Annotated in this window: 44 protein-coding genes, 1 pseudogene and 2 riboswitches (1 of these 47 running past the window's edge); of the genes and pseudogenes, 31 read left to right on the top strand and 14 right to left on the bottom strand. The window is 67.5% G+C overall.

Annotated elements, in window-relative coordinates:
* On the bottom strand, positions 1-719 hold the beginning of the coding sequence (gpmI, locus tag SZ55_RS10815) for a 2,3-bisphosphoglycerate-independent phosphoglycerate mutase (RefSeq protein ID WP_044405411.1). 817 nt of this gene lie to the left of the window's left edge; only the first 719 of its 1,536 coding nucleotides appear in the window; it begins with the start codon at positions 717-719; its stop codon lies beyond the left edge, outside the window.
* A 143-nt stretch (positions 720-862) separates the two neighbouring features.
* Between gpmI and SZ55_RS10820 the strand changes: the two genes are divergently transcribed.
* The 3 genes from SZ55_RS10820 to secB are packed head-to-tail and all read left to right on the top strand — an operon-like array spanning position 863 to position 2,039.
* Positions 863-1,276 (top strand): rhodanese-like domain-containing protein, encoded by a 414-nt coding sequence (locus tag SZ55_RS10820; protein ID WP_044405412.1) that lies wholly within the window; start codon positions 863-865, stop codon positions 1,274-1,276.
* Position 1,277: 1 nt separating this feature from the next.
* On the top strand, positions 1,278-1,532 hold the full coding sequence (grxC, locus tag SZ55_RS10825) for a glutaredoxin 3 (RefSeq protein ID WP_044405413.1): 255 nt from the start codon (positions 1,278-1,280) through the stop codon (positions 1,530-1,532).
* A 36-nt stretch (positions 1,533-1,568) separates the two neighbouring features.
* Positions 1,569-2,039 carry a protein-export chaperone SecB gene (gene secB / locus SZ55_RS10830; protein ID WP_044405414.1) on the top strand — a complete coding sequence of 157 codons (471 nt, stop codon included), beginning with the start codon at positions 1,569-1,571 and terminating at the stop codon, positions 2,037-2,039.
* A 66-nt stretch (positions 2,040-2,105) separates the two neighbouring features.
* On the opposite strand, the gene SZ55_RS10835 is transcribed toward secB, so the two are convergent.
* Positions 2,106-2,567 carry a tRNA (cytidine(34)-2'-O)-methyltransferase gene (locus SZ55_RS10835; RefSeq protein WP_044405415.1) on the bottom strand — a complete coding sequence of 154 codons (462 nt, stop codon included), beginning with the start codon at positions 2,565-2,567 and terminating at the stop codon, positions 2,106-2,108.
* 64 nt (positions 2,568-2,631) lie between these two features.
* On the opposite strand from SZ55_RS10835, the gene SZ55_RS10840 reads away from it, so the two are divergent.
* Complete coding sequence (locus SZ55_RS10840) at positions 2,632-3,006, top strand: hypothetical protein (RefSeq protein ID WP_236692407.1); 375 nt, start codon at positions 2,632-2,634, stop codon at positions 3,004-3,006.
* A 718-nt stretch (positions 3,007-3,724) separates the two neighbouring features.
* On the opposite strand, the gene ntrC is transcribed toward SZ55_RS10840, so the two are convergent.
* The 5 genes from ntrC to glnA form a co-directional block, all read right to left on the bottom strand.
* Complete coding sequence (gene ntrC / locus SZ55_RS10845) at positions 3,725-5,161, bottom strand: nitrogen regulation protein NR(I) (RefSeq protein ID WP_044405418.1); 1,437 nt, start codon at positions 5,159-5,161, stop codon at positions 3,725-3,727.
* Complete coding sequence (gene glnL / locus SZ55_RS10850; RefSeq protein ID WP_044405420.1) at positions 5,158-6,243, bottom strand: nitrogen regulation protein NR(II); 1,086 nt, start codon at positions 6,241-6,243, stop codon at positions 5,158-5,160. The genes ntrC and glnL overlap by 4 nt, the downstream gene beginning before the upstream one ends.
* Positions 6,244-6,432: 189 nt before the next feature.
* On the bottom strand, positions 6,433-7,050 hold the full coding sequence (locus SZ55_RS10855) for a DUF4124 domain-containing protein (protein WP_044405422.1): 618 nt from the start codon (positions 7,048-7,050) through the stop codon (positions 6,433-6,435).
* Between the two features lie 2 nt (positions 7,051-7,052).
* Positions 7,053-7,604, bottom strand: a complete 552-nt coding sequence (locus tag SZ55_RS10860; protein ID WP_044405424.1) for a DUF4124 domain-containing protein — start codon at positions 7,602-7,604, stop codon at positions 7,053-7,055.
* A 197-nt stretch (positions 7,605-7,801) separates the two neighbouring features.
* Positions 7,802-9,205 (bottom strand): glutamate--ammonia ligase, encoded by a 1,404-nt coding sequence (gene glnA / locus SZ55_RS10865; protein WP_044405511.1) that lies wholly within the window; start codon positions 9,203-9,205, stop codon positions 7,802-7,804.
* Positions 9,206-9,536: 331 nt separating this feature from the next.
* Here glnA and thiI point away from each other — a divergent pair, with 331 nt between their 5' ends.
* The 3 genes from thiI to SZ55_RS10880 all read left to right on the top strand — a co-directional run bounded on the left by thiI (position 9,537) and on the right by SZ55_RS10880 (position 13,396).
* The gene (thiI, locus tag SZ55_RS10870) at positions 9,537-10,991 is read left to right on the top strand and encodes a tRNA uracil 4-sulfurtransferase ThiI (RefSeq protein WP_044405426.1); all 1,455 of its coding nucleotides are present in this window, start codon (positions 9,537-9,539) and stop codon (positions 10,989-10,991) included.
* A gap of 129 nt (positions 10,992-11,120) precedes the next feature.
* Positions 11,121-12,938 carry a translational GTPase TypA gene (gene typA / locus SZ55_RS10875; RefSeq protein ID WP_044405428.1) on the top strand — a complete coding sequence of 606 codons (1,818 nt, stop codon included), beginning with the start codon at positions 11,121-11,123 and terminating at the stop codon, positions 12,936-12,938.
* A 107-nt stretch (positions 12,939-13,045) separates the two neighbouring features.
* Positions 13,046-13,396, top strand: a complete 351-nt coding sequence (locus SZ55_RS10880; RefSeq protein WP_044405430.1) for a hypothetical protein — start codon at positions 13,046-13,048, stop codon at positions 13,394-13,396.
* Between the two features lie 61 nt (positions 13,397-13,457).
* Here the strand turns inward: SZ55_RS10880 and SZ55_RS10885 are convergent, their stop codons facing one another.
* A complete protein-coding gene (locus SZ55_RS10885) occupies positions 13,458-14,078 on the bottom strand; it encodes a trimeric intracellular cation channel family protein (protein WP_044405432.1) in 621 nt (206 codons plus the stop codon).
* A 21-nt stretch (positions 14,079-14,099) separates the two neighbouring features.
* Positions 14,100-14,199, bottom strand: a riboswitch (glycine riboswitch).
* Positions 14,200-14,290: riboswitch (glycine riboswitch) on the bottom strand. It abuts the riboswitch before it with no gap.
* A 47-nt stretch (positions 14,291-14,337) separates the two neighbouring features.
* Complete coding sequence (locus tag SZ55_RS10890; RefSeq protein ID WP_044405434.1) at positions 14,338-15,981, bottom strand: methyl-accepting chemotaxis protein; 1,644 nt, start codon at positions 15,979-15,981, stop codon at positions 14,338-14,340.
* A 289-nt stretch (positions 15,982-16,270) separates the two neighbouring features.
* On the opposite strand from SZ55_RS10890, the gene SZ55_RS10895 reads away from it, so the two are divergent.
* Positions 16,271-17,035 (top strand): hypothetical protein, encoded by a 765-nt coding sequence (locus tag SZ55_RS10895; RefSeq protein ID WP_152644470.1) that lies wholly within the window; start codon positions 16,271-16,273, stop codon positions 17,033-17,035.
* 78 nt (positions 17,036-17,113) lie between these two features.
* Here SZ55_RS10895 and SZ55_RS10900 read toward each other — a convergent pair whose 3' ends face one another.
* Positions 17,114-18,598 carry a M4 family metallopeptidase gene (locus tag SZ55_RS10900; protein ID WP_044405438.1) on the bottom strand — a complete coding sequence of 495 codons (1,485 nt, stop codon included), beginning with the start codon at positions 18,596-18,598 and terminating at the stop codon, positions 17,114-17,116.
* Positions 18,599-19,138: 540 nt separating this feature from the next.
* On the opposite strand from SZ55_RS10900, the gene cptA reads away from it, so the two are divergent.
* Together cptA and SZ55_RS10910 are read left to right on the top strand one after the other, a co-directional pair.
* On the top strand, positions 19,139-20,923 hold the full coding sequence (gene cptA, locus SZ55_RS10905; RefSeq protein ID WP_044405439.1) for a phosphoethanolamine transferase CptA: 1,785 nt from the start codon (positions 19,139-19,141) through the stop codon (positions 20,921-20,923).
* A gap of 191 nt (positions 20,924-21,114) precedes the next feature.
* Positions 21,115-22,023, top strand: a complete 909-nt coding sequence (locus SZ55_RS10910; protein ID WP_044405440.1) for a DUF808 domain-containing protein — start codon at positions 21,115-21,117, stop codon at positions 22,021-22,023.
* A gap of 67 nt (positions 22,024-22,090) precedes the next feature.
* Here the strand turns inward: SZ55_RS10910 and SZ55_RS10915 are convergent, their stop codons facing one another.
* Complete coding sequence (locus tag SZ55_RS10915) at positions 22,091-22,489, bottom strand: YkgJ family cysteine cluster protein (RefSeq protein ID WP_044405442.1); 399 nt, start codon at positions 22,487-22,489, stop codon at positions 22,091-22,093.
* Positions 22,490-22,727: 238 nt separating this feature from the next.
* Between SZ55_RS10915 and SZ55_RS10920 the strand changes: the two genes are divergently transcribed.
* The 7 genes from SZ55_RS10920 to SZ55_RS10950 all read left to right on the top strand — a co-directional run bounded on the left by SZ55_RS10920 (position 22,728) and on the right by SZ55_RS10950 (position 32,262).
* Positions 22,728-26,420 (top strand): DUF2339 domain-containing protein, encoded by a 3,693-nt coding sequence (locus SZ55_RS10920; RefSeq protein WP_044405444.1) that lies wholly within the window; start codon positions 22,728-22,730, stop codon positions 26,418-26,420.
* Positions 26,417-27,781, top strand: a complete 1,365-nt coding sequence (locus SZ55_RS10925; RefSeq protein WP_044405446.1) for a DUF3999 domain-containing protein — start codon at positions 26,417-26,419, stop codon at positions 27,779-27,781. Before SZ55_RS10920 ends, SZ55_RS10925 begins: the two co-directional genes overlap by 4 nt.
* A gap of 183 nt (positions 27,782-27,964) precedes the next feature.
* On the top strand, positions 27,965-29,614 hold the full coding sequence (locus SZ55_RS10930; protein ID WP_044405448.1) for a histidine kinase N-terminal 7TM domain-containing diguanylate cyclase: 1,650 nt from the start codon (positions 27,965-27,967) through the stop codon (positions 29,612-29,614).
* Positions 29,615-29,773: 159 nt separating this feature from the next.
* Entirely contained in the window at positions 29,774-30,784 is a 1,011-nt protein-coding gene (locus SZ55_RS10935; RefSeq protein WP_044405451.1) for a class 1 fructose-bisphosphatase, read from the top strand.
* Positions 30,785-30,787: 3 nt separating this feature from the next.
* Positions 30,788-31,387, top strand: coding sequence for a DUF924 family protein (locus SZ55_RS10940; RefSeq protein WP_044405454.1), 600 nt, complete (start codon positions 30,788-30,790; stop codon positions 31,385-31,387).
* 69 nt (positions 31,388-31,456) lie between these two features.
* Positions 31,457-31,711, top strand: a complete 255-nt coding sequence (locus SZ55_RS10945; RefSeq protein WP_044405457.1) for a lipoprotein — start codon at positions 31,457-31,459, stop codon at positions 31,709-31,711.
* On the top strand, positions 31,711-32,262 hold the full coding sequence (locus SZ55_RS10950; RefSeq protein ID WP_044405460.1) for a lipocalin family protein: 552 nt from the start codon (positions 31,711-31,713) through the stop codon (positions 32,260-32,262). The genes SZ55_RS10945 and SZ55_RS10950 overlap by 1 nt, the downstream gene beginning before the upstream one ends.
* Positions 32,263-32,278: 16 nt before the next feature.
* Here SZ55_RS10950 and SZ55_RS10955 read toward each other — a convergent pair whose 3' ends face one another.
* Complete coding sequence (locus tag SZ55_RS10955; RefSeq protein ID WP_044405463.1) at positions 32,279-33,637, bottom strand: formimidoylglutamate deiminase; 1,359 nt, start codon at positions 33,635-33,637, stop codon at positions 32,279-32,281.
* 162 nt (positions 33,638-33,799) lie between these two features.
* On the opposite strand from SZ55_RS10955, the gene hutC reads away from it, so the two are divergent.
* The 9 genes from hutC to SZ55_RS11000 all read left to right on the top strand — a co-directional run bounded on the left by hutC (position 33,800) and on the right by SZ55_RS11000 (position 44,178).
* Positions 33,800-34,552: a histidine utilization repressor gene (gene hutC, locus SZ55_RS10960; RefSeq protein ID WP_044405466.1), complete on the top strand. Its 753-nt coding sequence runs from the start codon at positions 33,800-33,802 to the stop codon at positions 34,550-34,552.
* Entirely contained in the window at positions 34,549-35,121 is a 573-nt protein-coding gene (locus SZ55_RS10965) for a HutD/Ves family protein (RefSeq protein ID WP_044405469.1), read from the top strand. The genes hutC and SZ55_RS10965 overlap by 4 nt, the downstream gene beginning before the upstream one ends.
* 319 nt (positions 35,122-35,440) lie before the next feature.
* A complete protein-coding gene (locus SZ55_RS10970; RefSeq protein WP_044405472.1) occupies positions 35,441-36,766 on the top strand; it encodes a YjiH family protein in 1,326 nt (441 codons plus the stop codon).
* Between the two features lie 38 nt (positions 36,767-36,804).
* On the top strand, positions 36,805-38,475 hold the full coding sequence (hutU, locus tag SZ55_RS10975; protein WP_044405474.1) for a urocanate hydratase: 1,671 nt from the start codon (positions 36,805-36,807) through the stop codon (positions 38,473-38,475).
* Positions 38,476-38,481: 6 nt separating this feature from the next.
* On the top strand, positions 38,482-40,014 hold the full coding sequence (gene hutH / locus SZ55_RS10980) for a histidine ammonia-lyase (RefSeq protein WP_044405477.1): 1,533 nt from the start codon (positions 38,482-38,484) through the stop codon (positions 40,012-40,014).
* Positions 40,015-40,073: 59 nt separating this feature from the next.
* Positions 40,074-41,393 (top strand): Na+/H+ antiporter family protein, encoded by a 1,320-nt coding sequence (locus SZ55_RS10985; RefSeq protein ID WP_044405479.1) that lies wholly within the window; start codon positions 40,074-40,076, stop codon positions 41,391-41,393.
* A gap of 62 nt (positions 41,394-41,455) precedes the next feature.
* Positions 41,456-42,664 (top strand): imidazolonepropionase, encoded by a 1,209-nt coding sequence (gene hutI, locus SZ55_RS10990; protein WP_044405481.1) that lies wholly within the window; start codon positions 41,456-41,458, stop codon positions 42,662-42,664.
* On the top strand, positions 42,657-43,460 hold the full coding sequence (gene hutG / locus SZ55_RS10995) for an N-formylglutamate deformylase (RefSeq protein ID WP_044405483.1): 804 nt from the start codon (positions 42,657-42,659) through the stop codon (positions 43,458-43,460). Before hutI ends, hutG begins: the two co-directional genes overlap by 8 nt.
* 181 nt (positions 43,461-43,641) lie before the next feature.
* A complete protein-coding gene (locus SZ55_RS11000) occupies positions 43,642-44,178 on the top strand; it encodes an REP-associated tyrosine transposase (protein WP_044405485.1) in 537 nt (178 codons plus the stop codon).
* 264 nt (positions 44,179-44,442) lie between these two features.
* Here SZ55_RS11000 and SZ55_RS11005 read toward each other — a convergent pair whose 3' ends face one another.
* Positions 44,443-44,874, bottom strand: coding sequence for a hypothetical protein (locus tag SZ55_RS11005; RefSeq protein WP_044405486.1), 432 nt, complete (start codon positions 44,872-44,874; stop codon positions 44,443-44,445).
* A 95-nt stretch (positions 44,875-44,969) separates the two neighbouring features.
* Here SZ55_RS11005 and pip point away from each other — a divergent pair, with 95 nt between their 5' ends.
* The 5 genes from pip (at position 44,970) to SZ55_RS11030 (ending at position 49,114) form a co-directional block, all read left to right on the top strand.
* Positions 44,970-45,944, top strand: coding sequence for a prolyl aminopeptidase (gene pip / locus SZ55_RS11010; protein ID WP_044405487.1), 975 nt, complete (start codon positions 44,970-44,972; stop codon positions 45,942-45,944).
* The gene (gene dtd / locus SZ55_RS11015; RefSeq protein ID WP_044405489.1) at positions 45,944-46,381 is read left to right on the top strand and encodes a D-aminoacyl-tRNA deacylase; all 438 of its coding nucleotides are present in this window, start codon (positions 45,944-45,946) and stop codon (positions 46,379-46,381) included. The genes pip and dtd overlap by 1 nt, the downstream gene beginning before the upstream one ends.
* A 157-nt stretch (positions 46,382-46,538) precedes the next feature.
* Complete coding sequence (locus SZ55_RS11020) at positions 46,539-47,330, top strand: transporter substrate-binding domain-containing protein (protein WP_044405490.1); 792 nt, start codon at positions 46,539-46,541, stop codon at positions 47,328-47,330.
* 94 nt (positions 47,331-47,424) lie between these two features.
* Positions 47,425-48,387: an amino acid ABC transporter permease gene (locus tag SZ55_RS11025; RefSeq protein WP_044405491.1), complete on the top strand. Its 963-nt coding sequence runs from the start codon at positions 47,425-47,427 to the stop codon at positions 48,385-48,387.
* The gene (locus SZ55_RS11030; protein ID WP_044405493.1) at positions 48,380-49,114 is read left to right on the top strand and encodes an amino acid ABC transporter ATP-binding protein; all 735 of its coding nucleotides are present in this window, start codon (positions 48,380-48,382) and stop codon (positions 49,112-49,114) included. The genes SZ55_RS11025 and SZ55_RS11030 overlap by 8 nt, the downstream gene beginning before the upstream one ends.
* Before the next feature lie 183 nt (positions 49,115-49,297).
* On the opposite strand, the pseudogene SZ55_RS28655 reads toward SZ55_RS11030, so the two are convergent.
* Positions 49,298-49,494: pseudogene (locus SZ55_RS28655) on the bottom strand (IS481 family transposase); the annotation flags it as partial.

Genomic DNA, 49,494 nt, shown 5'->3' on the forward strand with positions numbered 1-49,494 from the left:
GTGGTGGCCTTGACGAACTCGTCGCTCTCGCCGCGCTCGTAGGCGGCGGCCAGGCCTTCGGTGGCGGTGGCGACGGCGAATTCGCCACGGCCTTCGGTGATCAGGTTGTAGGCGGCTTCGACGCGGTCCCAGCGGTTGTCGCGGTCCATGGCGTAGTAGCGGCCGATCAGGCTGGCGATGCGGCCCTTGCCGAGGCGGGCGAAGGTGGCGTCGAGCAGTTCGATGGAGGGCTGGGCGCTCCTGGGTGGGGTGTCGCGGCCGTCGAGGAAGGCGTGCAGGTAGATCTTCTCGGCGCCGCGCTGGGCGGCCAGTTCGGCCATGGCGACCAGGTGGTCCTGGTGGCTGTGCACGCCGCCATCGGAGAGCAGGCCCATGAAGTGCACGGCCTTGCCGGCGGCGACGGCCTTGTCCACGGTGTCGACGATCACCGGGTTGGCGAAGAACTCGCCGTCGCGGATGGCCTTGGTGACGCGGGTGAAGTCCTGGTAAACCACGCGGCCGGCGCCGAGGTTCATGTGGCCCACCTCGGAGTTGCCCATCTGCCCGTCGGGCAGGCCCACGTCCATGCCGGAGCCGGAGATCAGCCCGTTGGGCTGGGTCGCGCGCAGGTGGTCGTAGACCGGGGTGCGGGCGGCGTGGATGGCGTTGTAGTCCGGGCTGTCACTGTGACCGAAGCCGTCCAGGATGATCAGGACCAGGGGTTTGGGCGTGGCTGTCATGGCGTCCGACTCGCAAGGGGGCGTGAGCAAAAAGGGAGCGGCATTTTACGTACAAGTTCCTTGTACGTCACCGCTGGCCGGGGTTTGGTGGACCTGTGGCGCTGTGTATACTGGCCGGCATTTTACCGCCCCGGGACCCGTCGATGCTTGCCCACCTGATTGAATTTGCCACTAACCACTATGTGCTGAGCGCTATCTTCGTCGTCCTGCTGGTGCTGCTGATCGCCCATGAACTGCGCCGCAGCGGTCGTGCGGTGAGCACCCGCGAGCTGACCGCGCTGGTCAACGCCGGCCAGGGCCTGGTGCTGGACGTGCGCTCGGTGAAGGACTTCGGCACCGGCCACATCGTCGACTCCCTGAACATCCCCTTCGAGAAGCTCGCCGCCCGCATGGCCGAGCTGGAAAAGCACAAGGACAAGGCCATCATCGTGGTCGATGCCATGGGCCAGCACGCTGGCACCGTTTGCCGTGACCTGAAGAAGGCCGGTTTCAATGCGCTCAAGCTGTCCGGCGGTATCGGCAGCTGGCGCGGCGAAAACCTGCCCCTGGTGAAGTGAAATGCCGAACGTCGTCATCTATTCCAGCGACTGGTGCCCCTACTGCATGCGAGCCAAGCAGCTGCTGCAGAGCAAGGGCGTCCAGTACGAAGAGATCAAGGTGGACGGGAAGCCTGATGTACGCGCCGAGATGACCCGCAAGGCGGGCCGCACCTCGGTGCCCCAGATCTGGATCGGCCCGACCCATGTGGGCGGCTGTGACGACCTCTATGCCCTGGAGCGGGCCGGGAAGCTGGATGCCCTGCTCGAGGCTTGACCCTCCGGTAACGGACGAACAAGAAGGTTCTGCCAAATGACTGAACAAGCAAACGGCGCTTCCCAGGAAGCCGCACCGCAATTCTCCCTGCAGCGCATCTACGTGCGTGACCTGTCCTTCGAGGCCCCCAAGAGCCCCGAGATCTTCCGCCAGGAGTGGTCCCCCAGTGTCGCGCTGGACCTGAACACCCGCCAGAAGAACCTGGACGGCGACTTCTACGAAGTCGTGCTGACCCTGTCCGTGACCGTGAAGAACGGCGAGGAAACCGCCTTCATCGCTGAAGTGCAGCAGGCCGGCATCTTCCTGATCAAGGGCCTGGATGCGGCGTCCATGAGCCATACCCTGGGCGCCTTCTGCCCGAACATCCTGTTCCCCTATGCTCGCGAAACCCTGGACAGCCTGGTGGTGCGCGGCTCCTTCCCGGCGCTGATGCTCTCCCCGGTCAACTTCGATGCCCTGTACGCCCAGGAAATGGCGCGTATCCAGGGTGGCGAAGCCCAGGCCTGAGCCGTTCCGGCTCCATGAAAAAGCGCCCTTCGGGGCGCTTTTTTGTTGGCGGCGACCGGCCCGGGGTCAGTCCAGGCAGAAGCCGTGCTGGCGCCAGGCCTCGTAGACCGCCACGGCGACGCTGTTGGAGAGGTTCAGGCTGCGGCAGCCCGGGCGCATCGGCAGGCGCAGGCGCTGGGATTCGGGCAGTGCGTTGCGCACGTCGTCCGGCAGGCCGCGGCTCTCCGGGCCGAAGAGAAACGCGTCGCCCTTCTCGAAGGCGACATCGTGGAACAGCCGGCTGCCCTTGGTGGTGAAGGCGAACACCCGGGGGTGGCCGAGGCTGGCCAGGCAGCTGTCCAGGTCGGGATGACGCCGCAGGGTGGCGTACTCGTGGTAGTCCAGCCCGGCACGGCGTAGGCGCTTGTCGTCCAGCTCGAAGCCCAGGGGCTCGATCAGGTGCAGGTCGCAGCCCGAGTTGGCACACAGCCTGATAATGTTGCCCGTGTTTGGCGGGATTTCCGGTTGAAAGAGGATGACGTGGAACATGCGTGGCCCCGAGCCCGAAACAGGGCGGCATTCTAGCGCCGAAAAGGACGAGCGTAGGCGTCTGTTGCCGCGCTTCATCGGCTCGCTGGCGATCTTCGGCCTGCTGCTGGGAATGATGATCGGCCGCCTCACCGAGCCCGAGCCCACCCGCCTGGAGCGCATCGAGGTGGCCGAGGGTGGCCTGGTGCTGTGGTTCAACCGCACGCCGCGCCAGACCGCCGAGCACCGTGACGGCGCACTGGCCTTCGTCTTCGAGGCGCGCGCCCAGTCGGCCCAGGGGCGTCTGCAGATGGCAGGGCGACCGGTGAACTGGCGATTGCAGATGACGCCCGCCGGGGCGGTGCTGCACTTCGTGGCCATGCGCCCGTTGAAGGGCGAGTGGCAGGGGGCTTCGGTGGACGGCCAGTGGCGCCTGTCCATCGACCTGCACGAAGGGTAGGGAAAAGAAAAGGGCTCCGGGCCTGCCTGTACCCGAAGCCCCTGAAGGGTGCTCGCCACGGTGCGTGGCTGGAGCGCTACAAGAAAGGGGATTCCCCGGCCTGCCTGTACCAAGGTCCCCGAAAGGGTTTGCCCGTTGCCGCGCCTGGGGCGGCGGCTGCGAGCGGCTTTAAGAAGGGGGATTCCCCGGCCTGCCTGTACCAAGGTCCCCGAAAGGGTTTTGCCCGTTGCCGTGCCTGGGGCGACGGCGGCGAGCGGTTGTAAGAAAGGGGAATCCCCGGCCTGCCTGTACCTGGGCCCCCGAAAGGGTTTGCCGCTGTTCGGTCGCGGAGCGGGGCTCGACGCGGGACCGGGCAGCGGGTGGTGCATGTAAAGAGGGGGCTTCTCGGCCTGCCTGTACCAAGGGCCCCTGAAACTGTATGTACCAGGGCCAATGCAGAGGCTGTGCCAAGTTGTGTTCCGGCGTGGTTCTGTCGGCTGTGGATAACGCTGCAAGCCAGTGGATACGCGGCCTGCAGCCTTACAGGCAGTGCCTTCGCGGAGAGCTGAAAGGGGGGCTGACAGGTAGGCGCTGAGCCCGTGCTTCGGCACAGGGCTGGGGCATCTGATCGAACGGTTGCACAGGTGCGGGGCAGGCGGCTGATGCGTTGAAAGGCCTGCTGCAGAGCGATTGCCAATGAAAAGGCCGCCCGCAGGCGGCCTTGGAGGGCGGGGAGGGGTCAGGCGTCGTCGCCGTCGTCCTCGTCGGCGCCGTCCACTTTCATGCCCAGTTCCTTGATCTTGCGGGTCAGGGTGTTGCGCCCCCAGCCCAGCAGCACGGCGGCGTCGCGGCGGCGGCCGGCGGTGTGCTTCAGGGCGGTCTCGATCATGATCCGCTCGAAGGCGGGCACGGCGGTGTCCAGCAGGCTGGACTGGCCACGGCCCAGGGCCTGGTCGGCCCATTGGCGCAGGGCCTGCTCCCAGTTGGTGACCGGGGCGGCATCCTGAGGCTGGGTGAGCAGTTCCGGCGGCAGGTCGTCGACATGCACCTCGCGGCCCGAGGCCATCACGGTGATCCAGCGGCAGGTGTTCTCCAGCTGGCGCACGTTGCCCGGCCAGGGCAGGTTCTTCAGGTATTCCTCGGTCTCCGGCTTGAGCAGCTTGGGCTCCACGGCCAGTTCCTGCGCCGCGCGGGCGAGGAAGTGGCGGGCCAGGGCGGGGATGTCCTCGCGGCGGTCGGACAGCCGGGGAATGTGGATGCGGATGACGTTGAGGCGGTGGAACAGGTCCTCGCGGAACTTGCCGGCCTGCACCAGGTTTTCCAGGTTCTGGTGGGTGGCGGCGATGATGCGCACGTCCACCTTCACCGGGGTGTGGCCGCCCACGCGGTAGAACTCGCCATCGGCCAGCACCCGCAGCAGGCGGGTCTGGGTGTCGGCGGGCATGTCGCCGATCTCGTCGAGGAACAGGGTGCCGCCGTCGGCCTGCTCGAAGCGGCCACGGCGCTGGTTGGCCGCGCCGGTGAAGGCGCCTTTCTCATGGCCGAACAGTTCGGACTCCATCAGGTCCTTGGGGATCGCCGCCATGTTCAGGGCGATGAAGGGCGAGGCGGCGCGCGGGCTGTGGCGGTGCAGCGCATGGGCCACCAGCTCCTTGCCGGTGCCGGATTCGCCGTTGATCAGCACGGTGATGTTGGAGTGGCTGAGGCGGCCGATGGCGCGGAACACCTCTTGCATCGCCGGCGCTTCGCCGATGATTTCCGGGGTGCGCGGCTGGTTGGCCGGGGCCACCAGGTTCTGCTGTTCCTGGGCGTGCTGGAAGGCGCGCTTGACCAGGGAAACGGCCTCGTCGACGTCGAACGGCTTGGGCAGGTACTCGAAGGCGCCGCCCTGGTAGGAGGCGACTGCGCTGTCCAGGTCGGAATGGGCGGTCATGATGATCACCGGCAGGCGCGGGTGCATCTCGCGGATGCGTGCCAGCAGGTCCAGGCCGCTGGCTCCGGGCATGCGGATATCGGAGATGATCACGTCCGGCTGCTGCCGGGTCAGGCGGCTGAGCACGCTGTCGGCGCTGTCGAAGCTCTGGGTAGTCATGCCTTCCTGCTGCAGGGCCTTTTCCAGCACCCAGCGGATGGAGCGGTCGTCGTCGACGATCCAGACGGTTTCACTTCGGGTCATGAGGATGCGGCTCCTTGTTCCAGCGGCAGGAAGAGCGAGAAGACGGTGTGGCCGGGGTGGCTCTCACACTCGATCAGGCCCTGGTGCTGGCTGATGATGTTCTGGGCGATGGCCAGGCCGAGGCCGGTGCCGTCCGGGCGCCCGCTGACCATGGGGTAGAAGATGGTGTCCTGCAGCTCGGGGGGGATGCCCGGGCCGTTGTCGATGATCTCGACCTTGGCCACCAGGCGATGGCGGGTGTGGCCGATGGTGAACTGGCGCAGGGTGCGGGTGCGCAGGGTGATGCGGCCCAGGCGCAGGTCGTTCTGGCCGGACAGGGCCTGCATGGCGTTGCGCACGATATTGAGCACGGCCTGGATCATCTGTTCCTTGTCGATGAACACGTCCGGGATGCTCGGGTCGTAGTCGCGCACCAGGTTGACGCCGCCCTGGCTCTCGGCTTCCACCAGGCTGCAGACGCGCTCCAGCACCTCGTGGACGTTGGTCATGGCCAGCTGCGGCAGCTTGTTGGAGCCGAGCATGCGGTCCACCAGGTTCCGCAGGCGGTCGGCCTCTTCGATGATGACGTTGGTGTAGTCCTTCAGGCTTTCCTCGGGCAGCTCCCGGGCCAGCAACTGGGCAGCGCCACGGATGCCGCCCAGGGGGTTCTTGATCTCGTGGGCGAGGCCGCGCACCAGCAACTTGGTGGTCTCCTGCTTGGAGAGCTGGGCCTCTTCCTTGGTGATGCGCAGCAGGCGGTCGCGGGGGTGCACTTCCAGCAGCAGCAGGGTGGCGCCCTTGTTGAGGATGGGCGTCACCGCGTAGTCCACCGTGATGGTCTGCCCGGAGAGCGAGGTCAGCATGGCCTCGCGCTTGGTGAAGGGGTGAGCCTGTTCCACGGCCTGGCGCAGGGAAGCCAGGGCCTCGGGGGATTCGGTGAACAGCTCGCTGATGAACTGGCCGTGGCTGCGCTGGCCGCTGACGGCCAGGAGCATTTCCGCCGCCGGGTTCATGTACTCAAGGCGCAGGTCGGCATTGAGCAGGATCACCGCGGTGGTCAGGTTGTCGAGCAGCAGTCGATGCAGGGCGTCGTTGATGGTCATGGGTCGGTCATCTCGGCGATGCGCGGGAAAATGCAAGAAGCAAACCAAGCCCTGAAAAGACGCGCGGAATGCCGCCCACAGCGGTGCCCGGCCACGCGACGGCGCATGCCGGGGCGCAGCGGGCGAACCAAAATGGGGAGAGTATAGAAAGTGGTGCGCCTGCTCGCACCGAAATGGTGCGAGGCGCGATCAGAGGAACGGCAGGATGCCGATGATGCCCTTGTCCGGCTCTTTCGGCTTGTCCTTCAGCGGGCATTCGGGGCGCACGCCCCAGTCGGCTTTCTTGCAGGGTTTCACGCGGCGCTTCTGGTCGAGGGACACGCGCTTCACGTGCACCGGCTGGTTGGGGGTGCGCTCCACCACGCGGCCCTGCGTGTCGATGATCTCCACCGCCAGCTGGTGGGTGCCCCGGTCCAGGTTGCTGAGGGGGAAGACCGGGCTGCGGCCGGGCTCGCCCTGGACGTTGCCGTCGAGCACCAGGCGGTAGTTGTGGCCGTCGCGCAGTACCGGGTCGCTGGTGGCGGTGACGATCAGGCCGCCGTCGCCGGTAACGGTGGCATCAGGCTCGGGGATCAGGATGCGCAGCACCTGGTAGCCCTGTTCGCGGGGGATGGGGGCCGGTGGCGCCACCAGCGGCGCGCCGCGCTGCGGGGTCATGGCGTTGGAGGGGGCCAGTTCGATGCGCTTGGCATTGCCGGGCTTGGGCTGGTCGGTGAAGACGCGGTTTCCCTCCTCGTCGATGTAGGTGTAGACCTGGGCGACGGCGGGCAGGCTGGCGAGAAGCAGGCAGAACAGGAGCGTGCGCATGACTAGGGTTTGGGAGTGGGTTTGGGAATAGGTTTCGGGCGAAGGGCCGGGCTATGGGTATTGACCCGCTGCAGGGTGAAGGTCTGGGCATCGCTCTGCTGCACCACCTTGTCACCCTCCAGCACCTGGACAGCCAGGCTGTGCTCGCCCCGGTCCGCGCTGACCACCTGCAAGCGGGGCACATTGGCTGGCTCGCCGTAAGGTTGACCGTCCATCACCAGGCGCAGGCTGTGGCCAGGCTGCAGGCGTGGCTTGATGCGTACCGGAACGCTGAAGGTGCCGTTATTGGCGCGCAGGGCCTCTTCATCCGGCAATTCAAGGCTCAGTTGTTCGTAGGCGGCATTGGCCTTCTTCTCGGACGTAACCGGTGGCGTGGCAACGGGTTTCTGGGCCTCGACGGTGTTAGTCGGAGGCAGGTCGACCGTTTCCACCTTGCCCCCTTCCGGCGGCTGGTTGGTGAACACGGTATGGCCGTTGGCGTCGGTGTACTTGTAGATCTGCGCGCTGGCGGGCAGGGCGAGCGTCAGCAGCAGGCAGGCGAGCATGGGGCGCATGGCCGGTCTCTCCGGATGGGAATGGCGCTAAGCCTTGCACCGGTAGGCGGTGCTGGCAAGTTCGGGCTGCCGGTGCTGTGCGGTGTCGCCGAAAACCCGGGCCGGGAACGGGGTTGCGGGGACGAAAAAAGGCCTCCCGAAGGAGGCCTCTCGAAACGTGCCGCTGGTGCGGCACGCTGCCTGGGCAGGCGACTGGATCAGACGCTGTAGTACAGGTCGTATTCCAGCGGGTGCACGAAGGTGCGCACCTTGATCTCTTCTTCGCTCTTCAGCTCGATGTAGGCATCGATGAAGTCGTCGGAGAACACGCCGCCCTTGGTCAGGAAGGCACGGCCCTTGTCCAGCTCTTCCAGGGCTTCCTTCAGGCTGCCGCAGACCTGCGGGATCTCTTTCGCCTCTTCCGGCGGCAGGTCGTACAGGTTCTTGTCGGCGGCATCGCCGGGGTGGATCTTGTTCTGGATGCCGTCCAGGCCGGCCATCAGCAGGGCTGCGAAGCACAGGTAGGGGTTGGCAGCCGGGTCCGGGAAGCGCGCTTCGATGCGGCGGGCTTTCGGGCTGTTGACGTACGGGATGCGGATCGAGGCGGAGCGGTTGCGGGCGGAGTAGGCCAGCATGACCGGGGCTTCGAAGCCGGGCACCAGACGCTTGTAGGAGTTGGTGGACGGGTTGGTGAAGCCGTTCAGCGCCTTGCCGTGCTTGATGATGCCGCCGATGAAGTACAGGGCGGTATCGGACAGGCCGGCATAGCCTTCGCCAGCGAAGGTGTTCTTGCCATCCTTGGAGATGGACATGTGAACGTGCATGCCCGAGCCGTTGTCGCCGTACAGGGGCTTCGGCATGAAGGTCACGGTCTTGCCGTAGGCGTCGGCGACGTTGTGCACGCAGTACTTCAGGGTCTGGACTTCGTCAGCCTTGGCAACGAGGGTGTTGAACTTCACACCGATCTCGTTCTGGCCGGCGGTGGCCACTTCGTGGTGGTGAACTTCGACCACCAGGCCCATTTCTTCCAGGGCGTTGCACATGGCGGTACGGATTTCGTGGTCGTGGTCGACCGGCGGTACCGGGAAGTAGCCGCCTTTCACGCCCGGACGGTGGCCCTTGTTGCCGCCTTCGATGTCGGCGTCGGTGTTCCAGGAGGCCTGCTCGGAGAAGATCTTGAACATGGAGCCGGAGATGTCGGACTTGAACTTCACTTCGTCGAAGATGAAGAACTCGGGCTCCGGACCGACGAATACGGTGTCACCGATACCGGTGGACTTCAGGTATTCCTCGGCGCGACGGGCGATGGCGCGCGGGTCGCGGTCGTAGCCTTGCATGGTGCTCGGCTCGATGATGTCGCAGACCAGGATCAGGGTCGGCTCTTCGGTGAAGGGGTCCAGGACGGCGGTGCTGTCATCCGGCAGCAGGATCATGTCGGAGGCTTCGATACCTTTCCAGCCGGCGATGGACGAACCGTCGAACATCTTGCCGTGTTCGAAGAAATCGTCGTCGGCGTCACGGGCCGGCATGGTCACGTGCTGCTGCTTGCCTTTGGTGTCGGTGAAGCGCAGATCAATCCACTTCACGTCGTGTTCTTTAATCAGTTGAAGCGACTTCGACATGTTGTCCTCCAGGTGGATGAGGGCGGCATTCATGCGACCCCCAATAAAGGTGAAGCCGGGGCGGGATAGTCCGCCAGGGCGACCTGCCTCACAAGGGAGCAATTTGCGTGCCAGTGCCCAGGAATGGGCCGGAGCCCCACAGCTCAGGCGGGGCGGGGACTGCGGCCGGTTTGTGCACAGTTTTGCGCACCATAAACGTGCCGGTTTGATGCGTTGTGCACCTTATTGGTGCTCGATTGTGGTGCGTGATTGATTTTGGTCAAAGCTTGAACAATTTCCGCTATAATCCGCGCCCCTCTTTTTCCGTCGCCTTTGCGGGCGCAGTTTTTCCATGAAACTCATCATCAAGGTCTTCCCAGAAATCACCATCAAGAGCCGGCCGGTGCGCAAGCACTTCATCCGCCAGCTCGCGAAGAACATCCGGTCCGTGCTGCGCGACCTCGACCCGGATGTCGAGGTGTCTGGCGTCTGGGACAACCTGGAGCTGGTGACCCAGTGCACCGAGCCCAAGCTGCTGGCCGAGATGATCGAGCGCCTGAGCTGCACGCCGGGCATCACTCATTTCCTGGAAATCAACGAATACCCGCTGGGTGATTTCGACGACGTCTTCGAGAAGTGCAAGCTGCACTACGCCGACCAGCTGCCCGGCAAGATCTTCGCCGTGCGCTGCAAGCGTGCCGGCAAGCACAGCTTCAGCTCCATGGAGCTGGAGCGCCACGTCGGCAGCCGCCTGCGTCGCGAGTGCGGTGCCGCCGGCATCTCGCTGAAGAACCCGGAAGTGGAAGTGCGGATGGAAGTGCGTGACCAGCGCCTGTTCGTCATCCACCACCAGCACGAAGGCCTCGGCGGCTACCCGCTGGGCTCCCTGGAGCAGACCCTGGTGCTGATGTCCGGTGGCTTCGACTCCACCGTCGCCGCCTTCCAGATGATGCGCCGCGGCCTGATGACCCACTTCTGCTTCTTCAACCTCGGCGGCCGTGCCCATGAAGTGGGCGTGATGGAAGTGGCCCACTACCTGTGGGAGAAGTACGGCCGTTCCCAGCGCGTGCTGTTCATCAGCGTGCCCTTCGAGGAAGTGGTCGGCGAGATCCTCGGCAAGGTCGACAACAGCCAGATGGGCGTGGTGCTCAAGCGCATGATGCTGCGCGCCGCCACCCACATGGCGAAGAAGCTGCACATCGACGCCCTGGTGACCGGCGAGGCCATCTCCCAGGTGTCCAGCCAGACCCTGCCCAACCTCTCGGTGATCGACTCGGCCACCGACATGCTGGTACTGCGCCCGCTGATCGCCAGCCACAAGCAGGACATCATCGACACCGCCACCCGCATCGGCACCGCCGAGTTCGCCAAGCACATGCCCGAATACTGCGGCGTGATCTCGGTGAACCCCACCACCCGCGCCAAGCCGGGCCGCATCGAGCACGAGGAAGAGCAGTTCGACATGGCCGTGCTGGAGCGCGCCCTGGAGCGCGCCCGCCTGGTGGCCATCGACCGCGTGATCGACGAGATGGGCCAGGACCTGCAGGTGGAGGAAGTGCGCGAGGCTCTGCCGGGGCAGATCATCCTCGACATCCGCCACCCCGACGCCCAGGAAGACGAGCCGCTGGCGCTGGAAGGCATCGACGTGCAAACGCTGCCCTTCTACGCGATCAACAGCCGCTTCAAGGACCTGGACGCCAACCGCCAGTACCTCCTGTATTGCGACAAGGGCGTCATGAGCCGCCTCCACGCCCACCACCTGCTCAGCGAGGGGCATACGAATGTGCGCGTTTATCGCCCGGCTTAAACAGCCCGGGCTCTACGGCGGCAGCATCCGTCACCGCCCCCCCGACCGGCGGCCGCGCCGAATCGACTGATCTTCATACAGGCCGCCTAGACTCAGCGGCACACCGAATCCCCTGATCGAGATACACCCGTGATCGAAAAACTGCGCAACATCGCCATCATCGCCCACGTCGACCATGGCAAGACCACCCTGGTAGACAAACTGCTGAAGCTCTCCGGCACCCTCGACCGCAAAGAAGCGGAATCCGAGCGCGTGATGGACTCCAACGACCAGGAGAAAGAGCGCGGCATCACCATCCTGGCGAAGAACACCGCCATCAAGTGGAACGGCTACAACATCAACATCGTCGACACCCCCGGCCACGCCGACTTCGGTGGCGAGGTGGAGCGCGTGATGTCCATGGTGGACTCCGTGCTGCTGGTGGTCGACGCCCAGGACGGCCCTATGCCGCAGACCCGCTTCGTGACCCAGAAAGCCTTCAAGGCCGGCCTGCGTCCGATCGTCGTGGTCAACAAGATCGACCGTCCGGGCGCGCGCCCTGACTGGGTCATCGACCAGATCTTCGACCTGTTCGACAACCTCGGCGCCACCGACGAGCAGCTCGACTTCCCGATCGTCTACGCCAGCGCCCTGAACGGCATCGCCGGCCTCGACCACGAGAAGATGGACGACAACATGGACGCCCTGTTCCAGGCGATCATCGACCACGTCCCGGCCCCGGTGGTGGACACCGAAGGCCCGTTCCAGATGCAGATCTCCCAGCTGGACTACAACAGCTTCCTCGGCGTGATCGGCATCGGCCGCATCGCCCGCGGCAAGATCAAGACCAACACCCCGGTGGTGGCCGTCAGCGACGACGGCAGCAAGCGCAACGGCCGCGTCCTGAAGATCATGGGTCACTCCGGCCTGCAGCGCGTCGAAGTCGCCGAAGCCGAAGCCGGTGACATCGTCTGCGTCAGCGGCATGGACGAACTGTTCATCTCCGACACCCTGTGCGACCCGCAGAACGTCGAAGCCCTGCCGCCGCTGACCGTCGACCAGCCCACCGTGAGCATGACCTTCCAGGTCAACGACTCGCCCTTCGCCGGCAAGGAAGGCAAGTTCGTCACCAGCCGCAACATCAAGGACCGTCTGGAGAAGGAACTGCTGCACAACGTCGCCCTGCGCGTCGAAGCGGGCGATTCCGCCGAGAAGTTCAAGGTCTCCGGTCGTGGTGAGCTGCACCTGTCCGTACTGATCGAAACCATGCGCCGTGAAGGCTTCGAGATGGGCGTAGGCCGTCCGGAAGTGGTGATCATCGAGAAGGACGGCGAGAAGCAGGAGCCCTACGAGAACGTCACCATCGACATCGAAGAGCAGCACCAGGGCTCGGTGATGGAGCAGATGGGCCTGCGCAAGGGCGATCTGACCAACATGATCCCCGACGGCAAGGGCCGTGTACGCCTGGAATACACCATCCCGGCACGTGGCCTGATCGGCTTCCGCAACAACTTCCTGACCCTGACCTCGGGCACCGGCATCCTGACCTCGACCTTCAGCCACTACGGCCCGATCAAGGCCGGCGAAGTCACCAACCGTCAGAACGGCGTACTGGTCTCCATGGCCACCGGCACCGCCCTGACCTACTCGCTGGAAACCCTGCAGAGCCGCGGCAAGCTGTTCCTCGCCCCGGGCGATGAGATCTACGAAGGCCAACTGTGCGGCATCAACAGCCGTGACAACGACCTGGTGATCAACCCCACCAAGGGCAAGAAGCTCGACAACATGCGCGCTTCCGGCAAGGACGAAGTCATCGCCCTGGTTCCGCCGATCAAGTTCACCCTGGAACAGGCGCTGGAATTCATCGCCGACGACGAACTGGTGGAAGTGACGCCGAAGTCCATCCGCCTGCGCAAGAAAATGCTGAACGAGAACGACCGCAAGCGCTACGAGCGCAGCAAGGTCTGATCTCCGATCAGTAACTGAAAAGCCCCCGCCGGAGCGATCCGGCGGGGGCTTTTTGTTGAGAGGCACTGCCACCCCTGGCAGTGCCGCTGTTTCATCAGGAGAGACCCATGAAAGTGACTTCGCTGGCTTGCCTGGCAGGCCTGGCCTTGCTGACCCTCGGCTGTGCATCACCGCGCACCCTCGACACCCGCCATCTCACTCGCTTCGACGAGTACCATGCCAACCTCGAGATCGCGGGTCAGCGCTACACGCTGGACGCCTACATCGTGATGTTCCAGAAGCCCTTCTACATCACCGTGGAGCGCGATGACCGCCGCGCAATGACGATCGATGAGGCGGCGCGCGTAGCGGAGGAATACATCAAGCCTCGGGGATGCACCGACTCGCTCGTCCGTCGTGCTGATCTGGACCGCAGCAACGCTGACAAGACCCAATGGATGGTCGGCATCGAGTGCTGATGGCTAGAGCGGGCAGTGGGGGGCGCGTGGAGCCTCTTCTGCCCGTGCGGTTCGAAAAGGGCTAGTGCTCCCACCGCCCCGGCGCATAGGAAAACATCGGCAGCGACCAGCCGAAGCGGATCGCCGACAGTCTCAACAGCAAGCCGACGCTGAAGGAGGCGAGCAGGTTGATGTCCTCGTTCACGCCCTGCTGGCGCAGGCCCAGGTAGAGCAGGGCGACCAGCAGGGAGACACTGGCGTAGAGCTCCTGGCGCAGCACCTGCGGGGTGCGGTTGCAGAGGATGTCGCGGAGGATGCCGCCGAAGATGCCGGTGATGATCCCGGCCATCGCCACCACCGGCAGCGCGTAGTTCAGGCCCAGGGCGACATTGCAGCCGATCACCGTGAAGGCGATCAGGCCCATGGCATCCAGCACTAGGAACAGCTGCCGCAGGTGGTGCATGAAGCGTGACAGCAGCATCGCCGTGAGGCCGGCGCCGATGGTGAGGAAGATGTACTCGGGGTGCTGGGTCCAGCTCACCGGGTAGTGGCCGAGGAGGATGTCGCGGACGGTGCCGCCGCCCAGGGCGGTGAGGAAGGCGATGAGGCTGACGCCGAACAGGTCCATGTTGCGGCGACCGGCAGCGAGGGCGCCGGACATGGCTTCTGCACAGATGGCGATCAGGTAGACAGAGGTAAGCACACAGAACTCCTGCGTTGTGCTGCCCCTCCCCCTGTCCTGTGTACCTGAGAGTTTCTACGGCGCGTGCCGTTTGCCCCTTCGGTGGGCCGCTCGCCGGCGGCCGCTCTCCAGTTGGCGATCATGGAAATCCGCAGTGACTGCTGCCTGAGCGATTATGGGAGTTTGCGCCTTCGGCGGGAGCGCATGGCGCCCCTCTCTCCTGCGGGGCGCGGAGTATATGCGTTGCACCAATGTTGTGCGAGCGGTCAGCTTCCCGGTGTCAGGTGCGGAACACGCCCAGCCCGCTCTTCAGGGCGCGGGCCGTGTCGCCCAGTTCGGCGGCGGAATGGTTGATGGCGTCCACGTCCTGGCGGGTGTGCTCGAAGGCGCTGCGCATGTCCCCCAGGCGGCCGGACATGTCGGCCACCGCGTGCTGGATGTGCTCGCTGCTGGCCAGGGCCTGCTCGACGTTGGCGTTCACCTCGCCCATCTGGCGCACCAGGGTGTCCAGGGCGTCCAGCGCCTCGTCGGCATTGCCGGCCAGGGCACGGGAACGCTCGGCGGTGCTGCCCATGCGCTGGGCGATCTGGCGGATGGCGCCAGTCACCTGGTCGATCACCCGGTGGGCGTCGCTCAACACGCTCTTGGTCTGGCCCGCCAGCTTGCGCACCTCGTCGGCCACCACGGCGAAACCCCGGCCGGCGTCCCCGGCGCGGGCGGCTTCGATGGCGGCGTTGAGGGCCAGCAGGTTGGTCTGTTCGGAGATGCCGGCAATCATCTGCAGCACCTGGCCGATCTGCTCCGCCTCGCGGCTGAGGCCGTCGAGGTCGGTGGCCAGTTCGATGTTGGACGAGGTGCTGCCGTGCACGTCGGCGATCAGCTGCTGCAGCTCCTGATGGGCCCGGCTCAGCTCGCTGCTGGTGCGCTCGAGGTTGCTGCGCACCGCCCCGGCCAGGTTGGAGGATTGCCCGGCGGCCTGCTGGATGGACTGGCCGTGGTGATCCACGTCCGCCAGCTGGTGGGCGGCCTGCTGGATCTGCTGGGTGATGTCGTCGGCGCGGCGGAGGAAGGTTTCCGCCAGCTGCTGGTTGCTGTCGGCCATGCCGAGGGCGCCGGCGAGGGTCTGGCGCAGGTCCTGCAGCAGGCCGGAGAGGCGCGTGCCCATCTGCCCCAGCTCGTCCTCGCTGGTGACGGCCAGCGGGCGGGAAAGGTCGCGGTTCTGGGCGATCTGGTTGAGCTGGCCGGTCAGGCCGCGAATGGCGTGCACCAGCATGCGGGTCACCAGCCAGGACAGCAGCAGGCCGATGCCCAGGGTCACGCTGCCGATCAGCAGCAGGCTGTGCAGGCTGTCGGTGATGGCCTGGTCGAGGCTTGTCAGGGTCACGTCCACGCCGACGACATAGGGCTGGCCGCTGGCAGTGCGCATCGGCAGGAAGATGGAGCGGAAGGTCCCGTAGCTGTCGGTGTATTCGTCGAACTGCGCCTGGCCGCTGCGGGCCGCCTGGATCACCGCCGGGCTGGCGTCCTTGTACTCCTCCAGGTGCTTGGCGTAGCTGTCGCTGGCGATCTCGTCACCGCTGGCACCGTCGGAGAGGTAGAAGACCCGGCCGCTGCCGTCGACCATCAGGGTGTAGGCGAACTTCAGGCCCACCTCGCCGGCGTACTCGCCCAGGTTGCGCACCTGCTGCAGGTACTCGCCCTCGCGCAGGCCGTCGGCGGTGCGCGTGCGTTCCAGGTAGTCGTTGCCCAGCAGGCGCGGCACGGCATGGGCGGCGGCGCGCAGGCGGTTGTCCATCTGCTCGCGGATGTCCAGCGACTTCACGTACTGCGCGTAGCTGATGAAGGTGGCGATGCTGATCAGGTTGACCAGGGTGATGGCCAGCAGAATCTTGGTCTGCAGGCTGACAGAACGCAGCGACGGCATGAGGTCAGTTCCATCCGAGAGGGGAGTCCGGCCGTCGTTGCGACGGCCTACATTTTGTTTCGGAATACTCTGACAGAACTTGAGTGGCAAGTGGCCAGGTCGTGCCTGGGATTTCGAAGATTTTCCTCGCTCCCTGGCCGTACTTTTGTGTGACGCAGGCCCTTCGCCAAACGGTCGGTGCCGGTAAAATGGCCACTCGCCATCACTGGGGTGGCGGCATGTGCGCAATGGGTTGAGCAATAAGGGTGAGGGGCCAGTGATCGGTGCCTTGCCACGGAGAAGCAAGCCAGTGACTGGCCTGACGGTAGTGATTCTCGCCGCGGAGAGCGGCGTAAAACGTGAGCGCTGGACCCGGGAGTCCGCGCCCAAGCAGTTGATCGAGGTGCGTGGCGAGACCCTCCTGGGTCGCACCCTGAGGATGTTGGAGGCCCGTGGCGTGCAGCGCCCCTGGCTGCTGACCGCGGACGAGACCCTCGCCCGCCTGCCGGTACGGGCCTGGTGCCCGGTGCGGCGCGACACCAAAGCCCACAGCCTGCTGTCGATCCGCCCGCTGTGGCAGCGCGGTGACCTGCTGGTGCTCTACAGCGATGTGTATTACTCCGAGGCGGCCTTCGAGGCGATCTTCGCCGGCGCGGGTACCCGCTTCTTCGGGCGCGACGGCCGCAGTGCCTACACCTTCAAGAACTACGGCGAACTGTTCGCCCTGCGCATCGCCGCGGCGGACCGGCCCCGGGCGCGCAAGGCCCTGGAGGCGACCGTGGACTTCCACCGGCGTACCGGCAATCAGAGCTTCTGGACCTTCTACCGGCTGATGGCTGGGTTGCCCCTGGAGGACATGAAGGCCATCGAGCGGGATTGCTTCGTGGACATCCACGATGAGACCGACGACATCGACTTCGTCGAAGAGGTGCCGCAACTGCTGGCGGCCATCGACAAGCCGCTGAGCTGGCGGGTGCGTCATCTGCTGCGGCGCCTCAGCCTGCTGAACAAGAAGCGCCGGGATCGCAAGCGGCTCGCCCTCGCCGGGGCGGGCAGTGCGCAGCCATCTGCCTAGGCGGGTGGTGCTTGTTCAGCCTGAGAAGACGCATGACCCCGGCAGGTTGACCTGCCGGGGTCATGCTTCAGGCCGGGATTACAACGCTGTCTTGCAACTCACGCCCACGGCCTTGAACGCGGCGATCACGTCCGCCGTCGACCGGCTGCGGTTCTGTGCCGAGCGAATCACGCCGCAGGCCCCCTGGTCGTAGGTGCTGGTCTCGGTCCAGTAGAAGCGGTTGGCGTCGACGAACACTTCGAAGGCCTTGCGGGTGTTCCAGCCGGTGGACTGGGCCAGCAGGTAGAAGGCCCGGTTGTACACCCCGCTGGCGTGGTGCACGTCGATGCCGTCGTAGTAGTCGCTGGCGTTGTCGATGGAGCTGCCGTCACGGCTCGGCTGGTCCATGTAGCGCAGTGAGCCGGTGCCCTTGAAGATCTCGGCGCCCACCTTCCAGTCGTTCTGGCCCTTCATGTAGTACTCGGCGGCCTCGCCGGCCATGTCCGAGAAGGCCTCGTTCATGCCGCCCGACTGCCCCTCGTAGACCAGGCCGGAGTTCAGCTCGGTGAAGCCGTGGCTGACCTCGTGGGCCGACACGTCGAGGGAAACCAGCGGGTAGAAACGGTTCTTGCCGTCGCCGAAGGTCATCGCCTGGCCGTCCCAGAACGCGTTCTCGTAGCCGTTGCCGTAGTGGACCTTCATGTACAGCTTCTTCTCGTTCAGCGGGCGCAGGCCGCCGAACCAGTTGCCGTACATCTGGAACACCACGTTGCCGAAGTAGTGGGCGTCGTTGAGGGGCGAGTAGGCGCCGTTGGTCAGCTTGTACTCGTTGTACGGGCAGGCGAAGCGGAAGGGCTTGGTGCTGGTGTTGCTGGTGCTGTTGCCGAGGTTCACGGTGATCACGTCGCCGCTGTTCATTTCGCAGCGGTCATTGACGATCAGCGGGCCGTACTGGGTGCCGTACAGGTAGCGGCCGGTCTTGGTGTTGCCGCCCGGGCCGGTGGCTTCGGCGTGGGCCAGGCCCTCCCAGCGGCGCAGCACCTCGCCGGTGTTGGCCTCGATCATCACGTGGGGCCGCGACGGCTCCGGCCCGCCGACGAAGAACGAGACCACATAGGCCAGCTGGGCCTGCTTCTGCTCGTTCAGGCGCACCACCAGTTCGCTCTGCTCGTTGCTCACCGGCTGGCTGGTGTTCACCAGGCTGCGGGCCTGCTGCAGGGCCTGCTCGGCGCTGAGGGTCGGGGTGGCGTCGCGCGCCAGGTCCTGCTCGATGCCGGCCACCAGTCGCCCGGCGCGCCGGGGCTGGCTGCCGGTGGCGGCCTCGGTGATGGCCTCGCCCCAGACGCGGACGCCCTTGTAGTACTGCTGGTAGCGGGTGACCTGCGTGCCGCTGGGCAGGCGGGTGCTCGATTCCTTGACCAGGTCATCGTCCGCCACGCCGAGGGCGGCGCGGATGTCGCCACCGGCCAGGCCGGAGCGCGGGGTGGGGAGGGTGGATACGTCGATCAGTTCCGCCGCGAATCCCATCGCGGGGGTGGCCAGGGCAGCCACGATCAACGAGTGCTGGAACAGTTTCCTTTGCATGGCGTGGTTCTCCTTTTTTGTTGGGAAACGGAGGGTGACTCCGTGTTGCTCCGGCGGCCTTGTGGGGGTGAGAGCGGAGCGAGACACCGCGCTGGCCCGGTGGGTGGCCCGGGCCAGGGCGATGAGCGCTTAGATATAGACGGGTGATTTCGAATATCAAAGATGTTCGAAGATAATTTATTGATATCGAGTCAATTCAAAGAACTTAAGTCCTGCTTAAATCCTAGTGCGACAAGGGTTCCGCTGGGATGACCCAAATTGGTGCAGTCAGGGGAGGCGACGAAAGGACGTGCAGCGAAGGGCGGGAGGTCGCCTGGAGCGTTATAGCCGGCTTCGACTTCTTGTGCGATGCCGTTGGTCAAGTCGGCATTTTCGCCATGGCGTCCGTTAACCATGTCAGTTATATGGCAGTTTGATGTTATTCGGATTCGTGCCCCCTGTAGGACTTCACTTTGACGAAGTTTTCACAGCGCCTTGGGCACAGTCCTTTCGGATAGCGCCGACCCTGTCGGTACCCGAAGCTCGAACTGGGGAGTGTGTATGTCGCAAGCACAGGTTGCAGGGAAGCATGGAAAGGTCGACTGGGCCGGTATCGGCCGGTTGTTCCTGTACTTCTGGCTGTTCTCCGGTCTGACCCAGACCCTGATCCTCGCCACCGGCACCAGCGGTTTCACCGGCTTCCGCCAGGCCTTCCTGCTGAGCGGCCTGTGGCTGATCCCGGTGCTGCTGTTCCCCGCCCGTACCCGACTGATCGCCGGGGTCATCGGCGTGGTCCTGTGGCTCGCCTCCCTGCCGGCGTTCTTCTACTTCCTGGTGTACGGCCAGGAGTTCTCCCAGAGCGTCATCTTCATCATGTTCGAGTCCAACACGGCCGAGGCCAGCGAGTACCTGACCCAGTACCTCGCCTGGTGGATCCCGCTGGTGCTGTTGGCCTACGCCGGCGTGGCCTGGCTGCTGTGGCGCGGCTTGCGACCCATCTACCTGCCCCGGCGCACCGCCTGGGTGACCAGCCTGGTTCTGGGCATCGCCCTGCTGGGCTACCCGGTGACCCGGCAGGTGATGGTGAACGCCAACATGGATGAGGCCATGGACGCCATCGACAAGCGCCTGGAACCGGCCGTGCCCTGGCAGCTGGCCGTGGGCTATCGCCAGTACCGCCAGCAGTTGTCGAACATGCAGGACCTGCTGGAAGGCAACCGCGCCGTCGCCACCCTGCCGGGCCTGAAGGACAGCCTCGGCAACGCGCCGGCCACCCTGGTGCTGGTCATCGGCGAGTCCACCAACCGCCAGCGCATGAGCCTGTACGGCTACCCCCGCGCCACCACGCCCAACCTCGACCGCCTGCGCAGCGAGCTGCAGGTGTTCGACAACGTCGTCACTCCGCGCCCCTACACCATCGAGGCGCTGCAGCAGGTACTGACCTTCGCCGACGAGCAGCACCCCGACGCCTACCTGTCCACGCCTTCCATCGTCAACGTGATGAAGCAGGCCGGCTACAAGACCTACTGGATCACCAACCAGCAGACCCTGACCAAGCGCAACACCATGCTCACCACCTTCTCCAAGCAGGCGGACGAGCAGTTCTACCTGAACAACAACCGCAACCAGAACGCCCGTCAGTACGACGACGACGTCTTCGAGCCGTTCTCCAAGGTCCTGGCCGAGGACGCCCCGCGCAAGTTCATCGTGGTGCACCTGCTGGGTACCCACATGAGCTACCAGTACCGCTATCCGGAAGAGTTCGAGCGCTTCACCGACCGCCAGGGCGTGCCGCCGAACGTCACCGACGACCAGCTGCCCACCTACAACAGCTACGACAACGCCGTGCTGTTCAACGACCACGTGGTTTCCACCCTGATCGAGCGCTTCAAGGCCACCGACCCCAACGGCTTCCTGCTCTACCTGTCCGACCACGGTGAGGCGGTGTTCGACCCCGAGCACCCCACGGTGCTGGGTCGCAACGAGGCGGCGCCCACCTCGCCCATGTACACCATCCCCTTCATGGTCTGGAGCAGCCCGAAGTGGAAGCGTGACCACCCGCAGCAAGTGGCCGGCGTCGAGTCGCGTCCGTTGAGCAGCAGTGCGCTGATCTACACCTGGGCGGACCTGGCGGGCCTGCGCTTCGACACCTTCGACCCCAGTCGCAGCGTGGTGAACGCCGCGTTCAAGGAGCGCCCGCGGCTGATCGGCAACCCGGACCAGCCCAAGTCGCTGATCGACTTCAGTCTGATCAAGCCAAAGCCCAAGGCGCCCGCCCCGGTGGAGGTGGCCCGTGAGGGCGATGAGGTGCCGCTCAAGAGCGGCCCGCCCAGCACTCGGGGCTGACCCCCAGCGGCCCGCGTCGGATGACGCGGGCCGTTTCGTTTCACCCCCTCGTCCGATCGCGCCGCTCTTCCATGAGCGGTGAGGGCGTCTTTTTTGTCGGTTTTTTCCATCCTGTGCATGGAATGGGGCAGGGCGCTGTTGCATCATGCCGCCCCAGCGTTCCACCGCCCCAACCGACGAAGGATTCCCCCATGGCCGGAGCCAGCCTGCTCACCCTGATCGACGACATCGCCAGCGTGCTCGACGACGTTTCCCTCATGACCAAGGTCGCCGCGAAGAAGACCGCCGGCGTGCTGGGGGACGACCTCGCCCTCAACGCCCAGCAGGTTTCCGGCGTACAGGCCGAGCGTGAGTTGCCGGTGGTGTGGGCCGTGGCCAAGGGCTCGGCGGTGAACAAGGCCATCCTGGTGCCGGCCGCGTTGCTGATCAGCGCCGTCGCCCCCTGGCTGGTGACCCCGCTGCTGATGGTGGGCGGCGCCTACCTGTGCTTCGAAGGCTTCGAGAAGCTCGCCCACAAGTGGCTGCACAGCGCCGAAGACGACGAGAAGGCCCATGCCGAACACGTCGACGCCCTGGCCAAGAGCGACGTCGACCTGGTGACTTTCGAGAAAGAGAAGATCAAGGGGGCCATCCGCACCGACTTCATCCTCTCGGCCGAAATCATCGCCATCACCCTCGGCACCGTCAGCGAGTCCAGCTTCGCCGTGCAGGTCGCGGTACTGGTGGGTATCGCCGCGATCATGACCGCCGGTGTCTACGGCCTGGTGGCCGGCATCGTCAAACTCGACGACCTGGGTTTCTACCTGGTGCGCAAGGCCAGCGCGACGGCCCAGGCCATCGGTCGCGGCATCCTGCGGGCCGCGCCGTACATGATGAAGGCGCTCTCGGTGATCGGTACGGCCGCGATGTTCCTGGTCGGTGGCGGCATCCTCACCCACGGCATTCCCGCCACCCATGAGCCGATCCACCACCTGGCCGAGGCCGCCGGTGCCGTTGGCGTGGCCGTCCCGATGCTGATCAATGGCGTGGTCGGCATCCTCGCCGGCGCCGTGGTGCTGATGGGCGTGAGCCTGGTGAAGAAGGTGCTGGGCAAGGGCTGACCTTCAGCCGTCGCGCGTTCCCGGGCGGAAGCCCGGGCTGCAGGAGCCCCGCCTGGGGCGAGGGCGATCAGGCCTCGATCGGCTTGAAGGCGCAGTAGCCGGGGCGGGGGCCGATCTTCGGGTGGTTGCGGCAGGTTTCCGGGCGCTTGTCGTAGATGGTGCACAGGCGCGTCTTGCGGTTGAGGAAGTAGCAGTCGTTGTTGCTCATCCGCGTCAGGGTGAAGAGCCCGGTCTTCTGGTTGAAGCGCTCCACCACCCCGTCCTTCATCAGCCGCTTGGCGATGTTCTTCAGCGGCTCGCCGCGCTCGAATTCGTCCACCAGCTCCATGCGGATCAGGTCGCTCAGGCGGGCTTCCACCGGCATGGTGCAGCAGCTGGAAGCGCATGCGTGGCACATGCTTTTCTCGTAGCGGATCCAGGTTTCGGTGCGATCGAGATCGGCGCCGACGATCAGCAGGGTCTTCATGTCAGGGCAGGGTCAGGGCTTGGAGGGGCGCGCATCATAGCGGGATTGGCCAATTTGTGAACAGCGCGCCGCCGACCGGCGCATGACGGCCCGAATTTCCGTGAAATTGCTGTGTCTGTGAGGCAACCGGCATTCGTCTGTAGGGAGCGGCACCTTGCGCCGAATATACTGGCGCATCGCCGCAAGGCCCGGCCTCGATGCCGGCACGGCGACTTTCTCACTCTCGGGAAGACAGCGCATGCAATGGATTTTCATGCTGGTCGGCTTGGCCATGGGGGCGGCGGCTGGTGAATCGATCACCGGCGCCTTGCTGGGGGGGCTGATGGGCCTCGGCCTGGGGCAGGCGATCCGCCTGCAGGGCCTGGGGCAGGAAAATGCCCGCCTGCAGAAGGAACTCCGCGAATTCTCCACCCGCTTCGAAAAGGGCACCGAAGCCCTGTTCCAGCGCCTGCTGGAGGTGGAAAAACGCACCGCCGAGCGGCCGGCCCGCGCCCCGGCGGCCGACGCGCCGCCCACCCCGCCGGTGGAAACGCCCGCCGCCGTGCCTCAGCCCGAGGTCACCGCCCGGCCCGGGCCGCAGCCTGAAGAGACCGAGCTGGTCTGGGAACTGCCGGCCGACGTGGCGCCGCCCGTGGCCGCGCAGGTCGCCGCCGAGGGGCCTGCCGCGCCCGAAGCGCCGCTGGACTGGACCCTCGAGCCCCTCCCCGAACCCGTTGCCGCCGCCGAAGCGGCGCCTCAGCAACCGGAACAACCTGCACCACGCCCCATCGTCCGGAATGCCCCGGCGCCCCGCAGCGAGCCGGGTTATCGCCACGAGCCCTCGCTGTTCGAGCGTGGGTTTGCTGCGGCCAAGGCCTGGCTGTTCGGCGGCAACACCGTGCTGCGCATCGGTGTGCTGCTGCTGTTCCTCGGCCTGGCCTTCCTGCTGCGCTACGCCACCGAAGGCATGGTGGTGCCGATCCAGGTGCGCTACGCCGGCGTGGCGGCGGCCGCCATCGCCCTGCTGGGGCTCGGCTGGTGGCTGCGCCGCCGCAACCCGTCCTATGCCTTGATGTTGCAGGGCGCGGGGATCGCGGTGCTGTACCTGACGGTGTTCGCGGCCATGCGCCTGCACCCGCTGCTGGACCCGAAGGCCGCGCTGGTGCTGCTGGTGGTGGTCACGCTGTGCTCGGCCGTGCTCGCGGTACTGCAGGACGCCCTCGGCCTGGCCGCTGCTGCGGCGCTGGGCGGTTTCGCCGCGCCGATCCTCACCTCTACCGGTAGCGGCAACCATGTGGCGCTGTTCTCCTACTTCGCCCTGCTCAATGCCGGCATCTTCGCCATCGCCTGGTTCAAGGCCTGGCGCCTGCTCAACCTGATCGGCTTCGTCGGCACCTTCGGCATCGGCATGGCCTGGGGCATGCGCTCCTACACGCCGGAGCTGTTCGCCAGCACCGAGCCCTTCCTGGTGCTGTTCTTCCTGATGTACGTGGCCATCGGCCTGCTGTTCGCCCGTCGGCGCCTGCGCGAGGCGGCCAACGCACCGACGGAGCGCGACGCGCTGTTGAACTGGTCGGTCCGCCAGGGCGACTACCTCGACGCCACCGTGCTGTTCGGCCCGCCGCTGGTGGGCTTCGGCCTGCAGTACGCGATGATCCGCCACCTGGAATTCGGTGCCGCCTTCAGCGCCCTGGCCCTCGGCCTGTTCTACATGGTGCTGGCGCGCCTGGTGGCCGGGCGCACCGCCGGCCGCGCGCTGCTGCTGGTGGAAACCTGCCTGGCCCTGGGCGTGGTGTTCGGCACCCTGGCCATCCCGCTGGGGCTGGACGCCCGCTGGACCTCCGCCGCCTGGGCGGTGGAAGGGGCCGGCATCTTCTGGCTCGGCCTGCGCCAGGGTCGCCCGCTGGCCCGCGCCTTCGCCCTGGCCCTGCAGGCCGGCGCGGCACTGGCCTTCATCAGCGGCCTGGAGCTAGGCGAAGACAGCGTACTGGAAGGCTCGCCCCTGGGCGCCCTGATGCTGGGCATGGCCGGCCTGTTCAGCTACTGGCAGCTGCGCATCACCCCGGCGGACCGCCTGCGCAGCCACGAGCCCGGCCTGCAGCCGGTGCTGGCGGCCTGTGGCCTGGGCTTCCTCTACCTGATCGCGCCGCTGTGCTGGTACGTCGAAGGCACCGCCATCGCCTGGGCGCTGGCCGGCCTGGCCACGCTGTTCGCCGGCCTGCGCCTGCGCTCGCGCACCTTCCTCTTCGCCGCTTTCGTGGTGCAGTTGCTGGGTGGGGCGGTGTTCCTGCTGGGCGTCAACCGCTACAGCCTGGGCGACGGCAGCACGCTGGGCTGGCGCAGCCTGATCACCGCCTCGCTGATCGGCCTGGCGCTGATCGGCGGCATGCTGGTGGCCGCGCGGGACGAGATGGTGCGCGACGACGCGCGCCTGCTGCGCGGCATGTCCGTGGTGCTGTTGGCGGGCCTGGTGTTCATCAACCTGGCGGTGCTGTTCGTCCTGCCGTGGCGCTCGGCCGCCGCCGTCTGGGGCGGCAGCGGCCTGCTGATCATCTGGCTCAGCCTGCACCTGCAACTGCGTGCCAGCTTCGTCTTCGGCCTGGGGCTGCAGGCCGTGGCCGGCATCACCTTCCTGGCGGTCAGCCCGCTGCTGCTGGGTGAGCTGAGCAGCGAGGGGCTGCGCCCGCTGGCCCATGCCGGCTTCTGGACGCCGGCCGTGCTGGCCCTGGCGGCGCTGGTGGGGGCCTGGCGCCTGCACCGCGAGCACCGCCGCGAAGACCCGCGCCTGCCGGGCGTCAGCCTCGGCCACCTGGCCCAGCTGCTGCTGGTGTGGAGTGCCGGCTGGTGGGCCCTGGCGGGGCTGTCGGAGATCATCCGCTTCGCCGAGCCGGCACTGCGCGTGCCCCTGGCGCTGGTGCTGGCGGCCCTGAGCGTGGCGGCCTGGTCGCAACTGGCGCGTCGTGAGCGCTGGGAAGGCCTGGCGCTGCTCTGCCTGCTGCTGGTGCCGGCGGCGCTGGTGGCCCTGCTCGGTGCCTGGACGCCGCGCTACCACCCGGCGGCCGACTTCGGCTGGCTGGGCTGGGGGCTGGTGTTCGCGGTCCACCTGCTGGTGCTCAAGCGCCTGCATGACCTGCTGCCGGAGGGCGCGCGCAGTGCCGCCCACGTGCTCGGCTGCTGGTTGATCCTCGGTGTGCTGGCGCTGGAGCTGCGCTACCTGCTCCTGCTGCTCTCCGAGCACTACAACGCCTGGCGCTGGCTGGGCTGGGCGCTGCTGCCGAGCCTCTACCTGCTGGCGATGACCCGCCTGCCGCGCCTGCCCTGGCCGGTGTCCGCGCACCCGCGCGAGTACCGCCTGTGGGCCGCGCTGCCGCTGACGCTGATGATGCTCGGCTGGTTCTGGGTGGCCAACGCCTGGAGCGACGGCAGCGCCGATCCGCTGCCCTACCTGCCTCTGGTCAACCCGCTGGAGCTGGGCCTGCTGTTCGCCCTGCTGGGGGTCAGCCTGTGGCTGCGCGACTACCTGCCCGAGTTCGGCCTGGGCGAAGACGTGGAGCGCTGGCTGCCCCAGGTGGTGGTGGGTGCCTCGCTGTTCGCCCTGGCCACGGCCGTGGTGTTCCGCACCGCCCACCACTGGGGCGGCGTGCCCTTCACCCTGCAGGCCCAGCTGGATTCCATGCTGGTGCAGGCGGGGCTGTCCCTGGTCTGGACCACCATCGCCCTCGGCCTGATGGTCGGCGGCCACCGCCGCGTGCACCGCGAGCTGTGGCTGGTGGGCGCGGCGCTGATCGGCGTGGTGGTGGCCAAGCTGTTCTTCGTCGAGCTGGGCAACCGGGGCGGCCTGGAACGCATCATTTCCTTCATCGGCGTCGGCGTGCTGCTGCTGGTCGTCGGTTACTTCGCGCCCTTGCCGCCCAAGCGGGGCGCCGCTGAAACGGAGCAGGTCAGTACATGAGTCGTCTAACCCTGTTGCTGGGCGCCTGCCTGGCAGTGGCCAGCCCGGCATTCGCCGCCGAGAAACTCGCCGACTACACCGCCCAGGTGCCGCTCAAGGTGGAGGGGCAAGGCCCCTGGTACCGCCTGGAGCTGCCCATGGCCCTACAACTGGCGGCAGCCCATGGCGACCTGCGTGACCTGCGGGTGTTCAACGCAGAGGGCGAGCCGCTGGCCTACTCGCTGACCCGCAGCGAAGGCAGCACCGCCCGCACCGAGCAGGCCCTGGACCTCAAGTGGTTCCCCCTGCGTGGCCCGGCCAATGTGGACAGCGCGCCCCGCGTGCGGGTGGAGCGCAGCACCACCGGCACCCTGGTGGAAGTGGTGCCGGAGGAGCCCGCCGCACCGGGCGAGCGCCTGCGCGGCTGGCTGCTGGACGCCAGCGCCGCCCAGGGCCCGCTGGAGCGCCTGGTGCTGGACTGGACGACGGGCGAAGAGGGCTTCCAGCGCTTCTCCATCGAGGCCAGCGACGACCTGCAGGACTGGCGTCCCTGGGGCACCGGCCAACTGGCCCGGCTGAGCTTCGGCGGGGATCGCATCGACCAGCGTGAAGTGGCGCTGCCGGGCCAGCCCGCCCGCTACCTGCGCCTGTTGTGGCTGGACGCCGAGGCTCCGGTGCTGTCCGCTGCGCGGGTCACCACGGCCAGCCGCGAGAGCCGCCCGGCGCCGATGGTCTGGTCCGATCCGCTGCCGGCGCGCAGCGAAGGGGAGGGCGAGTACCGCTGGGACCTGCCGCTGCCCATCGCCGCCGAGCGCCTGCGTTTCGCCCTGGAGCAGCCCAACACCCTGGCACCGGTCCAGCTGCAATCGCGCAACGACCCGGCCGGCCAGTGGCGGCCGCTCACTTCGGGCCTGCTCTACCGCCTGCCGGGGGAGGGCAAGGAGAACGTCCATGACGAGCTGATCCTCTCCGGCTGGGACCGCATCCAGCAGGTGCGCCTGAAAGTGGACCTGCGTGCCGGCGGCTTCGGCACCCAGGGCCCGGCGCTGCGGGTGGGCATGCGCGCCACCGAGGTGGTGTTCCTCGCGCGGGGCACCGGCCCCTTCGTGCTGGCCGTCGGACGCCCGGCGGCCACGTCCTCGGCGCTGCCGCTGGGCACCCTGGTGCCCGGCCTGCGGAACGACTCGCTGGCGAAGATGGGCCAGGCGCGGATCGAGGGCGACCTGCGCGTCACCCAGGCCGTGGCGGAGGAGAAGGCCGCTGTCCAGGCCGAGCAGACCGACTGGAAGCGCTTCGGCCTGTGGGCCGTCCTGCTGCTGGGCGTGGGGCTGCTGGTGATGATGGCGGTCAGCCTGCTGCGCACCCAGAACAAGGGCGCATAAGCGGCGTTATTGCCACCATCTGTCACATGAATGGTGGCTTTTTGCTGTATCTTTGCCCGGTCGCGCGGCATGGGCCGCGCCTCCCTTCCAGACAGGTTCCGACGCCGTGAAACGCGCTTCCTCCCCGCTGCCCCATGCCCTTGTACGGCGTGCCGGGGCCGCTCGCCCGTTGGACGTGCGTCGGTGAGCCTGTGTTCGATCCCGGGCTGGAGCCTCACGCCGCCGGTGCTGTTCACCGGGGTGGTGGCGGTCGGGGTCATCCTGCTGGCGCGCTGGGTCGGCCGGCAGCGTTACTTTCCCGGCCGCGCCAGCTTCATCCTCATGCACCTGGGCATCCTCTGGTGGCTGGGTGCCGCCGGCCTGGAGCTGGCTGCCGAGGGCGCCTCGTGCAAGGTGCTGTGGGCCACCATGGCCTGGCCGGGCATTGTCGGGGTACCGACGCTCTGGGCGGTGTTTCTCTGGCAGTACGTCAACAGCATCCGTGAGCCCCTGTCGCCGCGCCGTTACCTGGCGCTGTCCATCGCGCCGCTGCTGGCCTGGGCGCTGGCGGCCAGCAATCCCTGGCACCAGGCCTTCTACGGGCCGGGTACGGCGCCGCTGAGCGACCTGCCCGGTGCGCCGGTGCGCTATGAGCACGGGGTGCTGTTCCACGGCGTGGCGGTCTACGTCTACCTGCAGATGCTGTTCTGCCTCTACGTGGTGGCGCGCGCGGTGCTGGCCAGCCACGGCCTGCACCGCCGGCACTACCTGGCGTTCGTCTTCGTCACCTGCGTGCCCTGGGTGGCCAATGCGTCCTACGTGATGTTCGGCTGGACCCTGTTCGGGTTCGATCCGACGCCCTTCAGCTTCGCCTTCACCCTGGCGGCGTTCGCCTGGCTGATCGTCGGTGTGCGCCTGTTCGACCTGATGCCGGTGGCGCGCCACCTGCTGCTGGAGGAGCTGCCCGACCCGGTGCTGGTGGTGGATGCCAAGGGCCGTGTCATCGAGGCCAACCCGGCAGCCCTGCGCCTGGCCGGTCTGCGCGGTGGCTGGCAGGGCCGGGTGCTGGCGGAGTGGCCGGTGGTCGGCCAGCCGCTGCAGGCGCTGTTGCAGGAGTCGGGCAACCTGGAGGCGATGCTCACCCTGGAGGCGCCGGAGCGCTACTTCGAGGTGCGCTGCCGGGCCATCGAGCGGCTGACCCGCACCGGCAACCACGTGCTGGGGCGGATGATCTACCTGCGCGACGTCACCGCGCGGCATTGCAGCGAGCTGCAGCTGGCCGAGGCCCTGGCCACCAGCGAGGAGCGCTTGCGGACCATCTCCAGCCTCCACGAGCAGTTGCGCCAGCAGGCCCTGCGCGACCCGCTCACCGGCCTCTACAACCGCCGCTACCTCAGTGAGTTCTTCGAGCGCGAGATGGCCCGTGGCCTGCGCGAGCAGAGCCCGATCGCCCTGGCGCTGATCGACCTGGACCACTTCAAGCAGCTCAACGACCGCCACGGCCACCTGGTGGGGGACGACGTGCTCAAGGGCGTCGCCGGCTACCTGGAGTGCAGCCTGCGCAGCTCGGATGCGGTGTTCCGCTTCGGCGGCGAGGAGTTCCTGCTGGTGATGCCCGGGGCCGATGCCCACGAGGCGGCCGAGCGCCTGGAGGCGATCCGCCGTGAACTGGCCACCACCGCCCTGGTGACCCGCAACGGCGAGCTGCGGGTGACCCTGTCCGCCGGCCTGGCGGTCTGGCCGGGCCAGGGGCAGGGCCTCGACGAGCTGCTGCAGATCGCCGACGCCGCCCTCTACGAGGCCAAGCGCAACGGCCGCAACCGCGTCTGCAGCCTGGCGAGCCTTTCGTCCTGAGCCGTCACTGAACCTGTGCGCCCGTGTCGCGTCTGATCCTTCGGCACCGCTTCGTCAGGGCCCTGCCTGCCGTCCGCCGTGTCGCCTGGCGTGAAGCAATGCGCCGCGAGTCGCGCTAAACTGCGCGCGTTTTTTCCCCATTCCATCCGGAGCCAATTCATGTCCCGCGTTACCCTCAGTCGCTATCTGATCGAGCAGACCCGTAGCCACAACACCCCTGCCGATCTGCGCTTCCTCATCGAGGTGGTGGCGCGTGCGTGCAAGGAGATCAGCCACGCGGTGTCCAAGGGCGCGCTGGGTGGCGTGCTGGGCAGCATGGGCACCGAGAACGTCCAGGGCGAAGTGCAGAAGAAGCTCGACGTGCTCTCCAACGAGATCCTGTTGGAAGCCAACGAATGGGGCGGCCACCTGGCCGGCATGGCCTCCGAGGAAATGGACAACGCCTACCAGATCCCCGGCAAGTACCCCAAGGGCGCGTACCTGCTGGTGTTCGACCCGCTGGACGGCTCCTCCAACATCGACGTCAACGTCTCGGTCGGCACCATCTTCTCGGTGCTGCGCTGCCCGGATAAGTACCTCTCGCAGAACGACAGCCTGAACGAACAGGCCTTCCTCCAGCCCGGCACCCAGCAGGTCGCCGCCGGCTACGCCATCTACGGCCCGCAGACCATGCTCATGCTGACCCTGGGCGACGGCGTGAAGGGCTTCACCCTGGACCGCGAGCTGGGCTCCTTCGTGCTCACCCACGACACCATCCGCGTGCCGGAAACCACCGCCGAGTTCGCCATCAACATGTCCAACCAGCGTCACTGGGAAGCCCCGGTGAGCCGCTACGTGGGCGAGATGCTGGCCGGCAAGGAAGGCCCGCTGGGCAAGAACTACAACATGCGCTGGATCGCCTCCATGGTGGCCGACGTGCACCGCATCCTGACCCGTGGCGGCGTGTTCATGTACCCCTGGGACGCCCGTGAGCCGGAGAAGCCCGGCAAGCTGCGCTTGATGTACGAAGCCAACCCGATGTCCTTCATCATCGAGCAGGCCGGCGGTGCCGCCACCAACGGTCGCCAGCGCATCCTCGACCTCCAGCCCGAGTCCCTGCACCAGCGCGTGCCGGTGTTCCTGGGCTCCAAGGAAGAAGTGGCCCGGGTCACCGGCTACCACCTGGAGTAACCCATGCAGCCCTGGCAGCCGCTGCTGGACTGGTGGTTCGGGCCCGAGGCCCCGGCCAGCGAGGTGGTGGCGAGCCGCCAGGGCCTGTGGTTCGGCAAGCGTGACAGCCAGGATCGCGAGGCCGGGGAGCGCTTCGGCCCGCGGGTGGAGCAGGCCCTGGCCGGCGGCCTCGCTGACTGGGGCCAGTGCCCGGACGGCTGGCTGGCCCGGCTGCTGTTGCTGGACCAGTTGCCGCGCATGATCTTCCGCGACCAGCCCCGCGCCTTTGCCGGCGATGCCCTGGCCCGCGAGCAGGTCCGCGACGGCCTGGCGCAGGCCTGGGACCAGCAGCTCCCGCCGATCCGCCGCGTCTTCGCCTACCTGGTGCTGGAGCACGCCGAGGACCTGGCCCTGCAGGACGAGGCCGTGCAGCGCTTCGCCGCCCTGCGGGATGCGCTGCCCGAGGCCGAGCGCGGTCCCTTCGACAGCTACCTGGACTACGCCGAGCGGCACCGCACGGTGATCGTCCGCTTCGGTCGCTTTCCCCACCGCAACGCCATCCTGTCGCGCGCCTCCACCGAGGCGGAGTTGCGCTTCCTTGAGGAACCCGGCTCGCGCTTCTGAATCCAATGGGCATCCGCCGCCTCGCTGTGCCAAGCTTTGCGGCGTTCCTACCCCTGAACGGAGTCATCCATGCGCCTGCGTATCCTCGCCCTGCTGTCCGTCTGCGTCGCACTCGCCGCGTGTAACAAGATCAACCAGGAGAACTACTCCAAGATCAAGGCCGGCATGGCCAAGACCGAGGTGGAGCAACTGATCGGCGAACCCACCGAATGCTCCGGCGCGGTCGGCCTCACCAGTTGCACCTGGGGTGACCAGCAGACCTTCATCAGCATCCAGTTCGCCGCCGACAAGGTGGTGATGTACCAGGGCAAGGGGCTGAAATGATGCGCCGGGCCCTGTTTGCTGCCGCCCTGCTGCTGGCCGGCTGTGCCGGCACCGGCAGCCCAGCGGAACCGCCGCGTACCGCCGGGCAGGTGGACCTGCAGCGCTACCAGGGCACCTGGTACGAGCTGGCGCGCCTGCCGATGTTCTTCCAGCGCAACTGCGCCCAGTCCGAGGCCCACTACAGCCTGGAAGGCGAGGGCCGCGTCGGCGTGCTCAACCGCTGCCGCACCCCCGAGGGCGAGTGGCAGGAGGCACGCGGCTACGCCGTGCCCCAGGTGGAGGGGCAGACCGACAAGCTCTGGGTGCGCTTCGACAACGTCTTCACCCGGCTCTTCCCGAACCTCGCCAAGGGTGACTACTGGGTGCTCTACCTGGACGAGGGCTACACCACCGCGCTGGTGGGCAACCCGAACCGCGAATACCTGTGGATGCTCTCGCGCACCCCGGTGGTTTCGGAGAAGACCCGCGCGCGCCTGGTGCGCCTGGCCCAGTCCCAGGGCTACGACACCGACCGGCTGATCTGGCGCACGCCCGACAGCCAGATGCCCTGACCCCGGCGGCGGGCCGTCAGCCCAGGACGGTCCGCAGCACCTCGGCGAAGGCCCAGGCCGTCGCTTCCTCGGCTGGGTGGTGGCCGTTGCGCACCACCCAGCGCCCGGCCACCATCACATCCCGCACCTGGCGGTCGCCGCCGGCGAACAGCCAGCGGTTGAGCAGCGCATCCCCCTCGGCGGTGGCCAGGTAGGGGTCGGTGCCGTCCAGCACGATCCAGTCGGCCCGGCTGCCCACGGCCAGCGCCCCCACCGGTTGGCCCAGGGCCTGGGCGCCGCCGGCCAGGGCCGCGTCGAACAGGGTGCGGCCCACCTGGGGCTGCTCCGGGCGATACAGGCGATTGCGCCGCTGGTCACGCAGGCGCTGGCCGTATTCCAGCCAGCGCAGTTCCTCCACCACGCTCACCGACACATGGCTGTCGGAGCCGATGCCCAGGCGCCCGCCCCGGGCGAGAAAGTCCACCGCCGGGAAGATCCCGTCGCCCAGGTTGGCCTCGGTGGTCAGGCACAGACCCGCCACCGCACCGCTGCGGGCCATGGCCTGCACCTCATCGGCTTCGGCATGGGTGGCGTGCACCAGGCACCAGCGCGTGTCCACCGGCGCGTGTTCGTACAGCCACTGCAAGGGACGACGGCCGCTCCAGGCCAGGCAGTCGTCCACCTCCTTCTGCTGCTCGGCGATGTGGATGTGGATCGGGCGGGCCTCGTCTTCGGCGGCCAGCACCGTGGCCAGTTGGTCGGGCGTCACCGCCCGCAGGGAGTGGAAGCACAGCCCCAGCCCCTGATCCGCCGGCAGCGCCTCGCGCAGGCGCTGTTGCAGGGCCAGGTAACTGTCGGTGCTGTGGATGAAACGGCGCTGGCCCTCGTTGGGCGGCAGGCCGCCGAAGCCGGCGTGGCTGTAGAGCACCGGCAGCAGGGTCAGGCCGATGCCGCTGTCGCGGGCGGCGCGGCTGATGCACAGCGCCAGCTCGGCGGGGTCGGCATAGGCGCGGCCGGCCGGGTCGTGGTGCACGTAGTGGAACTCGGCCACGGCGGTGTAGCCGGCCTTGAGCATCTCCACGTAGAGCTGGCGGGCTATCACCTCCATCTGCTCGGGGCTGAGGCGGCCTACCAGGCGGTACATCAGCTCACGCCAGGTCCAGAAGCTGTCATTGGGGTTGCCTGCCACCTCGGCCAGGCCGGCCATGGCCCGCTGGAAGGCATGGGAGTGCAGGTTGGGCATGCCCGGCAGCACCGGCCCGTGGAGCCGCTCGGCGCCCTCGGAACCGGCATCGGGGAGGACCTGTTCAAGCAGGCCGGAAGCCCCGACCTCGAAGCGGACATTGCGTGCCCAGCCCGAGGGCAGGAGGGCTCGTTCAGCGTGGAAGGCAGGCATGGCGCGGGCTCCCGGTGAGTGGTCTTATTTGTATATACATATACAGACGTTGTAGGGCGCCGTAAACTTGCGCCTGTCCGTGCTTGTCCGCCGGTGTCGAATCCGGTACATGCCGGTAGCGGGTGCCTGCCTGGTGCCTGCCGTTTCCACAAGGAGATTCCCGTGTCCCCATCGCCCTCCGCGCCGTCCTCCCTGGCCGCCCAGATCGGTGACGCCCCCGCGCCGCTGTACGCCCGGGTGAAGCAGATGATCACCCAGCAGATCCATTCCGGCGCCTGGCCGCCGCACTACCGGGTGCCATCGGAGAGCGAGCTGGTGAGCGAGCTGGGCTTCAGCCGCATGACCATCAACCGCGCCCTGCGCGAGCTGACCGCCGACGGCCTGCTGGTGCGCATGCAGGGCGTGGGCACCTTCGTCGCCGAGCCCAAGGGCCAGGCCGCGCTGTTCGAGGTGCACAACATCGCCGAGGAGATCGCCGCCCGTGGTCACCGTCACCACTGCGTGGTGGTCAGCCTGCAGGAAGAGCAGGCCGGCCCTGAGCGCGCCCTGGCGCTGGACCTGCGCGAAGGCCAGCGGGTGTTCCACTCGTGCATCGTGCACTTCGAGAACGATGTGCCGGTGCAGATCGAGGACCGCTATGTGAACCCCGCCGTGGCCCCCGACTACCTGGCCCAGGATTTCACCCGCCAGACGCCCCATGCCTACCTGTCCCAGATCGCCCCGCTCACCGAGGGCGAGCACGTGGTGGAGGCCATCCTCGCCGACGCCGACGAGTGCCGCCTGCTGCAGATCGAACGGGGCGAGCCCTGCCTGCTGATCCGCCGCCGCACCTGGTCCGGGCGCAACACCGTCACCAGCGCCCGCCTGCTGTACCCCGGCTCGCGTTACCGCCTCGAAGGACGCTTCGGCTCATGAACCGCATCCGCCTGCTCAAGGCCGCCGACTACCCGCGCATGCCGTGGAAGAACGGCGCCGGCTCCACCCTGGAGATCCTCCGGGATGCCGGGGACGGCCTCGACGGCTTCGGCTGGCGCCTGTCCATCGCCGATGTCGGCCAGTCCGGCCCGTTTTCCGCCTTTACCGGCTACCAGCGCGTCATCACCGTGCTGGAAGGTGCCGGCATGCGCCTGACCGTGGACGGCCAGCCTTCCCGCGACCTGGGCCCGCTGGATGCCTTCGCCTTCGACGGCGGGGCGGCCGTGGGCTGCACCCTCATCGACGGGCCGATCCGCGACTTCAACCTCATCTACGCCCCCGCGCGCTACGCCGCCCGCTTGCAGTGGCTGCGCCTCGACGGACCGCAGTCGCTGTTCAGCGATGCCGACCACCTGCTGCTGTTCGCCGCCGAAGCAGGCGCCTGCCTCCAGGGCGGCCCGCTGCTGGAACGCCATGACTGCCTGCACCTGGAGCGCTCGGGCGGCCTGTCCGAGGTCCGTCTCGAGGGGACCGGCACCCTCTGCCTGATCGAGCTGCTGGCGCGCTGAGGCGCGCCCGACCTTCCCCGCGTTCCCCACGCTGCTCGCCCTTGCCGGGCACCCCCGTCCGCCTGCCTCCCACTGTTACCGAACGCCTCAACGGTGTGCGGTGCTGCTCCCGAATGATGCGCCGCTGCCCCAGGTAGCGGTCGGATCGGTTGCGCCCGTGCAAACCGGGGATGCCTGCGCGAGCCCAGGTAATCCGGCGCTTCTCGCCGTCATGCAGGCGCAGCGGAGCGGGTTGGTCCCTGAATTGCATATGCTTGTATGTACAAGTAGATACGTGTCTGTTCCTGAGCCCTGAACAACCTGTAACCGGAGACGCGCGATGCCTGGCAACCTTTCAGCGACTGCACAGCCGAACCGCACCCTGGCACTCGTCCGCCTGCTGGGCTACAGCGCCATCGGCCTCGTGTTGTTCTTCGTCCCGTTCGAGATCGCCGGCCGTTCCACCATCCTGATCGACCACGCCGCCTCGGCCCTGCAGGTGCACGCGCGCCCGCTGGTCATCGGCCTGGCATTGCTCTTCATGCTCTACGGCGCCATCGAGCCCTGGCGCAGCGGGCGCTGGCGCCAGGGCGTCACCCACCTGGTGTTCAGTGTCCTCAAGGGCGTCGGCTTGCTGGTCGGGGTCGCCTACCTGTTCCAGGTGGGGCCCGCCGCCGTCTATGAGCCGGGCATGCTGCCGTTCCTCTTCGACAAGCTGGTGCTGAGCCTGGCCCTGATCGTGCCGCTGGGGGCCCTGGCGCTGGTGTTCCTCATCGGCTTCGGCCTGCTGGAGCTGGTGGGCGTGCTGATGCAGCCGGTGATGCGTCCCATCTGGCGGACCCCGGGCAAGTCGGCCATCGACGCCGTGGCCTCCTTCGTCGGCAGCTACTCCGTCGGCCTGCTGATCACCGACCGCATGTACCAGCAGGGCCACTACAGCGTGCGCGAGGCCGCCATCATCGCCACCGGGTTCTCCACGGTGTCGGCGCCCTTCATGGTGATCATCGCCAAGACCCTCGGCCTGATGGGGCAATGGAACCTCTACTTCTGGGGCGCCATGCTGGTGACCTTCGCCGTGACCGCCGTCAGCGCGCGGATCTACCCGCTGTCGCGGCTGCCGTCCGAGGGCCGGGCCGAACCGCTGCTGGCACCCGGTGCCAGCCGCCTGGCCAGTGCCTGGCGCGCCGGGCTGGAGCAGGCCGCCCAGGCCCCGACGCTGGCATCGGCCCTGCGGGAAACCTTCATCGATGGCCTGCGCATGACCGCCGCCATCCTGCCCAGCATCCTTGCCGTCGGGCTCCTCGGGTTGCTGGCCGCCCGCTACACGCCGCTGTTCGACGCCGTCGGCCTGCTGCTCTATCCCGTTACCTGGCTGCTGGGCCTGGGCGAGCCGATGGTGGTGGCCCGCGCCCTCGCCGCCGGCCTGGCCGAGATGTTCCTGCCGGCGATGCTGCTCAAGGACGCCGACGTGCTGGTGCGCTTCGTCACCGCCATCGTGTCCGTCAGCAGCGTGCTGTTCCTGTCCGCCTCGATCCCCTGCGTGCTGGCCACGCGGATCCCGCTCCGCCTGCGGGACCTGCTGCTGGTCTGGCTGCAGCGCACCCTTCTCAGCCTGGTGTTCAGCGTGCCGCTGGCCTACCTGGCGCAATTCCTGGGCTGGTTGTGAGCCGCCCGAACATCCATCCACCTTCGCTGGAGACTGCCATGACCAAGTACCGCGACATCGAGATCCGCGCCCCGCGCGGCACCACCCTCAACGCCCGGAGCTGGCTCACCGAAGCCCCGCTGCGCATGTTGATGAACAACCTCGACCCCGAGGTGGCGGAGAACCCGAAGGAGCTGGTGGTGTACGGCGGCATCGGCCGCGCCGCGCGCAACTGGGAATGCTTCGACGCCATCGTCGACAGCCTGAAGAAGCTCGGCGACGATGAGACCCTGCTGGTGCAGTCCGGCAAGCCGGTGGGGGTGTTCCGCACCCACGCCGACGCCCCCCGCGTGCTGATCGCCAACTCCAACCTGGTGCCGCACTGGGCCACCTGGGAACACTTCAACGAACTGGATGCCAAGGGCCTGGCCATGTACGGCCAGATGACCGCCGGCAGCTGGATCTACATCGGCAGTCAGGGCATCGTCCAGGGCACCTATGAAACCTTCGTCGAGGCCGGCCGCCAGCACTACAACGGCGACCTCAAGGGCCGCTGGGTGCTCACCGCAGGCCTGGGCGGCATGGGCGGTGCCCAGCCCCTGGCCGCGACCCTGGCCGGGGCCTGCTCGCTGAACATCGAGTGCCAGCAGAGCCGCATCGACTTCCGCCTGAAGACCCGCTACGTGGACGAGCAGGCCAAGGACCTCGACGACGCCCTGGCACGCATCGCCCGCTACACCGCCGAAGGCAAGGCCATCTCCATCGCCCTGCACGGCAACGCCGCCGAGATCCTCCCGGAGCTGGTGCGCCGGGGCGTGCGCCCGGACATGGTCACCGACCAGACCAGCGCCCACGACCCGCTCAACGGCTACCTGCCCGCCGGCTGGAGCTGGGAGCAGTACCGCGACCGCGCGCAGACCGACCCGGCCGGCGTGGTCAAGGCCGCCAAGCAGTCCATGGCCGTGCACGTGCGCGCCATGCTCGACTTCCAGAAGCAGGGCATCCCCACCTTCGACTACGGCAACAACATCCGCCAGATGGCCCAGGACGAGGGCGTGGCCAACGCCTTCGACTTCCCCGGCTTCGTCCCGGCCTACATCCGCCCGCTGTTCTGCCGGGGTATCGGCCCGTTCCGCTGGGCCGCGCTCTCCGGCGACCCGCAGGACATCTACAAGACCGACGCCAAGGTGAAGGAGCTGATCCCCGACGACGCCCACCTGCACCGCTGGCTGGACATGGCCCGCGAGCGCATCGCCTTCCAGGGCCTGCCGGCACGCATCTGCTGGGTCGGCCTGGGCCTGCGCGCCAAGCTGGGCCTGGCCTTCAACGAAATGGTGCGCTCGGGCGAACTGTCCGCACCGGTGGTGATCGGCCGTGACCACCTCGACTCCGGCTCGGTGGCCAGCCCCAACCGCGAGACCGAAGCCATGGCCGACGGCTCCGACGCCGTTTCCGACTGGCCGCTGCTCAACGCCCTGCTCAACACCGCCAGCGGCGCCACCTGGGTGTCGCTGCACCATGGCGGCGGCGTGGGCATGGGCTTCTCCCAGCACTCCGGCGTGGTGATCGTCTGCGACGGCACCGACGCCGCTGCCGCGCGCATCGCCCGCGTGCTGACCAACGACCCGGCCACCGGCGTCATGCGCCATGCCGATGCTGGCTACGCTGTGGCCATCGATTGCGCCCGCGAGCAGGGCCTGAACCTGCCCATGATCGGCAAGGGGGAATAAGCCGAAATGAATGCCTTGCACCTCACTCCCGGCCACCTGACCCTGGCCCAGCTGCGCGCCGCCTTCCAGCAGCCCCAGCGCATCACCCTCGACGCCTCGGCCGATGCGCCCATCGCCGCCAGCGTCGGCTGCGTCGAAGCGATCATCGCCGAGGGCCGCACCGCCTACGGCATCAACACCGGGTTCGGCCTGCTGGCCTCCACCCGTATCGCCCCCCATGACCTGGAGAAGCTGCAGCGCTCCCTGGTGCTGTCCCACGCCGCCGGTGTCGGCGAGGCGCTGGACGACGCTATGGTGCGGCTGATCATGCTGCTCAAGGTCAACAGCCTGGCGCGCGGCTTCTCCGGCATCCGCCGCACGGTGATCGACGCCCTGGTGGCGCTGCTCAACGCCGAGGTCTATCCGCACATCCCGCTCAAGGGCTCGGTCGGTGCCTCCGGTGACCTGGCGCCGCTGGCGCACATGTCCCTGGTGCTGCTCGGCGAGAGCCGCGCCCGCCACAAGGGCCAGTGGCTGCCCGCGCGCGAAGCCCTGGCCATCGCCGGGCTGGAGCCGCTGACCCTGGCCGCCAAGGAAGGGCTGGCACTGCTCAACGGCACCCAGGCGTCCACCGCCTACGCCCTGCGCGGGCTGTTCGAGGCCGAGGACCTGTTCGCCGCCGCCACCGTCTGCGGCAGCCTCAGCGTCGAGGCCATGCTCGGCTCGCGGGCACCGTTCGACGCGCGCATTCATGCCGCCCGTGGCCAGCGCGGCCAGGTGGATGTGGCGGCGGCGTACCGCGAGCTGCTCACCGCCAGCAGCGAGATCGCCCGCTCCCACGAGAAGTGCGACAAGGTCCAGGACCCGTATTCCCTGCGCTGCCAGCCCCAGGTCATGGGCGCCTGCCTGACCCAGCTGCGCCAGGCCGCCGAGGTGTTGGAGATCGAAGCCAACGCGGTTTCCGACAACCCCCTGGTGTTCGCCGAGGAGGGCGACGTGGTGTCCGGCGGCAACTTCCACGCCGAGCCGGTGGCCATGGCCGCCGACAACCTGGCCCTGGCCATCGCGGAAGTGGGCTCGCTGTCCGAGCGGCGTATCTCGCTGATGATGGACATGCACATGTCCCAGCTGCCGCCCTTCCTGGTGGAGAACGGTGGGGTCAACTCGGGCTTCATGATCGCCCAGGTCACCGCTGCCGCCCTGGCCAGCGACAACAAGGCCCTGGCCCATCCCCACAGCGTCGACAGCCTGCCCACCTCGGCCAACCAGGAGGATCACGTGTCCATGGCGCCGAACGCCGGCAAGCGCCTCTGGGCCATGGCCGAGAACGTGCGCGGCATCCTCGCCATCGAGTGGCTGGGGGCCTGCCAGGGGCTGGACTTCCGCACCGGCCTGAAAACCTCGCCGAAGCTGGAGCAGGCCCGCACCACCCTGCGCCAGCAGGTGCCCTACTACCAGGAGGACCGCTTCTTCGCCCCCGACATCGAGGCCGCCAGCGACCTGCTGGCCAGCGGTTGCCTCAACGCCCTGGTGCCGGCCGGCCTGCTGCCGAGCTTCTGAGCCCACCCAGGCGGGTCGCGCTGCCGGCCCGCCTGTCACAACAAGAACAAGGAGTGGTTATGAACGCGATCATCCTGGCCGTGCTGGTCATGGTTGCGCTGTGCATGCTGAGGGTCTCGGTGGTCTTCGCCCTGATCGCCTCGGCACTGGTGGGCGGGCTGTTCGCCGGCCTGCCGATGGAGACCGTGGTGAAGTCCTTCAACGAAGGCCTGGGCGGCGGTGCCCCCGTGGCCCTGGCCTACGCGACGCTGGGGGCCTTCGCCATCGCGCTGTCCCGTACCGGCCTGTCCCAGCGCTTGTCCGCCAACCTCACCGACCGGCTGGGCGAGGGCGGCGGGCGGTTCATCAAGTGGGCCATCCTGCTGTCCATGGTGCTGGCGGGCATCGCCTCGCAGACCCTGGTGCCGGTGCACATTGCGTTCATACCCCTGCTGGTCCCACCCCTGCTGCACGTGATGAACCGTCTGCAGCTGGATCGCCGGGCGGTGGCCTGCGCCATCACCTTCGCCATCACCACCACCTACATGACCTTGCCCCTGGGCTTCGGCGCGATCTTCCTCAACGACATCCTGGTGGCCAACATCAACGGGGCGGGCAGTGGCGAGCTGGTGTCCCGGGAGATGGCGCCAGTGGCCATGCTGATCCCGGCGCTGGGCATGGTGTTCGGCCTGGGCCTGGCGTTGCTCTGGAGCTACCGCCAGCCCCGCGTCTACGCCGACCGGCCGGTGGCGGGGGAGGAGGGCGAGGCTCCGGCGCGGTTGTCCCGCCGGCAACTGACGATGGTGCTGCTGGCGCTGGTGCTGGCCCTGGTGGTGCAGCTCTGGACCGGCTCGATGATCTTTGGCGGCCTGGTGGGGTTCTCGTTGGTGTCCATGAGCGGGGTGATCCGCTGGAACGAGCAGGACGGGGTGTTCCTGCAGGGCATGCGGCTGATGGCCCTGGTGGGGTTCATCATGATCGCCGCCTCGGGATTCGCCGGGGTGATGAAGGCCACCGGCGAGATCCAGACCCTGGTGGCCCATTCCGCCGAGCTGGTGGGCGGTAACCGCGCCCTGGCGGCGTTCATGATGCTGCTGGTGGGGCTGCTGATCACCATGGGCATCGGCTCGTCCTTTTCCACCGTGCCGATCATCGCTGCCATCTACGTACCGCTGGCGGTGGGCTTCGGTTTCTCGCCCCTGGCCACCCTGTCCCTGGTGGGCACCGCTGCAGCCCTGGGCGATGCCGGCTCGCCGGCCTCCGACTCCACCCTGGGGCCGACGGCGGGGCTGGCCGCTGACGGCCAGCATGACCACATCTGGGGCACCGTCGTACCGACCTTCCTGCACTTCAACCTGCCGCTGCTGGCCTTCGGCTGGGTGGCGGCGATGGTGCTGTAGCCGGGTGCCCTTTTATCCACAGGGTCGCCGCCAGGAGCGGTGACCCACCTGCGAGGCCTGACATGAAGACGTTCTGGCACAACGCCCACATCGCCACCCTGCGGGACGGGCGCTATTCCATCATCGAGCAGGGTGCGCTGCTCACCGAAGGTGCGCTGATCCGCTGGGTCGGCCCGCTGGCCGAGGCCCCGGATACCGGCGATGCCAGGCAGGTCGACCTCGGTGGCGCCTGGGTCACCCCGGGGTTGATCGACTGCCACACCCACCTGGTGTTCGGTGGTGACCGCAGCGCCGAGTTCGAGCAGCGCCTGGAGGGCGTCAGCTACGCCGAGATCGCCGCCCGGGGCGGTGGCATCGCCAGCACCGTGCGCGCCACCCGCGAGGCCAGCGAGGACGAACTGCTGGCCAGCGCGGTGACGCGCGCCCGGCACCTGCTGCGCGACGGCGTCACCACCCTGGAGGTGAAGTCCGGCTACGGGCTGGACCTGGCCTGCGAGCGCAAGATGCTGCGGGTCGCGCGGCGCCTGGGCGAGGTGCTGCCGGTGACGGTGAAGACCACCTGCCTCGCCGCCCACGCCTTGCCGCCGGAATACGCCGGCCGCGCCGACGACTACATCGAGGTGGTCTGCACCGAGATCCTGCCGGCACTGGCCGCCGAGGGCCTGGTGGATGCGGTGGATGCCTTCTGCGAGCACCTCGCCTTCTCCCCGGCCCAGGTCGAGCGGGTGTTCCAGGCCGCGCGCGGGCTGGGGCTGCCAGTGAAGCTGCACGCCGAGCAGCTGTCGTCCCTGCATGGTTCCAGCCTGGCGGCGCGCTACGACGCGCTGTCGGCGGACCACCTGGAATACATGACCGAGGACGACGCCATCGCCATGGCCGATGCCGGCACCGTCGCCGTGCTGCTGCCGGGCGCCTTCTACCTGCTGCGCGAGACCCAGCTGCCGCCCATCGACGCCCTGCGTCGCCACGGCGTGACCATGGCGGTGGCCAGCGACCTCAACCCCGGCACCTCGCCGGCGCTGTCCCTGCGGCTGATGCTCAACATGGCCTGCACCGCGTTCCGCCTGACCCCGGAAGAGGCCCTGGCCGGCGTCACCCTCAACGCCGCCCGCGCCCTGGGCCTGGCCGAGCGCTGCGGCAGCCTGGAAGCGGGCAAGCTCGCCGACTTCGTCGCCTGGGACATCCAGCGCCCGGCGGAGCTGGCCTATTGGCTCGGCGGCACCTTGCCCAACCGGGTGGTGCGCCACGGACAGGAGATCGACCTTGGATAACGTCCTCGACTTCACCCCCGGCCGCGTGCCGCTGCTGATCAGCATGCCGCACCCCGGCACTCGCCTGACCCCGGCGGTGGAGGCCGGCCTGAGCGATGCCGCGCGCTCGCTGATCGACACCGATTGGCACATCCCGCTGCTCTACGATTTCGCCGCCGAGCTGGGGGCCGCGACCCTGGCGGCGCGCTACTCGCGCTACGTCATCGACCTCAACCGCCCGGCGGACGACGCGCCGCTCTACGCCACCGCCACCACCGGCCTGTTCCCCGACGTGATGTTCGACGGCCAGCCGCTGTTCCGCGAAGGCGCGGCACCGTCCGCCGAAGAGCGCGCCGGCTACCTGGAACGCATCTGGACGCCCTACCACGGGCGCATCGCCGAGGAGCTGGCGCGGCTGAAGCGCGAGTTCGGCTATGCGCTGCTGTTCGATGCCCACTCCATCCGCGCCTTCATCCCCCGCCTGTTCGAAGGCCACCTGCCGGACTTCAACCTCGGCACCCACGCCGGCGCCAGCTGCGACCCGGGCCTGGCCGATGCGCTGGTCAGCGTCTGCGCCCGTGCCGAGGGCTACAGCCACGTGCTCAACGGCCGCTTCAAGGGCGGCCACATCACCCGCCACTACGGCCAGCCGGCCCAGCACATCCACGCCGTGCAACTGGAACTGGCCCAGCGCACCTACATGAACGAAGAGGCACCCTTCGCCTTCCGCGAAGACCTCGCCGTCCCCACCCGCAAGGTCATCCGCCAGTTGCTGCTGGCGATGCTCGCCTGGGGGCGGGAGCGCTACGGGCGATAAAGCCAACGCCAGGTAGCCCGGGCTTGAGCCCGGGGAGGGGCGGGCACCTTCCACCTTTCCCGGGCTGAAGCCCGGGCTACGACGGATGCAGACGCTTCGGCGGGCCGTTCGGCCTCGAGCCGACAGAGCGCGGGTGGTCACCCTGCAAGGCTCTCCGGTTCCCTATCCGGATGTGCCATTCATGGTGATGTATCGACGAGCCCGCCAAGCCGGGGGCTGCTACTTCCTTACCCTGGCGCTGGCAGATCGGCGAAGCGATCTGCTCGTGCGCCATGTCGATCTGTTGCGCGAAGCTATTCGCCAGGCCCGCTCGCGACGGAGCTTTCGCCTCGATGCGATCGTTGTGCTGCCCGAGCACCTGCACATGGTGATGAGCCTGCCCGAAGGGGACGATGACTTCTCAAGCCGCATTGCGTCGATGAAGGCGGCCTTCGTCCGGGCGTTGCGTGCGCAGGGGCATCCCGTGAGACCCAACGCCAAGCGTGAGGCCGGGCTGTGGCAGCCTCGCTTCTGGGAGCACCTGCTACGGGACGAGAGGGATTTCGCTGCCCATGTCGACTACATCCACATCAACCCGCTCAAGCACGGCCTGGTCACACGGGTCGCCGACTGGCCGCATTCGAGTTTCCACCGATACGTGCGGGAGGGCCTGTTACCGGCGGATTGGGCCGGGGGCGAGGAGAGCCGCATCACCGGAGCAGGCGAACGGCGTGCATAGCCCGGAGTGTTGTGTGAGGTGCACGGACTCCCGGGCTGAAGCCCGGGCTACGGGTAGACGCCTCCTTATGCCGGAGGTGCAGGCTGGGTGCTTTCGTAGCCCGGACTTCAGTCCGGGGTGGTGATGCGTGCACGGGATGGTGTTGGGTGCACGGGATTCCCGGGCTGAAGCCCGGGCTACGAGGGCGCTCCCTTATGCTGGTGGTGCAGGCCGGGGACTGTCGTAGCCCGGACTTCAGTCCGGGGCGAGGCACAACGGCCGGGATCACTCCCAACTTAGGCGGGCGAGCTTCCAGTCGCCGTCGTCGCGCCACCATTCGAGTTTCACGGCGTATTGGCGGGCGGCGTCGGGGATGAGGCCTTCGGCGCCGGTGAGGGCGACGCGGGCGTCGGTGTGGCCCTTCTCGCGATAGGTGGGGTCGAGGCGGCTGTCCTGGCTCAGGGCGATGATCGACACGTTCTTGTGGCGCATGAACAGCAGCGCCATGGTGCGCCGTGCCCATTCACGGTCGTTGCCGTCGGCGGTGGTGAACTGCGGGTGCAGCTGCTTCATCACCGCGCCGGTGTCCTTCGCTTCCAGGTTGGCCTGCAGGGCCTTGACCGCTGCCTCCAGCTCGGCGGCCGGGTCTTCGCGGCCGCAACCGGCGAGCAGGGCCAGGAACAGTACGATCGGTAGGGTGAACAGCCTCGCTGACATATTCGAACTCCATTTCCCTCGTTTATGATGCCGGGCACATTAGGCGGCGGATGTCCCGGGGGGCATTGGCCTAGAGCACAGAATCGGAGCCCAGCATGCTGACTTTGTATCCGGAAATTAAGCCCTACGCCCGCCACGAACTGGCTGTGGACGAACCGCATGTGCTCTACATCGACGAGAGCGGCACCCCCGACGGCTTGCCGGTGGTGTTCATCCACGGCGGCCCGGGCGCCGGTTGCGATGCCCTGAGCCGACGCTTCTTCGACCCGACCCTGTACCGCATCGTCACCTTCGACCAGCGTGGCTGTGGCCGCTCAACCCCCCACGCCAGCCTGGAGAACAACACCACCTGGGATCTGGTCGCCGACCTCGAACGCATCCGCGAGCACCTGGGCATCGACCGTTGGGTGCTGTTCGGCGGTTCCTGGGGCTCCACCCTGTCGCTGGCCTACGCCCAGGCTCACCCGGACCGGGTGCGGGCACTGATCCTGCGGGGCATCTTCCTGTGCCGTCCCCAGGAGCTGAAGTGGTTCTACCAGGAGGGCGCGAGCCGGCTGTTCCCCGACTACTGGGAGGACTACCTGGCACCGATCCCGGCGGACGAGCAGGACGACCTGATCCAGGCCTTCTACAAGCGCCTCATCGGCACCGACCAGATCGCCCAGATGCACGCGGCCAAAGCCTGGTCCACCTGGGAAGGCCGCACCGCCACCCTGCGCCCCAGCGCCTCGGTGGTGGAGCGCTTCAGCGAGCCGATGCGCGCGCTGTCCATCGCCCGCATCGAGTGCCACTACTTCGTCAACAACGCCTTCCTCGAACCCAACCAGCTGCTGCGCGACATGCCGCGCATCGCCCACCTGCCGGGGGTGATCGTGCACGGTCGCTATGACGCCATCTGCCCCCTGGAGAACGCCTGGGAGCTGCACAAGGCCTGGCCCAACAGCGAGCTGCAGATCGTCCGCGACGCCGGCCACGCCGCCTCCGAAGCGGGCATCACCGATGCCCTGCTGCGCGCCACGGACAGCATCGCCCGCCGCCTGCTGGACCTGCCGCCGGAAGAGGAAGCCTGATGAAGGCGCTGCTGCAACGGGTCTCCGCCGCCCGGGTGGATGTCGCCGGGGAGACCGTCGGCGCCATCGACCGCGGCCTGCTGGTGCTGGTGGGCGTCGAGCCCCAGGACACCGAGGCCAGCGCCGACAAGCTGCTGCACAAGCTGCTCAACTACCGCGTGTTCAGCGATGCCGAAGGGAAGATGAACCTGTCCCTCGGTGCCGTGGAGGGCGGCCTGCTGCTGGTCTCGCAGTTCACCCTGGCCGCCGACACCCGCAGCGGCCTGCGCCCGAGCTTCTCCAGCGCCGCGCCGCCGGCCCAGGGCGAGCGCCTGTTCGACTACCTGGTGGCGCGGGCCCGTGCCCAGCACGCCCAGGTCGCCACCGGGCGCTTCGGCGCCGACATGCAGGTGCACCTGGTCAACGACGGCCCGGTCACCTTCCTGCTGGAAAGCTGAGCCCGCTTCGCTCCGCGCCGCCTGTCCGATAGTGGCGTGCTTGTTGCTTCGGGTTGACTCGCCATCCACGGTCCGGGCGGTTAGGATTTCGCGCCATGCCCGTCGGGTCCGTGGGCGCCGCTTCACACAATAACGATCTGCCCTGTCAGGAGTAAGAATGAAGAAGCTTCTCGCATCCCTGTTGCTCTCCGCCTGCGCCTTCACCGGCCTGGCCCACGCCGGCGTCGTCGATGACGCGGTCAAGCGCGGCACCCTGCGGGTCGGCATGGACCCGACCTACATGCCCTTCGAAATGACCAACAAGCGCGGCGAAATCATCGGCTTCGAAGTGGACCTGCTCAAGGCCATGTCCAAGGCCATGGGCGTGAAGCTGGAGCTGGTGTCCACCAGCTACGACGGCATCATCCCGGCCCTGCTGACCGACAAGTTCGACATGATCGGCTCCGGCATGACCCTGACCCAGGAGCGCAACCTGCGCATCAACTTCTCCGAGCCCTTCATCGTGGTCGGCCAGACCCTGCTGATCCGCAAGGACCTGGAAGGCAAGATCAAGTCCTACAAGGACCTCAACGACGGCCAGTACCGCATCACCTCCAAGATCGGCACCACCGGCGAGATGGTCGCCAAGAAGCTGATCGCCAAGGCCCAGTACCACGGCTTCGACAACGAGCAGGAAGCGGTGATGGACGTGGTCAACGGCAAGGCCGACGCCTTCATCTACGACGCCCCCTACAACGTGGTTGCGGTGAACAAGGCCGGCGCCGGCAAGCTGGTGTACCTGGAAGAGCCCTTCACCTACGAGCCCCTGGCCTTCGGCCTGAAGAAGGGTGACTACGACAGCATCAACTGGATCAACAACTGGCTGCACCAGATCCAGAAGGACGGCACCTACGAGCGCATCCATGCCAAGTGGTTCAAGAACACCGCCTGGCTGAAGGACATGGAATAACGGGACGCGCTCCCCGCTGTACGCGACAGGTCCGGCCCACGAGGCCGGACCTGTCTTTTTCGCCCCCCAGGCATCGCCATGAGCGAGACCCATCGTGACTAGAAAACACCGCCGTACCTGGCCTTGGCACCTGCTGACGGGCCTGATCCTGCTGGTGGTCGCCTACGGCCTCTGGTACTCCACCTCCCTGATCTCCTACGAGTGGCGCTGGAACCGGGTGCCGCAGTATTTCGCGTACCAGGCCGAAGAGGCCCAGCGCGTGGCCGACTACGCGCGGGTCTCGGCCATTACCGAGGAAGGCGCCAACGCCCGAGTGACCCTGGTCACCGAGGGCGGCGAGGAGCAACAGCTGCAGGTGGCCAAGGACAGCCTGCAGGTCAGCCAGGGCGACGACCTCTCCGAAGGCGACGTGGTCGGCGTGACCCGCCACTGGGCGGCCGGCCCGCTGCTCTGGGGCCTCTGGACCACCCTGTGGATATCCGTGCTCTCGGGCGCGCTGGGGCTGGTGATCGGCCTCTTCACCGGGCTCTGCCGGCTGTCGCAGAACCCCACCCTGCGCGACCTCTCCACCGTGTACGTCGAGCTGGTGCGGGGCACCCCGCTGCTGGTGCAGATCTTCATCTTCTACTTCTTCATCGGCACCGTGCTGGACCTCTCCCGGGAGTTCGCCGGCGTCGCCGCCCTGGCGCTGTTCACCGGGGCCTACGTGGGCGAGATCGTCCGCGCCGGCGTGCAGTCCATCGCCCGTGGACAGAACGAGGCCGCGCGTTCCCTCGGTCTCACCGGCGGCCAGTCGATGCGCTACGTGATCCTGCCCCAGGCGTTCAAGCGCGTGCTGCCGCCGCTGGCCGGGCAGTTCATCAGCCTGGTGAAGGACACTTCGCTGGTGTCGGTGATCGCCATCACCGAGCTGACCAAGAGCGGCCGCGAGGCGATCACCACCTCGTTCTCCACCTTCGAGATCTGGTTCTGCGTCGCCGCGTTGTACCTGGTCATCAACCTGCCGCTGTCGCAGATCGCCAACCGACTGGAGCGGAGGCTCGGGAAAAGTGATTGAAGTCCGCAACCTGATGAAAGTCTTCGACGCCCGCGGCCAGGAAGTGCGCGCCGTCGACGATGTGACCACCTCGGTCAAGCGCGGCGAGGTGGTGGTGGTGATCGGCCCCTCCGGCTCCGGCAAGTCCACCTTCCTGCGCTGCCTCAACGGCCTGGAGGAACTGGACGCGGGCTCAGTGAGCATCGACGGCGTCGACCTGGCCAACCCGAAGACCGATGTGAATGCCTACCGCCGCGAAGTCGGCATGGTGTTCCAGCACTTCAACCTGTTCCCGCACATGACCGTGCTGGAGAACCTGTGCCTGGCGCAGAAGGTGGTGCGCAAGCGCGGCAAGGCCGAGCGCGAGGAGAAGGCCCGGGCGCTGCTGGCCAAGGTGGGCATCGCCCAGAAGGCCGGCGAGTACCCCTCGCGCCTATCCGGCGGGCAGCAGCAGCGCGTGGCCATTGCCCGGGCGCTGTGCATGGAGCCGAAGGTGATGCTGTTCGACGAGCCCACCTCGGCGCTGGACCCGGAGATGGTCGGCGAGGTGCTGGACGTGATGAAGCAGCTGGCCCAGGAGGGCATGACCATGGTCTGCGTCACCCACGAGATGGGCTTCGCCCGTGAGGTGGCCGACCGGGTGCTGTTCTTCGACCATGGCAAGTTGCTGGAGGATGCGCCGCCGGCGCAGTTCTTCGACCAGCCCCGGGACCCGCGTGCGCAGGCGTTCCTCAGGCAGGTGCTGTAAGGGAATGGAAAGGGTCGCGATGCGGCCCTTTTTCTGTTGGTGGAGATGCAGGCCTCTAGTCCAGCTGATTACCGAGTTTTGCTGAGCCTTCTTGTTTCGCCTTCCCAGGCGAGTTTCTTTTGGCAGTCGCCCTGTACGGACCGGAGACATGGTGGACACATGTACGGGGACATGGTTGACGCATTATGGACTGCACTCAGGGTCATTCAGGTCAATGGTCCGAAGTAGTTGGTGGCAGAAGTACACATCGAACAAATGTTCGGCATCTGAGTGCGGACGTATTGCTATCACTTTCCCAGCCAATCCCTTGGCAATGCGGAAGTAGCGTTTTCTGAAGCGGAAACGGCTGTGGTAGACCTTCGCCAGCACATCATCCAGAC

This window comes from Pseudomonas sp. FeS53a (assembly GCF_000931385.1).
Lineage (GTDB): Bacteria > Pseudomonadota > Gammaproteobacteria > Pseudomonadales > Pseudomonadaceae > Metapseudomonas > Metapseudomonas otitidis.

Bases quoted from the DNA above. Each gene is read 5' to 3' on its own strand.
- SZ55_RS10820 (WP_044405412.1), top strand. From the start codon at position 863: ATGCTTGCCCACCTGATTGAATTTGCCACTAACCACTATGTGCTGAGC.
- grxC (WP_044405413.1), top strand. From the start codon at position 1,278: ATGCCGAACGTCGTCATCTATTCCAGCGACTGGTGCCCCTACTGCATG.
- secB (WP_044405414.1), top strand. From the start codon at position 1,569: ATGACTGAACAAGCAAACGGCGCTTCCCAGGAAGCCGCACCGCAATTC.
- SZ55_RS10835 (WP_044405415.1), bottom strand. From the start codon at position 2,567: ATGTTCCACGTCATCCTCTTTCAACCGGAAATCCCGCCAAACACGGGC.
- ntrC (WP_044405418.1), bottom strand. From the start codon at position 5,161: ATGACCCGAAGTGAAACCGTCTGGATCGTCGACGACGACCGCTCCATC.
- glnL (WP_044405420.1), bottom strand. From the start codon at position 6,243: ATGACCATCAACGACGCCCTGCATCGACTGCTGCTCGACAACCTGACC.
- SZ55_RS10855 (WP_044405422.1), bottom strand. From the start codon at position 7,050: ATGCGCACGCTCCTGTTCTGCCTGCTTCTCGCCAGCCTGCCCGCCGTC.
- SZ55_RS10860 (WP_044405424.1), bottom strand. From the start codon at position 7,604: ATGCGCCCCATGCTCGCCTGCCTGCTGCTGACGCTCGCCCTGCCCGCC.
- glnA (WP_044405511.1), bottom strand. From the start codon at position 9,205: ATGTCGAAGTCGCTTCAACTGATTAAAGAACACGACGTGAAGTGGATT.
- thiI (WP_044405426.1), top strand. From the start codon at position 9,537: ATGAAACTCATCATCAAGGTCTTCCCAGAAATCACCATCAAGAGCCGG.
- SZ55_RS10880 (WP_044405430.1), top strand. From the start codon at position 13,046: ATGAAAGTGACTTCGCTGGCTTGCCTGGCAGGCCTGGCCTTGCTGACC.
- SZ55_RS10890 (WP_044405434.1), bottom strand. From the start codon at position 15,981: ATGCCGTCGCTGCGTTCTGTCAGCCTGCAGACCAAGATTCTGCTGGCC.
- SZ55_RS10900 (WP_044405438.1), bottom strand. From the start codon at position 18,598: ATGCAAAGGAAACTGTTCCAGCACTCGTTGATCGTGGCTGCCCTGGCC.
- cptA (WP_044405439.1), top strand. From the start codon at position 19,139: ATGTCGCAAGCACAGGTTGCAGGGAAGCATGGAAAGGTCGACTGGGCC.
- SZ55_RS10910 (WP_044405440.1), top strand. From the start codon at position 21,115: ATGGCCGGAGCCAGCCTGCTCACCCTGATCGACGACATCGCCAGCGTG.
- SZ55_RS10915 (WP_044405442.1), bottom strand. From the start codon at position 22,489: ATGAAGACCCTGCTGATCGTCGGCGCCGATCTCGATCGCACCGAAACC.
- SZ55_RS10920 (WP_044405444.1), top strand. From the start codon at position 22,728: ATGCAATGGATTTTCATGCTGGTCGGCTTGGCCATGGGGGCGGCGGCT.
- SZ55_RS10925 (WP_044405446.1), top strand. From the start codon at position 26,417: ATGAGTCGTCTAACCCTGTTGCTGGGCGCCTGCCTGGCAGTGGCCAGC.
- SZ55_RS10935 (WP_044405451.1), top strand. From the start codon at position 29,774: ATGTCCCGCGTTACCCTCAGTCGCTATCTGATCGAGCAGACCCGTAGC.
- SZ55_RS10940 (WP_044405454.1), top strand. From the start codon at position 30,788: ATGCAGCCCTGGCAGCCGCTGCTGGACTGGTGGTTCGGGCCCGAGGCC.
- SZ55_RS10945 (WP_044405457.1), top strand. From the start codon at position 31,457: ATGCGCCTGCGTATCCTCGCCCTGCTGTCCGTCTGCGTCGCACTCGCC.
- SZ55_RS10950 (WP_044405460.1), top strand. From the start codon at position 31,711: ATGCGCCGGGCCCTGTTTGCTGCCGCCCTGCTGCTGGCCGGCTGTGCC.
- SZ55_RS10955 (WP_044405463.1), bottom strand. From the start codon at position 33,637: ATGCCTGCCTTCCACGCTGAACGAGCCCTCCTGCCCTCGGGCTGGGCA.
- SZ55_RS10965 (WP_044405469.1), top strand. From the start codon at position 34,549: ATGAACCGCATCCGCCTGCTCAAGGCCGCCGACTACCCGCGCATGCCG.
- SZ55_RS10970 (WP_044405472.1), top strand. From the start codon at position 35,441: ATGCCTGGCAACCTTTCAGCGACTGCACAGCCGAACCGCACCCTGGCA.
- hutU (WP_044405474.1), top strand. From the start codon at position 36,805: ATGACCAAGTACCGCGACATCGAGATCCGCGCCCCGCGCGGCACCACC.
- hutH (WP_044405477.1), top strand. From the start codon at position 38,482: ATGAATGCCTTGCACCTCACTCCCGGCCACCTGACCCTGGCCCAGCTG.
- SZ55_RS10985 (WP_044405479.1), top strand. From the start codon at position 40,074: ATGAACGCGATCATCCTGGCCGTGCTGGTCATGGTTGCGCTGTGCATG.
- hutI (WP_044405481.1), top strand. From the start codon at position 41,456: ATGAAGACGTTCTGGCACAACGCCCACATCGCCACCCTGCGGGACGGG.
- SZ55_RS11000 (WP_044405485.1), top strand. From the start codon at position 43,642: ATGGTGATGTATCGACGAGCCCGCCAAGCCGGGGGCTGCTACTTCCTT.
- SZ55_RS11005 (WP_044405486.1), bottom strand. From the start codon at position 44,874: ATGTCAGCGAGGCTGTTCACCCTACCGATCGTACTGTTCCTGGCCCTG.
- pip (WP_044405487.1), top strand. From the start codon at position 44,970: ATGCTGACTTTGTATCCGGAAATTAAGCCCTACGCCCGCCACGAACTG.
- dtd (WP_044405489.1), top strand. From the start codon at position 45,944: ATGAAGGCGCTGCTGCAACGGGTCTCCGCCGCCCGGGTGGATGTCGCC.
- SZ55_RS11020 (WP_044405490.1), top strand. From the start codon at position 46,539: ATGAAGAAGCTTCTCGCATCCCTGTTGCTCTCCGCCTGCGCCTTCACC.